Source organism: Sphingobium baderi, assembly GCF_001456115.1.
Classification (GTDB): domain Bacteria; phylum Pseudomonadota; class Alphaproteobacteria; order Sphingomonadales; family Sphingomonadaceae; genus Sphingobium; species Sphingobium baderi_A.
The window spans coordinates 899,374-956,386 of the sequence record NZ_CP013264.1; the positions used below are offsets into that span (position 1 = coordinate 899,374).

54 protein-coding genes, 1 pseudogene and 2 riboswitches (3 of these 57 only partly in view) are annotated in these 57,013 nt (G+C 64.4%); of the genes and pseudogenes, 33 read left to right on the forward strand and 22 right to left on the reverse strand.

Annotation, left to right across the window (positions count from 1 at the left end; translation table 11 throughout):
• Positions 1-3, forward strand: the final stretch of a protein-coding gene (trbF, locus tag ATN00_RS04590; RefSeq protein ID WP_062062660.1) for a conjugal transfer protein TrbF. 681 nt of this gene lie to the left of the window's left edge; the window shows 3 of its 684 coding nt (coding positions 682-684); its start codon lies beyond the left edge, outside the window; it ends in the stop codon at positions 1-3.
• A protein-coding gene (trbG, locus tag ATN00_RS04595) for a P-type conjugative transfer protein TrbG (protein WP_062062663.1) crosses the window boundary here: on the forward strand, positions 1-1,010 show its 3' portion. The gene continues 1 nt to the left of window position 1, outside the view; the window shows 1,010 of its 1,011 coding nt (coding positions 2-1,011); only part of the start codon is in view: it crosses the left edge, with 2 bases visible at positions 1-2; its stop codon occupies positions 1,008-1,010. The genes trbF and trbG overlap by 4 nt, the downstream gene beginning before the upstream one ends.
• Entirely contained in the window at positions 1,007-2,212 is a 1,206-nt protein-coding gene (locus ATN00_RS04600) for a TraB/TrbI/VirB10 family type IV secretion system protein (protein ID WP_062062666.1), read from the forward strand. Before trbG ends, ATN00_RS04600 begins: the two co-directional genes overlap by 4 nt.
• Positions 2,209-2,430, forward strand: coding sequence for a DUF2274 domain-containing protein (locus ATN00_RS04605; protein WP_020817596.1), 222 nt, complete (start codon positions 2,209-2,211; stop codon positions 2,428-2,430). Before ATN00_RS04600 ends, ATN00_RS04605 begins: the two co-directional genes overlap by 4 nt.
• A gap of 18 nt (positions 2,431-2,448) precedes the next feature.
• Here ATN00_RS04605 and ATN00_RS04610 read toward each other — a convergent pair whose 3' ends face one another.
• From ATN00_RS04610 to sbnA, 10 genes are all read right to left on the reverse strand, one after another.
• A complete protein-coding gene (locus tag ATN00_RS04610; protein ID WP_062062668.1) occupies positions 2,449-2,757 on the reverse strand; it encodes a hypothetical protein in 309 nt (102 codons plus the stop codon).
• Positions 2,754-3,701, reverse strand: a complete 948-nt coding sequence (locus ATN00_RS04615) for a LysR family transcriptional regulator (RefSeq protein ID WP_062062670.1) — start codon at positions 3,699-3,701, stop codon at positions 2,754-2,756. Before ATN00_RS04615 ends, ATN00_RS04610 begins: the two co-directional genes overlap by 4 nt.
• 82 nt (positions 3,702-3,783) lie before the next feature.
• A complete protein-coding gene (locus ATN00_RS04620) occupies positions 3,784-4,722 on the reverse strand; it encodes a 3-methyl-2-oxobutanoate hydroxymethyltransferase (protein ID WP_062062673.1) in 939 nt (312 codons plus the stop codon).
• A gap of 28 nt (positions 4,723-4,750) precedes the next feature.
• Positions 4,751-5,935 carry an MFS transporter gene (locus tag ATN00_RS04625; RefSeq protein WP_062062676.1) on the reverse strand — a complete coding sequence of 395 codons (1,185 nt, stop codon included), beginning with the start codon at positions 5,933-5,935 and terminating at the stop codon, positions 4,751-4,753.
• A complete protein-coding gene (locus tag ATN00_RS04630; protein ID WP_062062679.1) occupies positions 5,932-7,731 on the reverse strand; it encodes an IucA/IucC family protein in 1,800 nt (599 codons plus the stop codon). Before ATN00_RS04630 ends, ATN00_RS04625 begins: the two co-directional genes overlap by 4 nt.
• Positions 7,732-7,765: 34 nt before the next feature.
• On the reverse strand, positions 7,766-9,910 hold the full coding sequence (locus tag ATN00_RS04635; RefSeq protein ID WP_082635090.1) for a TonB-dependent receptor: 2,145 nt from the start codon (positions 9,908-9,910) through the stop codon (positions 7,766-7,768).
• 146 nt (positions 9,911-10,056) lie between these two features.
• Entirely contained in the window at positions 10,057-11,253 is a 1,197-nt protein-coding gene (locus ATN00_RS04640; RefSeq protein ID WP_062062685.1) for a type III PLP-dependent enzyme, read from the reverse strand.
• Positions 11,250-12,950: an IucA/IucC family protein gene (locus tag ATN00_RS04645; protein ID WP_082635091.1), complete on the reverse strand. Its 1,701-nt coding sequence runs from the start codon at positions 12,948-12,950 to the stop codon at positions 11,250-11,252. The genes ATN00_RS04640 and ATN00_RS04645 overlap by 4 nt, the downstream gene beginning before the upstream one ends.
• A 75-nt stretch (positions 12,951-13,025) precedes the next feature.
• A complete protein-coding gene (gene sbnB / locus ATN00_RS04650) occupies positions 13,026-14,093 on the reverse strand; it encodes a 2,3-diaminopropionate biosynthesis protein SbnB (RefSeq protein WP_306812042.1) in 1,068 nt (355 codons plus the stop codon).
• The gene (sbnA, locus tag ATN00_RS04655; RefSeq protein WP_082635092.1) at positions 14,033-15,127 is read right to left on the reverse strand and encodes a 2,3-diaminopropionate biosynthesis protein SbnA; all 1,095 of its coding nucleotides are present in this window, start codon (positions 15,125-15,127) and stop codon (positions 14,033-14,035) included. The genes sbnB and sbnA overlap by 61 nt, the downstream gene beginning before the upstream one ends.
• Positions 15,128-15,310: 183 nt before the next feature.
• On the opposite strand from sbnA, the gene ATN00_RS04660 reads away from it, so the two are divergent.
• Positions 15,311-16,522 carry an ATP-grasp domain-containing protein gene (locus tag ATN00_RS04660; protein WP_062062694.1) on the forward strand — a complete coding sequence of 404 codons (1,212 nt, stop codon included), beginning with the start codon at positions 15,311-15,313 and terminating at the stop codon, positions 16,520-16,522.
• A gap of 92 nt (positions 16,523-16,614) precedes the next feature.
• Here ATN00_RS04660 and ATN00_RS04665 read toward each other — a convergent pair whose 3' ends face one another.
• A complete protein-coding gene (locus tag ATN00_RS04665; RefSeq protein ID WP_062068404.1) occupies positions 16,615-17,679 on the reverse strand; it encodes a PepSY-associated TM helix domain-containing protein in 1,065 nt (354 codons plus the stop codon).
• 317 nt (positions 17,680-17,996) lie between these two features.
• On the opposite strand from ATN00_RS04665, the gene ATN00_RS04670 reads away from it, so the two are divergent.
• The 10 genes from ATN00_RS04670 to cobJ all read left to right on the forward strand — a co-directional run bounded on the left by ATN00_RS04670 (position 17,997) and on the right by cobJ (position 31,928).
• Positions 17,997-18,176, forward strand: a complete 180-nt coding sequence (locus ATN00_RS04670) for a hypothetical protein (RefSeq protein ID WP_062062697.1) — start codon at positions 17,997-17,999, stop codon at positions 18,174-18,176.
• A 28-nt stretch (positions 18,177-18,204) separates the two neighbouring features.
• A riboswitch (cobalamin riboswitch) is annotated at positions 18,205-18,440 on the forward strand.
• A gap of 173 nt (positions 18,441-18,613) precedes the next feature.
• On the forward strand, positions 18,614-20,755 hold the full coding sequence (locus tag ATN00_RS04675; protein WP_231746381.1) for a TonB-dependent receptor: 2,142 nt from the start codon (positions 18,614-18,616) through the stop codon (positions 20,753-20,755).
• Complete coding sequence (locus ATN00_RS04680) at positions 20,701-22,326, forward strand: peptidase (protein WP_306812043.1); 1,626 nt, start codon at positions 20,701-20,703, stop codon at positions 22,324-22,326. The genes ATN00_RS04675 and ATN00_RS04680 overlap by 55 nt, the downstream gene beginning before the upstream one ends.
• Positions 22,323-23,363 carry a HoxN/HupN/NixA family nickel/cobalt transporter gene (locus tag ATN00_RS04685; protein WP_062062700.1) on the forward strand — a complete coding sequence of 347 codons (1,041 nt, stop codon included), beginning with the start codon at positions 22,323-22,325 and terminating at the stop codon, positions 23,361-23,363. Before ATN00_RS04680 ends, ATN00_RS04685 begins: the two co-directional genes overlap by 4 nt.
• A 540-nt stretch (positions 23,364-23,903) precedes the next feature.
• Positions 23,904-24,129: riboswitch (cobalamin riboswitch) on the forward strand.
• Positions 24,130-24,312: 183 nt separating this feature from the next.
• Positions 24,313-25,365, forward strand: a complete 1,053-nt coding sequence (gene cobW, locus ATN00_RS04695) for a cobalamin biosynthesis protein CobW (RefSeq protein WP_231746382.1) — start codon at positions 24,313-24,315, stop codon at positions 25,363-25,365.
• Positions 25,366-25,374: 9 nt separating this feature from the next.
• Entirely contained in the window at positions 25,375-28,680 is a 3,306-nt protein-coding gene (gene cobN / locus ATN00_RS04700; protein ID WP_062062707.1) for a cobaltochelatase subunit CobN, read from the forward strand.
• Entirely contained in the window at positions 28,677-29,807 is a 1,131-nt protein-coding gene (cobG, locus tag ATN00_RS04705; protein WP_062068409.1) for a precorrin-3B synthase, read from the forward strand. Before cobN ends, cobG begins: the two co-directional genes overlap by 4 nt.
• Positions 29,807-30,436 carry a precorrin-8X methylmutase gene (locus ATN00_RS04710; RefSeq protein WP_062062710.1) on the forward strand — a complete coding sequence of 210 codons (630 nt, stop codon included), beginning with the start codon at positions 29,807-29,809 and terminating at the stop codon, positions 30,434-30,436. The genes cobG and ATN00_RS04710 overlap by 1 nt, the downstream gene beginning before the upstream one ends.
• An 8-nt stretch (positions 30,437-30,444) precedes the next feature.
• Positions 30,445-31,170, forward strand: coding sequence for a precorrin-2 C(20)-methyltransferase (cobI, locus tag ATN00_RS04715; RefSeq protein WP_156415218.1), 726 nt, complete (start codon positions 30,445-30,447; stop codon positions 31,168-31,170).
• Entirely contained in the window at positions 31,167-31,928 is a 762-nt protein-coding gene (cobJ, locus tag ATN00_RS04720) for a precorrin-3B C(17)-methyltransferase (RefSeq protein ID WP_062062716.1), read from the forward strand. The genes cobI and cobJ overlap by 4 nt, the downstream gene beginning before the upstream one ends.
• Here cobJ and ATN00_RS04725 read toward each other — a convergent pair.
• Entirely contained in the window at positions 31,892-32,665 is a 774-nt protein-coding gene (locus ATN00_RS04725) for a cobalt-precorrin-6A reductase (protein WP_062062719.1), read from the reverse strand. The two genes, cobJ and ATN00_RS04725, sit on opposite strands and share 37 nt — an antisense overlap.
• Here ATN00_RS04725 and ATN00_RS04730 point away from each other — a divergent pair.
• From ATN00_RS04730 to cobU, 15 genes are read left to right on the forward strand one after another with little or no spacing between them, the layout of a single operon-like run.
• Positions 32,664-33,884: a bifunctional cobalt-precorrin-7 (C(5))-methyltransferase/cobalt-precorrin-6B (C(15))-methyltransferase gene (locus ATN00_RS04730; RefSeq protein ID WP_062062721.1), complete on the forward strand. Its 1,221-nt coding sequence runs from the start codon at positions 32,664-32,666 to the stop codon at positions 33,882-33,884. The genes ATN00_RS04725 and ATN00_RS04730 overlap by 2 nt on opposite strands.
• Positions 33,881-34,246, forward strand: coding sequence for a cobalamin biosynthesis protein (locus ATN00_RS04735; protein ID WP_062062724.1), 366 nt, complete (start codon positions 33,881-33,883; stop codon positions 34,244-34,246). The genes ATN00_RS04730 and ATN00_RS04735 overlap by 4 nt, the downstream gene beginning before the upstream one ends.
• Positions 34,243-35,028 (forward strand): precorrin-4 C(11)-methyltransferase, encoded by a 786-nt coding sequence (cobM, locus tag ATN00_RS04740; protein WP_062062727.1) that lies wholly within the window; start codon positions 34,243-34,245, stop codon positions 35,026-35,028. Before ATN00_RS04735 ends, cobM begins: the two co-directional genes overlap by 4 nt.
• Complete coding sequence (locus ATN00_RS04745; RefSeq protein ID WP_062062730.1) at positions 35,025-36,368, forward strand: cobyrinic acid a,c-diamide synthase CobB; 1,344 nt, start codon at positions 35,025-35,027, stop codon at positions 36,366-36,368. The genes cobM and ATN00_RS04745 overlap by 4 nt, the downstream gene beginning before the upstream one ends.
• Positions 36,365-37,129, forward strand: coding sequence for a precorrin-6A synthase (deacetylating) (gene cobF / locus ATN00_RS04750; protein WP_062062733.1), 765 nt, complete (start codon positions 36,365-36,367; stop codon positions 37,127-37,129). Before ATN00_RS04745 ends, cobF begins: the two co-directional genes overlap by 4 nt.
• Complete coding sequence (gene cobO / locus ATN00_RS04755) at positions 37,119-37,745, forward strand: cob(I)yrinic acid a,c-diamide adenosyltransferase (RefSeq protein WP_062062736.1); 627 nt, start codon at positions 37,119-37,121, stop codon at positions 37,743-37,745. Before cobF ends, cobO begins: the two co-directional genes overlap by 11 nt.
• The gene (gene bluB, locus ATN00_RS04760; RefSeq protein WP_082635093.1) at positions 37,742-38,389 is read left to right on the forward strand and encodes a 5,6-dimethylbenzimidazole synthase; all 648 of its coding nucleotides are present in this window, start codon (positions 37,742-37,744) and stop codon (positions 38,387-38,389) included. Before cobO ends, bluB begins: the two co-directional genes overlap by 4 nt.
• A 25-nt stretch (positions 38,390-38,414) precedes the next feature.
• Positions 38,415-38,822, forward strand: coding sequence for a DUF1636 domain-containing protein (locus ATN00_RS04765; RefSeq protein ID WP_062062742.1), 408 nt, complete (start codon positions 38,415-38,417; stop codon positions 38,820-38,822).
• Entirely contained in the window at positions 38,819-39,835 is a 1,017-nt protein-coding gene (gene cobT / locus ATN00_RS04770) for a nicotinate-nucleotide--dimethylbenzimidazole phosphoribosyltransferase (RefSeq protein ID WP_062062745.1), read from the forward strand. Before ATN00_RS04765 ends, cobT begins: the two co-directional genes overlap by 4 nt.
• Positions 39,832-40,413: a histidine phosphatase family protein gene (locus ATN00_RS04775; protein WP_062062748.1), complete on the forward strand. Its 582-nt coding sequence runs from the start codon at positions 39,832-39,834 to the stop codon at positions 40,411-40,413. The genes cobT and ATN00_RS04775 overlap by 4 nt, the downstream gene beginning before the upstream one ends.
• A complete protein-coding gene (locus ATN00_RS04780) occupies positions 40,410-41,150 on the forward strand; it encodes an adenosylcobinamide-GDP ribazoletransferase (protein ID WP_062062751.1) in 741 nt (246 codons plus the stop codon). The genes ATN00_RS04775 and ATN00_RS04780 overlap by 4 nt, the downstream gene beginning before the upstream one ends.
• On the forward strand, positions 41,147-42,130 hold the full coding sequence (gene cobD / locus ATN00_RS04785; protein WP_062062753.1) for a threonine-phosphate decarboxylase CobD: 984 nt from the start codon (positions 41,147-41,149) through the stop codon (positions 42,128-42,130). The genes ATN00_RS04780 and cobD overlap by 4 nt, the downstream gene beginning before the upstream one ends.
• Positions 42,123-43,061, forward strand: coding sequence for an adenosylcobinamide-phosphate synthase CbiB (gene cbiB / locus ATN00_RS04790; protein WP_062062756.1), 939 nt, complete (start codon positions 42,123-42,125; stop codon positions 43,059-43,061). The genes cobD and cbiB overlap by 8 nt, the downstream gene beginning before the upstream one ends.
• Positions 43,049-44,242: a cobyric acid synthase gene (locus tag ATN00_RS04795; protein ID WP_062062758.1), complete on the forward strand. Its 1,194-nt coding sequence runs from the start codon at positions 43,049-43,051 to the stop codon at positions 44,240-44,242. The genes cbiB and ATN00_RS04795 overlap by 13 nt, the downstream gene beginning before the upstream one ends.
• A complete protein-coding gene (gene cobU / locus ATN00_RS04800) occupies positions 44,239-44,766 on the forward strand; it encodes a bifunctional adenosylcobinamide kinase/adenosylcobinamide-phosphate guanylyltransferase (RefSeq protein ID WP_062062761.1) in 528 nt (175 codons plus the stop codon). Before ATN00_RS04795 ends, cobU begins: the two co-directional genes overlap by 4 nt.
• 42 nt (positions 44,767-44,808) lie before the next feature.
• On the opposite strand, the gene ATN00_RS04805 is transcribed toward cobU, so the two are convergent.
• The 9 genes from ATN00_RS04805 to ATN00_RS04845 all read right to left on the reverse strand — a co-directional run bounded on the left by ATN00_RS04805 (position 44,809) and on the right by ATN00_RS04845 (position 54,087).
• Complete coding sequence (locus ATN00_RS04805) at positions 44,809-45,132, reverse strand: helix-turn-helix domain-containing transcriptional regulator (RefSeq protein WP_062062762.1); 324 nt, start codon at positions 45,130-45,132, stop codon at positions 44,809-44,811.
• A gap of 4 nt (positions 45,133-45,136) precedes the next feature.
• On the reverse strand, positions 45,137-45,475 hold the full coding sequence (locus ATN00_RS04810) for a type II toxin-antitoxin system RelE/ParE family toxin (protein WP_062062765.1): 339 nt from the start codon (positions 45,473-45,475) through the stop codon (positions 45,137-45,139).
• 55 nt (positions 45,476-45,530) lie between these two features.
• Positions 45,531-46,799: a tyrosine-type recombinase/integrase gene (locus ATN00_RS04815; protein ID WP_062062768.1), complete on the reverse strand. Its 1,269-nt coding sequence runs from the start codon at positions 46,797-46,799 to the stop codon at positions 45,531-45,533.
• Between the two features lie 490 nt (positions 46,800-47,289).
• Positions 47,290-48,399 carry an LLM class flavin-dependent oxidoreductase gene (locus tag ATN00_RS04820; protein WP_062062770.1) on the reverse strand — a complete coding sequence of 370 codons (1,110 nt, stop codon included), beginning with the start codon at positions 48,397-48,399 and terminating at the stop codon, positions 47,290-47,292.
• A gap of 45 nt (positions 48,400-48,444) precedes the next feature.
• Positions 48,445-49,218, reverse strand: coding sequence for an SDR family NAD(P)-dependent oxidoreductase (locus tag ATN00_RS04825; RefSeq protein ID WP_197413668.1), 774 nt, complete (start codon positions 49,216-49,218; stop codon positions 48,445-48,447).
• A complete protein-coding gene (locus tag ATN00_RS04830) occupies positions 49,215-49,463 on the reverse strand; it encodes a hypothetical protein (RefSeq protein WP_062062775.1) in 249 nt (82 codons plus the stop codon). Before ATN00_RS04830 ends, ATN00_RS04825 begins: the two co-directional genes overlap by 4 nt.
• Positions 49,464-49,524: 61 nt before the next feature.
• Positions 49,525-50,193: a TetR/AcrR family transcriptional regulator gene (locus ATN00_RS04835; RefSeq protein WP_062062777.1), complete on the reverse strand. Its 669-nt coding sequence runs from the start codon at positions 50,191-50,193 to the stop codon at positions 49,525-49,527.
• Between the two features lie 110 nt (positions 50,194-50,303).
• A complete protein-coding gene (locus ATN00_RS04840) occupies positions 50,304-52,832 on the reverse strand; it encodes a TonB-dependent receptor (RefSeq protein WP_062062779.1) in 2,529 nt (842 codons plus the stop codon).
• 151 nt (positions 52,833-52,983) lie between these two features.
• On the reverse strand, positions 52,984-54,087 hold the full coding sequence (locus tag ATN00_RS04845; RefSeq protein ID WP_062062782.1) for a phosphotransferase: 1,104 nt from the start codon (positions 54,085-54,087) through the stop codon (positions 52,984-52,986).
• A 49-nt stretch (positions 54,088-54,136) separates the two neighbouring features.
• Here ATN00_RS04845 and ATN00_RS04850 point away from each other — a divergent pair.
• The 3 genes and pseudogenes from ATN00_RS04850 to ATN00_RS04860 all read left to right on the forward strand — a co-directional run.
• Positions 54,137-54,382 (forward strand): annotated as a pseudogene (locus ATN00_RS04850) (potassium-transporting ATPase subunit B); the annotation flags it as partial.
• 11 nt (positions 54,383-54,393) lie between these two features.
• Entirely contained in the window at positions 54,394-54,981 is a 588-nt protein-coding gene (gene kdpC / locus ATN00_RS04855) for a potassium-transporting ATPase subunit KdpC (RefSeq protein ID WP_062062787.1), read from the forward strand.
• A gap of 9 nt (positions 54,982-54,990) precedes the next feature.
• The gene (locus ATN00_RS04860) at positions 54,991-55,683 is read left to right on the forward strand and encodes a response regulator (RefSeq protein ID WP_062062790.1); all 693 of its coding nucleotides are present in this window, start codon (positions 54,991-54,993) and stop codon (positions 55,681-55,683) included.
• Between the two features lie 101 nt (positions 55,684-55,784).
• On the opposite strand, the gene ATN00_RS04865 is transcribed toward ATN00_RS04860, so the two are convergent.
• Positions 55,785-57,013: the 3' portion of a putative bifunctional diguanylate cyclase/phosphodiesterase gene (locus ATN00_RS04865; protein WP_197413670.1), read on the reverse strand. It continues 946 nt past the right edge of the window; the window shows 1,229 of its 2,175 coding nt (coding positions 947-2,175); its start codon lies off the right edge, out of view — the gene reads right to left on this strand; it ends in the stop codon at positions 55,785-55,787.

Below are 57,013 nucleotides of genomic sequence, written 5' to 3' on the forward strand. Positions count from 1 at the left end.
TGACGCTTTTCCATCGCTCCGCTTCGGCGGTCCTGCTTGTCTCCGCAACCGCGCTCGCCGGCTGCGCCACCACATCGGCGAAGCCGCCCGCCATCGCTTACGACGATCCACCGGCGGGGATCGCAACGACACTCGCGCCGGAACCCCCGCGCGCCGTCGAAGTGGTGACGATCCCCGAACCGCTGCCGCTCCCCGGCCAATTGAAGCCGGTCGCGGACAGCGCGCCGCCTTCCGAGCCTGCCGATCCGCGCCGCCGTGTCGGCGCGGCCAATGCCGCTGCGCGTATGCAGCCCGTCCGAGACGGCTTCCTCAACGCGATCCAGCAATATCCCTGGACGCAGGGCGCGCTCTATCAGGTCTATACCGCCCCCGGCCAGGTGACAGACATCGCCTTGCAGAAGGGCGAGCAGCTTGTCGGGCCGGGGCCGGTCGCGGCCGGCGATACCGTGCGCTGGATCATCGGCGACACGGTGAGCGGCAGCGGTCCCGCGGCGCGCGTGCATATCCTCGTGAAGCCGACGCGACCGGACATCGCGACCAACCTTGTCATCAATACCGATCGCCGCACCTATCATCTGGAGCTGCGCGCGACGGCTTCGACCTACATGGCGTCGGTTTCGTGGACCTACCCGCATGACGCGCTGATCGCCTTGCAGGGACGCAACGCGGCGGCGGCATCGGCCGCGCCGGTGGCGAGCGGCGTGGACGTGTCCGCGCTCAATTTCCGTTACCGGATCGAGGGCGACCGCGTTCCGTGGAAGCCGGTTCGCGCCTTCGACGATTCCGCCCAGGTCTTCATCGAGTTTCCGGGCGGGATCGCGCAGGGCGAGATGCCGCCGTTGTTCGTGACCGGCGCGGCCGGCGGTGCCGAACTGGTCAATTTTCGCGTGCAGGGCCGCTACATGGTGGTCGATCGCCTGTTCGCCGCCGCCGAGCTCCGCTTGGGCGACCGACGCAGCGAGCAGCGCGTCCGCATCGTGCGCGACGACGGACGGGAGCGGCGGCCGTGAACGATCCCATCGATAGTGCTCCGCCCGAACCGCTGGCGCCGCGTTCCGATCCCCAAGCCTTTCAGCTTCGCCGCGATCCCCCGCGCGTCATGCGTCTTTCGCGCAAAGCGCTGGCCATGATGGGCATCGCCGCCGGTCTCGGGATCGGCGGCTCGCTGATCTATGCGCTCAGGCCGGCAGGCGAGAAGGAAGCGAAGGAACTCTACAGCACCGACAGCCGCGCCACGTCCGAGACCATCACCTCTGGACCAAGGGACTATGCCGAGGCGCCGAAGCTCGGGCCGCCGCTCCCCGGCGACCTCGGCGGTCCCATCGTCTCCGCCCAGCGGCGCGGCGAGAATGTCCCGGTGCCTCCGGTCGGTGCGCAGCCCGATGCGCGTGCCCAGGCCGCGGAAGCCGCCCGCCAGCGCGCGCAGCAAGAGCGCGACGCGGCGCGCATGAGCGGCGTGTTCCTCGGCGGGAACGCTGGCAATATCGGAACGGCGCCAGCGTCTTCGCTGGTCCTGCCAGAGCAAGCCGCGCCGCAACCGCAGCCGGCGAGCGCCGCTCAGAACGATCAGGCCGCCAAGCAGGCCTTCATGGCGCAGGCGTCGAACCAGCGCACTGTGAGCGTCCAGCGCCTGACCCCGCCCACGTCGCCCAACATCGTTCAGGCCGGCAGCATCATCCCGGCCGCGCTCATCACCGGCATCCGGTCGGACCTTCCCGGCCAGATCACGGCGCAGGTGACGCAGAATGTCTATGACAGCCCCACGGGTCGTATCCTTCTCATCCCGCAGGGCGCGCGGCTGATCGGCGAGTATGATAGCGAGATCGCCGCCGGGCAGACCCGCGTGCTGCTGGCTTGGGACCGGCTCATCATGCCGGATGGCCGCTCGATCGTTCTCGAGCGTCAGCCTGGCGCGGACGGAGCCGGCTTTGCGGGCCTACAGGATCGAGTGAACCAGCATTGGGGCAATCTGTTCAAGGCGGCGGCCATCTCGACATTGCTCGGCATGGGCGCCGAGCTGGGCGCCGACAGCGAGGACGATCTAACCCGCGCGCTGCGGCGTGGATCGCAGGACACCATCAATCAGACCGGCCAGCAGATCGTACGTCGACAACTCAATGTGCAGCCGACGCTCACCATCCGGCCGGGGCACCCCTTGCGCGTGATCATTACACGCGATCTGGTGCTCGAACCCATCGGAGCGATGCGATGACGAAACTGAAGCTCGGGCCGCTGGCCGACGACCGTCCGGTCAAACTCTCCGTGGAGCTGCCCGCGCCGGTTCACCGTGATCTCGTCGCCTACGCTGCGGCGCTCGCCGCCGAGACCGGGGCAGCCCCGGTCCTGCCCGAGAAACTGATAGCGCCCATGCTCACCCGGTTCATGGAAACCGACCGGGCCTTCCGCCGACGCCGCGCGCAGGAGACGTGAAGGCGTGTTCGCCTGCGTTCAGTTTCCCATGAACCGCTTGAAACGATCCCGACCTTCCGCCTCGACGACGGCCTGCTCAGCGTTGGCGCATTCGTCGCCCCTTACTGAGCCTTCCGCGCATTGCGTTACGACCTGTCGCGCCTCGTCGAGATGCACTGCGAAATACTGTGTTCCGCGCGGTGCGGCTGGCGCCACCGCTGCGGCGGGCGGACTCGTGGCAGTTGCCGTTGGACCGACCGGCACGATCACCGGGCGCAGCACGAAGCCAGCCCCAAACCCGAGGGTCAGCGTGACCAGCACGATGATGAGCGTCCTGCCACGCGTCATGACGGTTCCTTTCCCGATTGCTCTGTCGATGGGTGCGGCCCCGGCATAGGTGGCAGAGAATAGCGGACGGCCACGAAATCGAGGAAGCGCCGCAGCACGGCGTTCTCATTGTCCTCCCGCCAATAACCCGAGAATCCGACCCGCATATGCCCGTTGGTCTCGTGGACCTCCCGGAATGCCACTCCCGGAACCTGGATGCCGAGTGCGGATTCCACGACGATTGAGAGGCGCCCGCCGAGTGCAATAGCGCTGAGTACCGTGTCGCGTCCGATGTCGTCCATGTCGATCTCTGGCGTGTAACCGGGCATTCCAAGCTTGCCCACGAGCATGTTGCGTGTCTCCAGGCCGGGATCTCGTTCGGTCAGCAGGAAGCGTTCGCCGGTCAGGTCGGTCCAGTGGATGCGTTCGCGCTCGGTTAGCGGATGACTTTCTGGCATCGCTACCAGGATGCGCTCGCTCCATAACGGCCGACTCGTGAGGCCCGGGTAGGGTGCCTCGCCGATCATGATCGCGATGTCGAGCAGGCCGCTTTCGATTCCCGCCAATAGCATCTCGCGGTCCCGCTCGAATGCGCGCAGTTTCACCTCCGGATAGCGCTCGTCGAACTCGCTGAGGGTCGCGTGCAGGTTGCCGGCAGAGCAAGAGGTGTAGAAGCCTATTGCCAGCCTGCCGACATGACCGTTTTGCGTGGCGCGCACCCAAGCGTTCAATTCCTCGAATTCTCGCACGATGCGTCGCGCCGTCCGCAGATAGGCCCCTCCGTTGTGAGTTAGGGTCGCGCCGCGCGTACCACGATCAAACAGCGCCATACCCAGCCGTTTTTCGACTTCGATGATGTGCCGGCTGAGCGTCGCCTGCTTGATATTCATACTGCGCGCCGCCCGGCTGAAGCTGCCAGCCTCGGCCGCTGCGATCAGATAGCGAAGCTGGCGCAATTCGATCATAGGTGTTTCAGCGAAGCAGCCGACAAGCTCGCGGAAAGCTTACAGAGTTGGCTCACCCGCCGGCCCCCTGATCGAAGGGTTATCAATCTGCCCAAGGATCGGATGAGGCCAGCGCCACCACATCATCAATGGAGAGCAAGGTTGGCGGAGACAGTGGAAATTCGCCGGCGGCCGTCAGGGAGAGCAAGGTGCCGATGTGCTTTGCGATGGTAGTTGCAGAATAGGCCATGGGGAAGGCATCGACGGTCTCCCGCGCGGTAGGTGGGAAATAGCGTGCGCGAAAGCCGGGCTTGAAAACGGAATCCCAGATATTGAGCGATTGCCCGCCATTTTCCGACTTCCCGCTGAAGATGGCATAGCTCGGCAAGGCTTCGGGTCGATCGACAAGCGCGCGATGTACGAACTCGTCGACCTTCTCCAGAACGATGCTCTCGACCCCCGCGTCTCGAACCTGCCGGGCTGAAGCGAACAGCGCATACGCGCCGTCCAGTGATCCGCCGACCCGGCCGCCATCGCCTCCCTGCGGAGTGTAGCCCAAATGGGCCATGACCCGGAAACCTTCCCGCGTCAGCCGCTCGATTATGGCAATGACCGCTTCCGAATGGACCTCCAGCTTGATGACGTCGGCGCCGGCACGGCGCATTCGGTCGGCGCTGCGGACCGCAACCTCCCCATTGACGACCGATCCGTCCGGCATGTCGCCGACAATGTAGGGAGCTTCGTAGGGAAAAAGCTGTTTTGCCCGATGCGCGACCTCTTTGACCAGGCCGGCCATAATCTCGAGGAACAGGGCCTGTTCGCCCTTGGCCAGCCGGGTGCTGGCCCGCCCGAGGTGCGTCATCAGATAGGAATCCGAGACCATGAGGCAATCGAGCCGAATACCCATCTGGAGGACAGGACTGTCGGCCATGGCTTTCGCCACCGCATCGACCTCGTAGTCGCGATAGAGGTTCAGCTTGATCGGGCGACGGCTGTCGCCTCGCTGCCCATGAGCGGGCGCAACGAGTTCGGACATCAGCATCGGTGTTCTCCTTGCTACAAGCTGAGCGTTATTTGAGGGCGGCTGAGCGGGTGAACGCTGTCGATCCGCGCAGCAGCATGACTATGGCGGCGGTAATCGCCCCGCAGAGCGCGGCGGCGAAGAACAGCGGACCAATCCCACCGCTGGCCGCGATCATGCCTCCCCCCACGCTGGCGACGATCGTCGCCAGTTTGGCACCGCTGTCGAACCAGCCGAAAGTCCGGCCCGCGCTGGCGTCTTCTATCGTGTCGGTGATCAGGGCATTGAGCGCGACATAGCCGAGCGTCATGCCCGCCCCCAGCGCGACCCGCGCCATCGCAAAGACGAGCAGCGACGTGGTGACTGCCTGCACCGCGAGCATACCGCCCACGATCAGGCATCCGGCGGCGAACCAGGGTGCGGGATCGCGATCGCGCAAGTGCCGGCCGAGCGGAAGGCAGGCGAACAGATAGACGATGTGGGGCAAGCCGAAGAGCCATCCGGCGGTGCCAGCACCGATGCCGAACGCTTTCATGCTGTAAGGCACGAGGAACGGGAAGGAGGAGATCATGGCCAGCGTGAACCCGGTCTGGCCGGCCATGATCGCGACGCGCGAGAGCACTTGCCGGCCATGGGGCAACGGGACCGCGCTATCCGCTGCCGCTTCGGTTTTGGAGCGGCTCTTCGTGGGAAGGGGGAGCAGCATCAAGACGGCGATCACCGGCAGGAGTGCTATGACCAGATAGACATTCTGCGGAACAATATGCTGATCGATCAGGAAGCCCACGGCTGCGGGGGCCAGGATGAGCGCGAGACGCGCGCTCGCCTGGGTCAGGTTCAGCGCTTGCGACAATTCACTGCGCGGCAAGGCTTCCGAGAGATAGGCGTTGCTGGCCGAGAAGGTGCCGCCCAAGAGGCCTTGGAGGCAGAGCGCCACCACGAACAGCGGCAGCGATCCCGCGAGGCCGGCGACCAGGAAACTGACGGCTAGGCCGATCTGTGCGCGCAGCAGCAGGGGCTTGCGGCCCCAGCGGTCGGCCAAACGGCCCCACAGCGGCGCGGAGATGGCAAGGCATGCAGTCGGCACGATGTAGAGCCAGCCGATCAGGCTCTCGCTGGCACTGGGCGCGAGCCCGACCAGGATGAGGCCCAGAAAAGGCGGCAAACCCATGGGACCGAACGCGCCCGCGAAATGACAGGCGAGAACGGTGGCCTTGATGCGGCCCGGGCTCACCGCCCCGTCTCGCCAAGGAGAAAGTTGGGCGCTGTATACCCATAGGCCTTGTTGACGTCGGCAGCGCCGATCGCCTCGCGGGTTTCCAGCGTTGCGGCGCGCAGGAGATATTTGATCGGGAAATGGCGCGCGTCCAGCAGCGCAGCGCGCAGCGGCCCGGACACGATGCCTTCGTCATCCAGCCGGTCGAGTTGCCGCTCGACGGACGCGCGCAACAGGCTTCGATAGGCGCCGGGCCTGCCCAGATGACGGCCTAGCCCTTCGATGACGGCGCCCAGATTGAGCTGGATCGTGATGGTGATCAGCATCTGCGCGATGGCCGCTGTATCGGTTTGGGTGATACGCGAATCTTGCAACCTTCCGATCCAGGCGTCCGCCCTGGGAAAAGCCACAAGCAGGGCGGAAGCATCGATCCGGGGGGAGTCGTTATCTTTGAGCAGCAGGCGCAAGCCCCCCTCGCCCCGACTAAAGAGCACCACGGAGTTCTGCTGATTGGCCTCGAGCTCGATGCCGTAATGCGCCGCCAGGCGAAGATGGACGCTCAGGAGCAGGTCACAAAACTCGCTGAGGAACCGCTCAACGTCGCCCCCATAATACCGATCTGCCAGATGCAGCGCGTAGGGACGGCCATCAGGCATTGGCGCCATCATGGCCGCGACCGGCACCGGCTCGCAGCCGTCGAGCCCTTCGGGATAGCGGCGGACGATGTGGGCGAGGAATCGCTCCCCGGCGTGATGCGCCCCGCCGCTTTCGTCGGTGAGGAGAAGCTTTGCCCGAAGCGTCGCGTCATCGGCCCGGATCGCCTCCAACAGCGAATGGACGACATGGCCGTCGTTGATCGTGACCGGCTTGATCGCGCGCAAGTTGAGGCGGCCAAGCGTACTGATCGCCAGCGGCAGCTTGATGTGGAGGCCGGGTTCCTCGACGACCGCCAAGGCCCGCACCGAGAGCGTGGGCGCGACTTCGAGATAGTCCCGTGGCGCCATGTAGGCGCGATCGGTCAACCCTGCCTTGGCCAGGATCTCGTCCATTCTCTCGCCGCGCATGAACGGATGGACGGGCAGGAGCGCGTGCGTCTGCTCCAGCGCTGGATCGAGCCCCACATCGGCGAACGACGGCCAACGGGCAGGCACTTCACCTTGCACGGACAGACCGTCCCTGGGGAGGGCGAGCCAGGCTAGGCGGAACGACTGCTGATATTCCGGACCATAAGCGATGAGATCGTCGGCGGCAAAACCGTGCTTCGCCCGCGCTGTAGGATAGAATGGATGATCGATGAAGGATGCCAACCTGTCGTTGGCAAGCATCTGCTTGTGCCATTCGGGATGGGCGGCCAGGTGTGCGGAGGCAGGCGGGGCGGTATCGCGGGCCGTGTCGCAGATGGCGCCCTGTTCGATCGCGGCTTGGCACTCGTCGAGAAAGGCAGAAACATTGCCGCTGTCCTCACCTTCGAGCCCGGCCTTCATGATCTCGAGGAACTCAGTGACGCTGTCGACGAGGCGCGCGCCTTGCCGCGCTACATGAACGAACGGCGGTGCGCAGACACGCCACGTCTGCATGAACCCGTCAGGCTCGACCGGCATGAAAAGCGTGCCGCCATCCGCGGCCTCATAGGCGAGATAGTGATCCGTGGGTGCGATCAGCCTGTCGAAGGGTGCTCTCTCGGCTGGAATGACCGTCCCGTGCGCGATTTCCCGATAGTTTTCGCGCACGAGGCAATCTGCCACGCGCCTCAGGATATAGCGGCTGTGATCGCGGACCGATGGCGCAGGTTTGACAGCGGTGGCGATGTTCATCGTTATTCTCCTGAGGACGGGTGGCTGGAAGCGGCTAGTCGATCGCGTATCGCAGCGTGAACATCACGGACCGCGGAGCGCCTGGCATGTTGAGGTTCCCCACGGTGCCATGAGCCGACACGATGTAGTCGCGGTCGAAGATGTTGCGGATGTTGAGTTGCGCCTTGAACTTGCCCAGGCGCGCCCACGCCATGGCGTCAGCGGTCACATATTCGGGCAGCACGACGGTGTTCGCGAGGTTAGCCTGACGATCGCCGACATAATTGGCGCCGCCGCCGAGGCCGAAGCGGTCTCCGAAGTTCCGCATCAGCCAGAAGCTTGCGCTGTTCACCGGCGTCAGCGTCGGCCGATTGCCCTGGATGGAAACACCGGAATCGAGCGCCGGCGATTTGGTGATACGGGCATCGAGATACGCATAGCTGGCAATGGCCTGCCACCCTTCCGACAGCTCCAGTTGCGCCGACAGTTCGATCCCCCGCGTCCGCTGTACGCCCACTGGCACGACCTTGAGCAGAACCGGATCGGTCGCCTTTATGTCCGACCGCTTCAGGTTGAAGGCCGAGATCGTCGCCGAAAGTTTGCCGTCGAACAGATCGAACTTGGCCCCGATTTCGCGGTTGATGGTCTTTTCCGGTGCTATGTCCGCACTGCTCACCGAAAGAGCAAACGTCTCGCCGGAAGGCTGATAGGACTTGTTCCAGGAGGCGTAGTAGGACTGGGTCGGCGTCGGCTGCCAGACGAGGCCAATGCGCGGGCTCCAGAATGTGTCCGTCCGCGCAAGGTCGGGCTGTCCCGCTATGCGCTGGTGGACTTCCTGGCGGAAGCGGTCATGGCGCAGGCCGGCAAGCACCTTCCAGTGTTCCCCGAGGGCGATCATGTCCTGGGCATAGAACCCGAGGGTCTTGTAGACGCCGGTCCGGTTCGTGCTGGGATTGCCGGAGACTGCCAGGGGCAGGACCGGCAGAACCGGGTTGAACAGATCGACCGTGGCGATGTTCGCCCGATCGATGCGCAGCTCATATTTGGACTGACGGCCCGCTTCGAAGCCCAGCAACAGCTTGTGCTCCAACGGCCCGGTGGAAAATGTGCCGGACAGTTCCAGTTGGTTGAACCAGCCATGCTCGGCGCGATCGGTGCTCTGGCGATTGAGCGTTACCGTCCGCGCGGCTTCGTTGACGATGTTCGGAATCGTGTTCTGCCGATCGAGCGTATAGTCATAGTAGCGGAAGGCGTTGTGCAGCCGAAGCGTATCGCTGAACTCATGGTCGAGCGTGGCGGTCGTGGACCAGACTTCCGACTGGCTGAAATCCACGTCCCTGCCGTTGGCCGCGCCATAATAGGTCGAGGCGGGAACATCGACCGGACGTCCCTGGAAGGCCGGAATGCCGTTGTCGGTCAAACGGCGGTCGCGCAGATAATCGGCCTGAAGAAGTATCCGTGTGCGTTCGCTCGGCGCGAACAATACCGAGGGCGCGATGGCTTCGCGCTTGAGAAAGCCCTGATCGCGATAGCTGTCCGACCGTTCGATCGCGCCGGTCAGGCGAACGGCAACATCATTGTCGGTAAAGACATGGCCAAGATCGATCTCGCCGCGCTTGTCGTCCCAACTGCCATAGCTCAGGACGATCTCCCCCCCCTCGGTGCCCGGCTTCTTGGGCACCCGGTTGATGAGACCGCCGGAGGAGCCGCGTCCGTAGAGCACGGACGCCGGCCCTTTCAGAATCTCGATCCGCTCGATGTTCGACAAGTCGCGGAAATAGAGGGCGTCGTCGCGAACGCCGTCGATGAAGAGGTCACCATAGGCGATATTGCCGCGGATCACGAACTGATCGCGCTGGCCGTCTCCGGTGGCCATGCCGATGCCGGCCACGTTCTTGACCGCGTCCTGCAGCGACAAGGCCCGCTGGTCACGCATCACCTGACTGGGGATGACGTCGATTGTCTGCGGGATGTCGCGCAGCGGGGCGTCGAGCTTCAACGCCGTGGTGTCGGGGGTGCGGTATTCCGGATTAGTGGCCGTTACCACGATGTCGTCGCGACCCGAGCCGGCTGCCGCAACTTCGCTGTCCGCACTCTCCGCGCCAAAGGCCGGTGATGACGCCATCGCCGCAACCAAAGCCAGTATCGAGACGGTGCCGTGTTTCCGAACGACACGGGTATTCATAGTAGTCGCAAGCATGTGTTGCCCCCAAATATTTGCTAATGCGAATCGTTCGCATATTTGGGCTGTTAGAGTAGCGTTGCGATCGAAGTCAAGGACGGCGGCGAAGCCGCGCTGCGTTTCGCGTCTCCCAAATAGTTGAAAAGGTGAGCGGATTGCCGTGCTCATACCCCCGCCTCGTTCAGATAGATGCGCTCGGGATGGGCGTGGCACAGGAAGTCATGGTGGGAGATGTCCCAGCCATAGGCTCCCGCCATGAGGAAGCAGACGAGATCGCCGATCCGCGCCCGCGCGACGGGCACATCGCGGGCCAACACATCCTTGGGGGTGCATAGCTCGCCGGCGAGCGTCAGGTTGGTATCGGAGCATTCGGGCCGGGGCCAGGGATGAAGCCAGGCATCGCGGGGAAGAATCACGAAAGGATGATTGTGCGCCCAGGAACTCGGCAGCCGGAAATGATGGGTGCCACCTCGCAGCAAGGCAAAGACACGTCCATGGACGGCCTTAATGTCGAGAATCTCGCAGACATAGACGGCATGATAGGCGGCGAGAATCCGGCCGCATTCGAATTGCAGGCGCAGATCGCCAGCTACATGTGGTGCGAGCGCGCGGGTGAAGCCTTCCACGTCGAACCGCCAGTCCGGATCGCCATAGTCGACACCCCAGCCACCGCCGAGATTGACTACCGCCAAGTCCAGACCATGCTCGTTCGCCCAGGACCGGGCGAGATCGAGTTCCATCGCGCAGAGCGCGGCATGTCCGGCAGCATCGCGATTGTTCGAGACCGTGTGGAAATGGAATCCCTCGAACCGCAGCGCCGGACAATGCGCCAGCAGCTTCAGGGCGTCGGGGATATCGGATTGCGCGATGCCGAACTGGGTTGCCGCTCCCCCCATGGTGAGGGTTGCTCCCGGCACTGGGCCGGCAAGGTTCACACGCAGCAATATGGGCAGGACCGCACCCGCCTGTGCCGCAACGGCGTTCGCGAGGCGCAACGTGTGCAGGCTTTCCACATGGAGCCGTTCGACACCCTGCGCCAGGATCAGCTCGATATCCCCGCCCGTGCGCGCGGGTCCGCCCATGATGATCCGGGCTCCGGAGCCGACCGCCTCGCGCACCCGCAGGATTTCGCCCGACGAGGCGACCTCGAACCCGGCAACGTGCGGCGCGAGCGTCCGCAATATCCTGGGGTCGTTGTTGGCCTTGACGGCATAGAATAACTCCGCCCGGGGCGGCAGCGACCTCACCATTTCCAGCACGTGCCGCTGCAGCGCATCGAGATCGTGCAGGAAGGCGCAGATCGGCCGTTCGCTGTCCACCACGGCGACGACTTGCGCGGCGCTTGGCCTCAACAGCGTCATGATAGCGCCACCGTCGATTGCTGCAGTGCATATCCATCCCGCAGCGCAGGTCGGAGGGGATTGGGTATCTCGACATAATCGGGCCGTTCGCCGCGACCGGCGAAACAGCTCGTGAAATTCGCTTTGGCAGGCAGGGTTTCCGCTTCGAGAAGCCAGGCGACGAGGCTGGCGGTGGGGCTGTCCTCGGCGGCGGTGGACAATGCCTCGGCAATGGAGCGCCAGAGGTCGCCTTCCGGCGCATCAGCCAGACGCGAGACTGCCGCGACCACATGGTTCAACTGATTGCTGATCAGGTAGTAGACTAGGCGCCGGCGCGCTTCCTCGGCGAGGAAGAATACTGATGGATCGAGTTCTAGCTTCGGCGCGATGCGTTCGAAGCGCTCGCGATCTATGCTGACCCCTTCCAGGTCGCGCACGATCAGGCGGGTTGGAGTTCCACGGTCCAACTCCAGAAGGCTGTTTTGGCTGTGCGCTTCGAGGCTGACGCCCGTTCTGGCGAACAGGCGCAGCGGCGGGAGTATGGCCGTCTGGACGTAAGCGTGTAGCCAGGCTTGCGCCGCGGCGAGACCGGAAAAGCCGCAGCCCATGGCCTCTAGCATCGGGCGGCCATCGTTCGGCGATGGTTCGAGCAGGCCAGCCAGTACAAATGCTTCTCGCCGAGGCGCATCGCGCAGGACGACGGCCGTAATTGCTTCGAGGTCGGGACGATCAATCCAGACGGCGCCGGGCTCATCGAGCACGTCGAGGCCGCAGGCGGCGACCTGTTTCGCAATCGCCGCAAGCGCCTGCTCTGCCGCCATGCTTCGGGCGATCTGGTCGCGCGGGTTGGTGCGCGCGAAATTGGTGATCCGGGCCGCAATCGGGAGCTTGAGGAACATATTGGCGCTGGGTGCGAACACGGTGCGGACCGATGACGTCGGCTGCATCGTCGCGCCGGTGGGCAGGGTGAGGATCGCGCGTCCCCGCGCGACGAGATCAGCGAATGATGGATCGGTTTCGAGGCGCGCGGCCTGCCAGGGGTGGCTCGGAATCAGAAGGCGGCCTCCGATCGCTTTTTCCGGCAGACCGGAAAGATCGGTGAGGATGCGGTTCACCCGCTCCTGGGCCTGCCCGTCACGCCACAGCGCAGCCCCGACTTCGGTCTCGGCGATGATCCAGCGCAACTGGAAACCACGGGCGCGCTCCGGCGCATAACAGTCGATATCGTCCGCCGAAAAGCCATCTATGCTTTTGGCAAATGGATGGAATGGATGCCCGTGCCAGAGACTCTGCTCCAGTCCCATTGGGGATGGATCGAAAGGACGCGCCGCGCAGACCAGAGCGTGCTCCTCCGCACCATCGAGCGCCTTGATGAGGCGCTCCTTGATCGCCGGCGAGATAGAGCCATTTTCCTGTGCGAGCGTATCCGCCATCAGGCTTGCGATGAGAACAGGGTCATTCGTCGCCGTTGCGGACCCATCGGCTTGTTCGACCAACACGGGTAGCCGCCAGCGATGGAAGCCTCCCGGCGATGCCCGCAGGCACGAGGCGCGCAGCCTGTTCGCGCCCATGTTCAAGATGCAGGCCTCACCCTCGACCGGCACGGATTCGGTCATGCGTTCTCGCAGCCATGTATTGAGCAGCCGCTCCATCGCGATACCGGCGCGGATGGCGGCGGCATCTTCGGCTGTTCTCTCCACAGGTAGGGGCAACGTCATCAGACGGATCTCTCGATGGGGTGAAGAAAGGGAAGCGACGGCCCGCGCATACAGGGCGGCGACGAGGCATCGCCCCTAGAAGAGGGGTAAGACCGTACCGATGTTCCTGTCCTCAGCCCTGTTGAGGATCGCCTTTGCGCAGGCGATATCATCGATCGCCATGCCCATCGGATTCAGCAGAATGATTTCATCATCCGTCTCGCGACCGGGCTTGGACCCGACGATGATCTCGCCAAGTTCTGCATGCAGTTGCTCGCGCGAAAACTCGCCTGCTTCGACCAGCAGGTTGATGATCTTCTTTTCGCGGTTGGACTGGTCCCAGTCATCGACAACGACCTTGTCGACCTTGAGGAACACATCGCGTTCCACATCCATGATCGAAACGTTGGCCAGGAACGTGCCTTTGCTGAGCCAGTCGAAAGCGAGATAGGGCTTGTCGGTCACGGTGCAGGTGATCACCACCGGACAGTCGCGAACTGCTGCTTCCGCGCTTTTCGTGACGGCAATGACGAGGTCGCCGAAGCGCTGGCTAAGCCGGGCGGCAAGCGCGTGCGCGGCCTCTTCGCGTAGATCGAACAGCCGCAGTGTCTTCACGCCCGCGAACTGCTGGAGCAACATCTGGGCCTGCCGTTCGGCAATCGGCCCGCAGCCGATGATCGCGGCTTCCTCGAAGTTCTTTCGCGCCAGGTGCCGTGTCGCGACGCCGGTGACGGCCGCGGTCCGCATCGCGCTTAGAAGTCCGCCTTCCATGATCGCTATGGGATAGTTGGTCTCCGGATCGTTGAGCACGATGACGGCACTCGCCCGCTCCATCCCTCTTCTGGCCGGGTTGTCGTGCTTGGAGCCAATCCATTTGAGCCCCGCAACGGGTTGCGCGCCGCCGATCCAGGCCGGCATGGCAATGATGCGATCCGCGATATGCTGGGTACTGGGGCTGCGCAGATAGGGTTTGAGCGGCTGTACGAAGTCGCCGGCGGCATGGCTGCGGAAGCCCGCCTCGATCGCGCTCATATAGAGATCCGAATGGTCCCCACCGAGCGCAGCGACGTCCGAACGGGACAAGTATCGCAGAGTAGCCGTTGTCATATCGCTGCCCCCTCCGACAGCATCGGGACGGGCAGAACATGGGCTGTTGGCATCCATGAAGACGCGGCCACGCTTGTGCTCCGGGAATGCCGCACGATCGATGGTCGTTCACCCAGCCGGCGGAAGGACGCTGCGAAAGGCCGCGTGAGGCGGCGTTCCTGGGCCGGCCAGTCGGGATCATAGACCGTATCGAGATAGCGTTCGCCGCGATCGGGCAGCAGGGTGACGATACATGATCCTTTGCGAAGGTTTGGGATCAGCTTGGCGATCGCCGCCATGACCGTGCCCGACGAACCGCCAGCCAATATGCCCTGGCTTTCCGCGAGGCGGCGGCAGGCTAGCGTCGACTCCCAGTCCGTCGCATAGATGACGGCGTCCACCTCTGGCAGGGCGAGCTGCTCCGGCACGCGGCTCGCGCCGATGCCCGGGATCTGCCTGTTCCCGCCCGTCCCTCCGAAGATGACGGACCCTTCCAGATCGACCGCCACGACCTCGATATTCGGCCAACGCTCGCGCAGACGACGCGCCAGGCCCATCAATGTCCCGCAGGTTGAGACGGCCGCGACCACATGCGTGGGCTCGACGGGCATCTCGCGGACGATCTCCTCACCGATCCCGTTGTAATGGGCGCGCCAATTATCAGGATTGGCATATTGGTTGAGCCAAACCGCGCCCGGAATGGTGCGCACCAGTTCATCCACCCGCCGGATGCGGGTGTGCAGATAACCGCCGCCCTCGTCCTTCTCCGTCACCAGATCGATCTGCCCGCCAAAGGCTTCGATGAGGCAGCGATTGGCGGGGGCAAGGTTGGGATCGACCACGGCGGTGAAGGGAATGCCCTCCCGCTTGGCGATCATGGCGAGCGCTATGGCGAGATTGCCGGATGAACTCTCCACAAGGTGGCTTTCTGATGTGATCCTGCCCGCGGCCAATGCCTGCGACACCATGTAGTGCGCGGTGCGATCCTTCACGCTGCCGCCGACATTCAGCATTTCGAGCTTTGCGAAGACCGGAACCTCGTCCGGCGGAAACATGCGGTCCAGAGCAACAAGCGGCGTGTTGCCGACGGACAGTTCTGCTGAAGATTGCATTGCGGCTCCTTCCAATCGGATGGGCGTGCGGCGTCGTAGCCGCTGCGGGTAGTCAGGCCAGCTCGTGATTTTCCGGCCCGCTCTAATGACATAAAATGATTCGCTATTGCGAGTCAATTGCAATAATAGCAGATCACTTGCCGACGAGCAGCGCTCGCAAAAACACGGACGAAAGGACTGTCGATGCAGACCCTGATATTGCTGGCCCATGTGCCGACAGATGCGGTCAACGAGGGCTTTCTCCCGGCGGCGCGACGTCTCGGCCTCAGCGTGACCCTGCTTACCGACCAGGCGGAAGCACATCGACACTACTTCTCAACCGACGACCGGCCGGCCTATCCTGACAGCATCATCGAATGCGATGTGTTCAATCCGGTCGCGGTCATCAGCGAAATCAGCCGCCATGCCGAGCGGCCCGCCGCCATCTTCTCGAACAGCGATCATCTGCAAACCAGCACCGCACTGGCGGCGGATTATTTTGGGCTGCCCGGCAAGGGCTGGAAAGTCACCTACCGGGCCAAAAACAAGGCAGCGATGCGCGAATGCTTACAAGATCAGGGGGTGGATCTGCTGTGGCACGCTGTGGTGACGAACGAAGACGAAATCGCTCGTCTTTCCGCGATTCCCTTTCCTTGCGTGCTCAAACCTCGCGAAGGCGTTGGTAGCCAACTCGTGCGGTTGTGCGAGAACGAGGACGCGCTCGTCTCGCACAGCCGGCATGTCTGGAGCATGGAAGCAGGCCGCGCCATGCTGATCGAGGAATATATCGCGGGGGAACTCTACACGCTCGAAACCTTGGGCGATGGAGCGGACATCCTCGTTCTTGGGGGATTTCATGTCGCGTTGGGGCCGCCGCCAAATTTCGTCGAGATGGAGGGACGCTGGGGCAACTGGCTCACCCCTTCCCAGAGGGCCGAGGTGCTACGTCAGATCAAGGCGGTTGGGGTCGGCTTCGGATCCTGCCACACCGAGTTCGTGCTGACGGAAAAGGGGCCACGACTCATTGAAATCAACTACCGGACGGTCGGCGACCATATGGAGTTCATGCTGGAGCACACCCTCGACCTCGCGCTGTTCGAAAAAATTCTACGCCTTCATCTCGGCGAGCAACTCGGTGCGACCCCTTTGGCAGGCAGGGCAGCCACGATCCGATATTTTCCAGCCGACAGGTCGGGACGGATTGCCTCGGCGCCAGGGGGTTTTCTTCGCAGGGATAACGAATTGCGCGTCGAATATCGTTCGCTCCGTAGCCTTGGCGAACATGTGGCCGTAACGAACTCCAACAAGGACTATCTGGGCGCTCTGAGCGTAAGTGCGCCTGACAACGCCATGCTGGAGAATGCGTTGAAGGAGGCGAGCGCAGCGCTGGTTTGGGATATTGATCCCGAAGGTTAGTTATCGTGAATCGTGATGTGCTTCACGGTGGCGGCCTTGGCAGAACAAGACCGCGCGCCGTGAGCGCCCCGAAGTCGAGTGAACGCGCTTCTTCAGCCGGAGCCACGGGGCGACACAAGGCGCCTGAACCAGAAAACCCACACGGCTAGCGTTCCCAACAATGCCAGGGACAGCCCAGACAGCGTCATCACGAGCCGGTACAGAAATCCTCCAACCTTGGCCGCATGAAGCGGATAGAGAAGATTATATCCGCGTGCCTCAGGTGGCAGATGCTTGGCATCGCGCGTGGCCACCAGCGCGCCGCTGTCCGCCGCGAACCACAATGTCGTGCGCCCGTTCGGCAGCCATTCTTCCGGGCTTCGCATGCGCAGGGTGATGAGACCGTTGCCGCTACGTGGCAGAGTGAGGCTGCGAACCTCGGCTTCCGGAAAGCGCTGTCGCCCCATTTCGATCATCGCCGACCAATTTAACCGCTCGGCGATCTTTCCCGTGCGTGGCGGTGGTTCGGCCAGCGAACGGTCGATTTGCACGGGAGCGCCAGGCCCGAAGAGCAGCGCAGCCATTGGCCGGAATACCAGTACCACTCCGGTGACGAGTGACAGAACCAGCAGCGGCGCCATCACGATGCCGAGATCGCGGTGATGCCGCATGATTGCCGGCCGGCTCATGCGCGCCGGCCACAGGCGAAATGAGAACGTCTTGCGTGTCCGCAACCATAGAAGCGCGCCAGTCACTACGAAGAACAGGCCGCAGATGGCGGCGACGCCGATGATGACTTCCCCCCAATCACCGGCGAAGAGATGGTGATGGAAGTCGAACAACCAGATCTCCGGCCGTTCCCACTGGCTGGTCCATCGCGTCACGAGTCCGCCGTTCTGATCGAGATAGGCGCCCGCGCCGCCCTTGTAGGTCAGCCGATCCAGCCCGAAACCCCTGGTTGCGAAGAGGATGGATTCGGGCCGGGTTGTGGGATCATCCATGATCCGCTGCGTGAATTCAGCCAGATGCGCAGTGCCTTGCATTTGCGCGTCGGTTGCATGGGGAAGCACTACCCACGCATCCTTGTGAACGAGAATTGCGCCGGACAGGCCAAGCATCGCCAGCAGCAGGCCAACGAGACCTCCAGTCCAGCGATGCAATGTATCGATAAGCGTCATCATGAAGTGAATGCGATCTGCGGGTGAAGTGGCTTTGCGGGCCTTCGCCGCTTAGCGCCCGAGTAAAGTACTGAAACTATCTTGCTTGTGCAAATCATTATCAAAATGATGCGGCGCTTGCCGTTGCACGGTCGCAAAGGCCCAGCCAGCTACATCTATCCCGCTTAAGCGAGCCGCACGGGCGTCCGGCTGGATGCGAGTGTCATCGTCATGTAGCCTCGCCGGCGGATGACGGGCGGTTCAGATAATCGAGGAGCAGCGGGGAAGGCTGTTCTTTTGGCAGGATTATGTCTCACGCGATTTCTGGATCGAGCGCGATGAAGCATCTTGTGCTGGGCGGAGGCGGTGACCGCCGATTCGGCTCATCCCCGTTCGGGCAGCACAAGATGCTCCGAGGCAAGTTCCAGCGCGACTATCATCACTTGCCCCATGTGAAGGGCCAGCCCTTCGCCAAACACGCGGCATGGGTTGTTGGCTTTTCCGTTCACTTCGACTAGGCGCTGCGGCGAGAGTTGGACTATTCCGGCTTTCATTGATCGCGCCGGTGCCCCCCGAAAGGGGCTTAATCGGGAATGCGGTGCGGAGGGGTTTCCTCCAAATCCGCGGCTGTCCCTGCAACTGTAAGCGGATAGCGCGATGCACATCGCTCCTCCTTGAAGGGGCAGCCACTGGGCCGGACGCTAAATCATGCGAGGCCTGGGAAGGCGTGCATCAAGCTGTGACCCGCGAGCCAGGAGACCTGCCGGCGTCTGGTCGCTCTTGCCTTGGTCCAGGGGATGGCCGCGGCACGGTGAACTCCGTCTGAGCGACGAACAAGCGGCTGGGGCCGCATCGGAGACGTGCGTCGGCCGCCCATGGCGTCCGGCCGCCGCGCGTGCCGCCCGTTCACGCGGGTTTGCCCCGGCCATGTCGCAAGACGCCGGAGGACTATTTCGTGATCAAGACCATCCTTTCCAGCACCGCGCTCGCCGCGCTCCTTTTGCCTGCCTTTGCTCATGCCGAAGATGCATCGGAGGCAGCCGACAAGTCCGATATCCTCGTGCTGGGCACTCGCACCGGCGATGCCAACGCTCCTACGCAGACGGGCAGCCGTCTGGGCCTGACCATCCTTGAGACGCCGGCCAGCGTCGAGACGCTGTCGGGCGATGTTATCCGCGCACGCGGTGACCTGTCGATCGTCGATGCCGTCACGCGCGCGACGGGCATCAGCTCGGTGGCCAATCCGGGCAACGGGGGCACCGGTCTTGCCGCGCGGGGCTTTAGCGGACCCGGCTCCGTCATGCAGCTCTATGACGGTGTTCGCCTCTATCCCGGCGCGGGCACCGTGACGTTTCCGACCGACCCCTGGACTGTCGACCGGATCGAAGTGCTGCGCGGGCCTGCTTCGGTCCTCTATGGGCAAGGCGCGATCGGTGGCGCCGTCAACGTCATCTCCAAAAAGCCGAACACTACCCGCACCGAGTTCGAAGCAGAAGCCGGTTTCGGTTCCCAGAATAGCTGGCGCATCGCCGCCGGTGTCGGTGGGCCGGTCAACGAGCTGACCGCCTATCGTTTCGACATCAGCCGCACACAGTCGGACGGCTGGGTCGATCGCGGGAATTCGAAGGGGTTGGCCATATCCGGCTCGGTACAGCTGCGCCCCAGCGATAGGCTGACCATCACCCTGTCCGACGATTACAGCGACCAGGAGCCGATGCTCTATTTCGGCACACCGCTGATCAATGGCAGGATCGATGATCGCAACAAGCGCCGGAACTACAACGTCACCGACGCGCTGATGCGCTTCAAGGACAACCGGACGACGATCCGGGTGGAATGGACGCCGAGCGATTCCATCAGCGTCCGCAATACCGCCTACCGTCTGACCACGCATCGCAAGTGGCGCAATCTCGAAAGCTATTTCTGGAACGGCGCCACGGGGAAGATCGACCGGTTCGACTTCTTCGGCATCGATCACGATCAGACGCAGATCGGCAATCAGGCCGACGTCACGATCCGCAGCGAATGGGGTGGCCTGAAGAACGAGGTGCTGGTTGGCTTCGACGTCAACGCAATCAGTTTCAGGCACGCGAACGATTTCGATTCTGATCCGGCGCCGGCCGGCTTCGCCGATCCGGTCGATCCATTCGTGTTTGACCCGGGTCTCTATTACAACACGTTCGGTGTGCGGCCCCAGCATCGCAGCCGGACGCGGCAATATTCCTTCTTCGCGGAAGACCGCCTGACGCTCAGCGACCAATTGTCGGTGTCGGTCGGGATCAACTACGACCACGCCAACGTCAAACGCTACGTCAACAGCTACGATACCGCCGGCGTGGCGACCGAGACGTTGCGACTCGACAAGACGCTGCACAACGTCACCTGGCGGGTGGGAGCGGTTTACCAACCGAGCCCTGCACTATCGCTCTACGGTCAGTATGCGACGGCGGTCGATCCGCTCGGTTCGCTGATCACCTTCTCCATCGGGCAGGCCGCGTTCAAGAACACCACGGGCGACCAGATTGAGGCGGGCATCAAGGCCAGCTTCCTCGGCGGCCGCGGCTTGGCGACCTTCGCGGCCTACCGGATCGTGAAGAAGAACCTGCTCGCCACGGTTCCGGGCAGCCTTCCACCAAGGCAGGATCAGGTTGGACAGCGTTCGGCGAAAGGACTGGAGGCTTCGCTGACGCTGGACCTTCCGGGGGGCTTCGGGATCGATGCCAACGGCACGATCCTCGACGCGCGTTTCGACGAGTTCCTGAGTGGCGGCACGTCATACAATGGCAAGACCCCGCCGGGTGTGCCCGAGACGACCGCCAATCTCTGGTTGCGTTACGACGTCACCCCGCGGTTCCAGACCCGCCTTGGCCTGCGCTACGTCGGGAAAACCTATTCCGACAACGCCAACCAGTTCCGCGTGCCCGGCTACGCCGTAGTGGATGGCGGCGTTTCGTTCGCCGTGACGAAGAATGTCGCGGCCAACCTGCGGGTCTACAACCTGTTCGACAAGGATTACGCGACCACCACCTACAATGACGAGCAATGGCTGCTCGGCCGGCCACGCTCGATCGATTTTTCGATCAGCGCCCGGTACTGACGATGCACGGCGTCACGAAACCCGTGGCGGCGCCACGCCCACGCAGCCGAGGCAGGCTGCTCTGGGCGCTGCTCGTCCTGCACCGCTGGACGGGCGTCATCGTCGGTACGCTGATGACGCTGTGGTGCCTCACCGGGTTCGTGATGCTCTATGTCGACTACCCCCGGCTGCTGCCGGCCGAGCAGGTGCGGGGCTTGTCTCCCCTGCACTTGCCGGCCGGCGGCAGCCTGGCACGGATCGCCCTGCCACCTGACACCGGTCTGGCCTCCGCCCGCCTCGAGATGGCCGCAGGCAAGCCCGTGCTGCGAGTCGTGCCTGAAAAGAATGATGGACGCGCGATCTGGCAGATGCGCGCCACACCGCAGAGCTATGATCTGGGGTCCGGCGCGCTGCTGGCGCCGCTGTCCCGCGAAGACCTCGGCAAGGTCGGGGCGCAATTCGGGCGCAATGTCGGGATCGACGGACCCGTGGCAGCGATCACGCCGATTTCCGTCGATCAATGGACCGTCCAGGCCTTTGCCGCCAACCGCCCGCTCTATCGTATCGACTATGCCGACGCCGCGGGCTCGGCGGCCTATATCGCCGGCCAGACCGGAGAAGTCGTCCAGCGAACGACCCGATTTGAGCGGTTCTGGGGCTGGCTGGGCGCCGTGCCGCACTGGCTTTACCCGACGGTGCTTCGCCAGAACCCCGCCGCATGGAGCCAGGTGGTCATCTGGACGTCGCTGATCGGTTGCTTCCTCACCCTCACCGGCATCTGGGTCGGCATCAGCCGGCTAAGGCGGGGCAAGGATGGAACCATCGGCTCGCCCTATCGAGGCCTGTGGTGGTGGCATCATATGGCGGGGCTGGTCTTTGGGGTGTTCGCCCTCACCTGGGTCGGCAGCGGCCTGTTCTCGATGAGCCCCTGGGGCCTGTTCGACAGCGACGCCGGACCTGTCGAGCGTCAGCGCCTTGCGGGACCGATGTGCTGGACCGACATGCGGGCCGCGCTGGCCAATATGAACCAGTTCCCCATCGATACAGTCCGTGTGGAAAGCGCGCCGCTCGGCGGGAAAATGGCGCTTGTCGCCATTGCGGCCGACGGCCGCATGGTGCGGCTGAACAGTTCGGGCAGACCCGCGGTCCTGACGCGGGCCGATGTCGCGGCAGCCTTGCGCAGCGGCCCCCGCGTCGTGTCGCTTGACCTGCTGTCCGAGGGTGACAGCTATTATTACGCCCACAAGGAGCCGGTGCGCTTGCCAGTGTGGCGCGCCGTGCTGGCCGATCCGCAAGCCACACGCCTCTATATCGACGCGGCGTCCGGCGCCTTGCTGCGTGCGGTCGACGGCACGGGCCGTGCCGAACGCTGGCTGTGGAACGCGCCGCACAGCTTCGATCTGCCCGGCCTGCGCCAGAGCCGCTTGCGGTACATCATCATCCTGCCCTTGCTCGCAGCCGTCACACTGGTCTGCGGGACCGGAGCCTGGATGGGCATGCGCAAGCTGGCCCGCGACCTGTGGCGTATTCGGCGCCGTATCCGGCGGCTGTCCCGCCGCTCGTTCTTCCTTCGATCACGGAGCCCGTCATGATCTCATCCGCCGCATCGCTATCCTTGCGCCGACGGATCGGCGCCCTGTTCACGGGATTGATCGCCGCGAACATTGCGGTCTGGGTCTGGGCCTATAGTCTTTTTCACGCGCAGCCCCTGATGTTGGGCACCGCCTTGCTGGCCTGGGGGCTGGGTCTGCGTCACGCGGTCGATGCCGATCATATTGCCGCCATCGACAATGTGACCCGCAAGCTGATGCAGGATGGCCAGCGCCCGGTTGCGGTCGGCTTCTGGTTTGCGATCGGGCATTCGGGGATCATTGCCATAGCGTCAATCGCCATAGCGCTGACGACCAGCGCGCTGGCTGAGTTTGCCGCGTTCAAGGAGATTGGCGGGGTAGTGGCGACCGCAGTTTCCGCGCTATTCCTGTTCACGATTGCAGGCATGAACCTTCTAATCCTGCGCTCCGTTTGGCGTACCTTCGCCCATGTCCGCACTGGCGGCGACTATGTCGAAGACGATCTCGATCTGCTGATGGGGTCGCGCGGATTGCTTGCAAGGCTGTTCAGGCCGATGTTCCGCCTGGTCAACAAAAGCTGGCACATGGCCCCGCTGGGATTTCTGTTCGGGCTCGGATTCGATACCGCCACCGAAGTCGCCATTCTGGGCATGTCGGCCAGCCAGGCCGCCAACGGCCTGTCGATCGGCACGATCTTGGTCCTGCCTGCGCTGTTCGCGGTCGGTATGGCGCTGATCGATACCGCTGACGGCGTGGTGATGCTGGGCGCTTATGAGTGGGCCTTCGTGAAACCGATCCGCAAGCTCTACTACAACATCACCATCACCCTGATCTCGGCCATCGTGGCAATCGTTATCGGCGGAATCGAGACGCTCGCCCTGATCGGCGACAAACTCGGATTGACGGGGTGGCCATGGAACCTTGCCGCGAAATTGGGAGAGAACTTCAACAGCCTCGGCTTCGCCATCATCGGCCTGTTCGTGCTCTGCTGGCTTGCAAGCTTCGCGATCTATCGCTGGAAGCGCTTCGACGAGATCGAGGTTGCGGTCGTTGCCTGACCGTGCCCGTGTGAATCGATGCATCATGCTTCGGTATGACAAGCAGGCTTGCACTGTCTCAATCGATCTCGATGTCCACATGCCGCTGGGACTTCGCGTACACTACGGTGAACGCGATGCAGCGATCCGGATGTTGATGAAGCGCTCTGCCGGAGCTTTCTTAAAGTCGAGCCTGAGCTGCGTTTTTGATCCGGCTTCACGAAAGGTTGCTGAAGCTCTCGCCGACGACATACGCGAACGCCTTTTCCGGATAGCGCACAAGCCCATCAGCCAACGGCAAGTGGAGAATATTCTCGGCATCACATCCCGCGAGCGGATACGGTGGGCCAAAGACGGACGCTTGCCGCGATCGGGGGTCTCCAGGATCAGAAAAGGCACAACCGAGATCTCGCTCTGGACTTATCCATGCGATGCGATCGAGCATCTGGCAGCCCACCCGGCAGAGATACGTCGGTGGCGCGAAGAAGATACAGCAACGACATCAATTGGCTTGGCTCCCATTTTCGGTTAGGGCGGGCGGCGAAGGGTCGGTTGATTCCGCCCTTCGATGATCGCGCCGGTGTCCCGAAAGGGACTTAATCGGGAATGCGGTGAGGAAGCTTGCTTCCAAATCCGCGGCTGTCCCTGCAACTGTAAGCGGATAGCGCGATGCACATGCTCCTGAATGCAGGAGCGGCCACTGGACAGCGTATGCACGCAGTCTGGGAAGGCGTGCATCAAGCTGTGACCCGCGAGCCAGGAGACCTGCCGGCGCACCGGTCGCTCTTGCCTGATCCAGGGGATGGTCACGGCACGGTAACTCTCCGTCTGAGCGACGAAGCTGTGCGGCTGGGGCTGCACGGGTTGCGTGGTCACGGGCGCCTTGTCGCGCCCGCCCGTCGTCGCGCTCCGACCGGATATGTCCGGCAAGCCCCCGCTTTTCTCGCTCCGGCGCGCGGGGAAGTTGACTGTGTCCGACCTGTCCAAGTCCGATGTTTCCAAGGTGCCGGTCACCATCGTTACCGGCTTTCTGGGCGCGGGGAAAACCACGCTCATCAGCCACTTGATCCGCAATGCGGGCCGCCGCAGGTTGGCGGTGGTGGTCAACGAATTCGGCACGCTGGGCGTGGATGGCGACATTCTCCAAGCCTGCGCCATTCCCGATTGCCCGGCTGAAAACATCATCGAACTGGCCAATGGCTGCATCTGCTGCACCGTGGCGGACGATTTCATTCCCACTGTCGAAAAGCTGCTCGCGCTCGATCCGCGCCCGGATCACATCCTGATCGAGACATCGGGCCTGGCGCTCCCCAAGCCGCTGCTCAAGGCGTTCGACTGGCCGGCGATCCGCAGCCGGATCACCGTCGATGGCGTGCTGGCCCTGGCCGATGCCGAGGCTGTCGCTGCCGGTCGGTTTGCACCCGACGTAGCCGCGCTGGATGCGCAGCGCGCCGCCGATCCGAGCGTCGATCATGAGACACCGCTGTCGGAGGTGTTCGAGGATCAACTGGCCTGCGCCGACATGGTTTTGCTCACCAAGGTCGATCTGGCCGGACCCGAAGGCGTGGCTGCCGCGCGCGCCGTAATCCTACGAGAAGCGCCGCGTCCGGTGCCGGTGATCGAACTCACCGAAGGCGTGGTCGATCCGCGTGTGATCCTGGGCCTCGGAGCCGCCGCCGAGGACGATATCGCCGCGCGCCCCTCGCACCACGACGGCGAAGACGAGCATGAGCACGAGGATTTCAACAGCACGGTGATCGCGCTCAGTGAGATCGCCGATCCGGCCGACCTCGTGGACCGGATCGAAACGCTGGCGCGCGATCACCGGATCCTGCGGGTGAAGGGCTATGCCGCCGTGACCGGCAAGCCGATGCGCCTGCTGGTGCAGGCCGTGGGTGCGCGGGTGCGTCATCACTACGATCGCCCGTGGCGGCCGGACGAGCCGCGTCGCACCACGCTGGTCGCCATCGCCGAGCATGACGCTATTGATCATGGCGTCCTGCGCGCGGTGCTGGAAGGCTGAACGCCGCCGATGCACGTCATCTTCCGCGAAACCCATGGGATGGAGGAAACTGCCGTCCCGCAGGATCTGGGGCAGCAGCCTGCGGATCTGGTGGTGCTGTCCTTTTCGGACAGCGACCTGGGAGCATTCGCGGCCGCATGGCACGGCGCGCGCGCAGTCAATGAAGATGTACCCTCGCTCAGGCTCGCCAATCTGTCGGCGCTCATGCATCCCTTGTCGGTCGATACTTATGTCGAGCGCACGCTGTCCGGCGCCAAGGCGATCCTGATCCGGCTGATCGGCGGCATGCCTTATTGGAGCTACGGACTGCAGCAGGTCGAGGCGTTGGCCCGCGAGCATCGGATCGCGCTGGCCGTCCTGCCTGGAGACGGTCGGCCCGACGAACGCCTGGATGCGGTATCGACCTTGCCCGTGCCTGTCCTGCGAGAGCTTGCGCGGCTGTGCGATACCGGCGGCGAGCGAGCGGCACGGGCGGCGCTGGTCGAACTGGCGCGGGCCGCGCGGCTGGTCGATTTGCCCGCGTCGGCCAGCGAAGCATTGCCGGAAGCGGGCGGCTGGCATCCCGAACATGGCGTCGTCTGCCCGGAAGCCTTCGCGCGCGATTCGGGCCGGCCCCTCGTATTGCTGGTATTCTATCGCTCCTACCTGGCGGCCCACGATCTGGACCCCTTCGCCGCCCTTCACGCCGCGTTCGAGCAGCGGGGGTTCGACACATTGTCGATTTTCGTCCCGTCGCTGAAGGCGCCTCTGGTGCGCGGCCAGGTCGATCATTGGGTCCGTGCCCTTGCTCCGGTCGCCATCATCAACGCCACCGCCTTCTCTGCCCGCGGCGATGGGATCGACACGCCGCTCGACGGCGCGGGCGTGCCCGTGTTCCAACTGGCGCTCGCCACATCGGGCCGCGCCGCCTGGGCAGGCGCAGCGCGTGGGCTGTCGCCCGCCGATCTCGCGATGCATGTCGTGTTGCCCGAACTGGATGGCCGCGTCTTTGCCGGTGTCGCCAGTTTCAAGGAAGCGGGGACGCGCGATCCCGCGCTGGAATTTTCCCGCAGCCTCCATCGCGCCGATCCGCAGCGGATCGAGGCGATCGTCGCCCGCGTGGCCGGCTGGACCGCGCTGGCCCGAAAGCCTCTTGGCGATCGGCGCGTGGCGCTTGCCCTCTCCACATATCCCGGCAAGGCCTACCAGATGGCCCATGCCGTGGGGCTGGACACTTTTGCCTCCACCGAGGCGATCCTGGCCGACCTTGCGCAGGCGGGATACCAGGTGCTTCCCCGCGCGGATTTGCCGACAGCGCTCCAGTGCGAGCACTTGCGCTGGCCTCTAGCCGACTATCGTAGGGCGCTGGCTGCCTTGCCCGAGGGGCTGCGCGCCGATCTTGCCGCTGCCTGGGGCGATCCGGAAAGCGATCCGGCGGTGTGGGACGGCGCATTCTGCTTTCCCGCGGTCGCGGCCGGCAAGGCCATCGTCGCCTTGCAGCCCGAGCGGGGTATCAGCGCCAGCCGCGCGGAGGATTATCACGACCTCTCGCGCTGTCCGCGCCATGCTTATGTCGCCTTCTACCTGTGGCTGCGCGAACAGGGCGTGGACGCATTGGTCCATATCGGCGCGCACGGCACGCTGGAGTGGCTGCCCGGCAAGGCGGTCGCCCTGTCGGATGCGTGCTGGCCGGAGGCGCTCGTGGGCGCCATGCCGGTGATCTACCCCTTCATCGTCAATGACCCGGGCGAGGCGGCGCAGGCCAAGCGCCGCATCGGCGCGGTCACCATCGGTCACGTCCCGCCACCCCTGACGCAGACCGGCAGCGGTGCGGGCCTTACCCGCATCGAGGCGCTGCTCGATGAATTTTCCAATGCCGATGGGCTGGATCCGGCCCGCCGCGACCGGCTCCAGGATGCCATTCGCGAGGAAGCGCGCGCGCTGGGCCTGGAGGCCGAGCTGGGCTTGGATAGCGCGACCACATTGGTCGAGGCGATCACGCGCATCGACCGCTTCGTCTGCGATGTGAAGGCCAGCCAGTTCGGCGACGGGCTGCATGTCTTTGGCCGGACTGAGCATGGCGCGGCGGAACGGGCCGGGTTGCTGGCGGCGCTGGACGGGAGGCGCGTGGCGCCCGGTCCTTCCGGTTCACCCTATCGCGGGCGCAGCGATGTGCTGCCGACGGGGCGTAACCTCTACACGATCGACCCGCGCGCGGTGCCGACCCGTGCCGCCTATGCGCAAGGGGTTTGCCTGGCGGAGGAACTGATCCGGCGGCACTTGCAGGATCATGGCGACTATCCGCGCGGGCTGCTGGTCGATCTCTGGGGCTCGGCAACGATGCGCACGGCGGGAGAGGAATTTGCCATGGCGCTGCACCTGCTGGGCGCCAAACCGCTGTGGGACATGGCGTCCGAACGGGTGATAGGGATCGAGATCCTGCCGCTCGCCCTGCTGGACCGACCGCGCATTGACGTAACTCTGCGCGTTTCCGGACTGTTCCGCGACGCCTTTCCGACCTTGCCGGCGCTGTTCGGGCAGGCGGTGCGGGCGCTAGGCGCGCGGGACGAACCGGCGGACTGGAATCCCTTCGCGGGCAAGCCCGTGGCCCCGCGCGTCTATGGCCCACGACCTGGCCGCTACGGCCTGGGAATGGGCGATACGGCCGAAGTCTATACCGACGATGCCCGGCGCGCTGCCGGAGAAGCATGGCTGGCGGCATCGGACCATGCGCTGGACACGATCTGCGATCCGGCCGGCGCCCCTGCCGACTCCGACGCAGACACTGGGGGCCTGCGCCAGCGTGTGGTGGCGGCCGATGCCTTCGTCCATCTTCAGGACCTGCCCGAAACCGATCTGCTGCTGGCCGCCGACTATGCCGCGCACGAGGCGGGCTTTGCCGCCGCCAAGATGCTCGCGGGCGGCACGGCGGCGCTCTATCACCTCGACAATCGCGATCCGGTCAGTCCTGTGGCTCGCACCCTTGCCGAAGAGATTGCCCGCGTCGTTCGCGCCCGCGCCGCGCATCCAGGCTGGGTTGCCGGCATGATGCGCCACGGCTTTCGCGGGGCTGCCGAACTGGCGGCCACGCTCGATCATATGGGCATGTTCGCGCATCTATCGGACAGCGTGCCCGCGCACCTGTTCGACCTCTATCATGATGCCACGCTGGGCCAGCCGGAGGTCTGCGCGTTTCTTGAACGCGAGAACCCCGGCGCGCTGGCGGCGATGGAAAGCCGCTTCGCCGCGCTTCACGCCGCCGGGTTGTGGCGGACGCGGCGCAATTCGATCCTCGCCGGACTGCCGATTTCCTCCGGCCCGAAAGACGGGGCATGAGCGATTTTGCAGTCCAGGGTTGGTGTCCCGATGCATGGCACCCGATGATGGCGGGCGATGGCCTGTTGGTTCGGGTGAAGCCACGGCTTGGCCGCCTGACGCGCGAGCAGGTGCTGGGCCTGTGCGATGCCGCCATGACGCATGGCAATGGGCTGATCGACATGACCCGCCGCGCCAATCTCCAGATCCGCGGGGTGCGTGAAGCCGGCTGGCAGGCGGTGCTGGACCGGCTGCTGGCCCTGAACCTGGTGGACGCCGATCCCGCCATCGAAAAGCGACGCAACATTCTGGTCGCTCCGGACTGGCGGACCGGGGACGACAGCCACCGCATCGCCAGCGAATTGCAGGAACGGTTGGGTGAACTGCCGGGTCTGTCTAGTAAGGTCGGATTTGTCATCGATGCGGGGCAGGCCAGGGCCCTTTGCGGCGAGGCGGGCGATTTCCGTATCGAGCGCGGCGAAAAAGGTAACCTCATCCTGCGCGCTGACGGTCGCCCTGCCGGCGTTGCCGTCGCACCGGGCAAGGAAGCGGATGCGCTGATCGCGCTCGCCAACTGGTTCGGCGAAAGCGGCGGCGCAGATGCCGGACGCATGGTTCGGCACCAGGCTGTCCTGCCGGATTGGGCCGAGGGCGATATTCTGCCCGCGCCGCCCATTGCCCGCATCCCGCCAGGCCGGCACGATTTGGGTTCGGCCTATGGCCTGCCGTTCGGCCGGGTGAAGGCACGGTTTCTGGCCGGGATGATGGAAACGCCGCCAGCCGGGGCTATACGGCTCACACCCTGGCGCGTGCTGCTCCTCGAGGGCGCGCCTGCTGCGCGCCGCGAAGGTCTGCTCTGCGATCCTGCCGATCCGCTGCTGCGGGCAGAGGCTTGTCCCGGCGCACCTTATTGCCCCCAGGCTACGGTCGAAACCCGCGACCTTGCCTGGCGCCTTGCCCCGCATGTCGAGGGACGGCTGCATGTCTCCGGCTGCGCCAAGGGCTGCGCCCACCCGCGCGCCGCCGATGTCACGCTGACCGGCCGGGAAGGCCTGTTCGATCTGTGCCGGAATGCCCCCGCTGGCGGGCCTTCGCTTCGTTCTGCCCTCGGCCCGGCCGAGATACTTGCCCATTTCGGAGCTGCCTGATGCCCCATGTTTATGAAACCGATGGTGCGGCAATCTATCGCCAGTCCTTTGCCACGATCCGCGCCGAGGCCGATCTTGCGAACTTTTCGCTCGATGAGGAGCCGGTGGCGGTCCGCATGATCCACGCCGCCGGGATGGTGGACCTGGCGGCGCATATCCGCTTCTCGCCCGGTTTCGCAGGCGCGGCGCGTGCGGCGCTCGCCGATGGCGCTCCGATCCTCTGCGATGCCCGGATGGTGTCGGAAGGGATCACGCGCGCGCGTCTGCCCGCCGCCAATCCGATTATCTGCACCCTGGGCGATACCCAAGTGCCGGCCATGGCGCGGACGATGGGCAACACCCGTTCCGCCGCCGCGCTGGAACTGTGGCGGCCGCATCTGGCGGGCGCGGTGGTGGCTATCGGCAATGCGCCGACCGCTCTTTTCCATCTGCTCGATATGCTGGAAGATCCCGATTGTCCGCACCCGGCGGCGATCATCGGCTGTCCGGTGGGCTTCGTCGGTGCGGCCGAATCCAAAGCCGCGCTGTGGGCTGCGCCGCCTGCGCCTTGCTGTATCGTCGAGGGTCGCCTTGGCGGCAGCGCGATCACGGTCGCCGCGATCAACGCTTTGGCGAGCCGCGCCGAATGAGCACGGTCATGTCTTGCGGAACGATTCATGGCGTTGGTCTGGGCCCCGGCGCGCCCGATCTGCTGAGCGTGCGCGCCGACCGGCTGGTGCGCGGCGCCCGTCATGTCGCCTATTTCCGCAAGGTGGGGCGCCCGGGGCAGGCCCGGCGCATTGCCGAAGGAATGCTGCGCGCCGACGCGATCGAAATCCCGATGGAATACCCGGTGACGACCGAGATCCCGGTATCCGATCCGCGTTACAACGCCTGTCTGTCCGCCTTTTACGCCGAATGCACGGAGCGATTGGCCGAGCTGGCGCAGGCCGGCGAGGATGTCGTCGTCCTATGTGAAGGCGATCCGTTCTTCTACGGCTCGTTCATGCATCTTCATGCCCGTTTGGCGGGCATGGTCCCGGTGGCGGTGGTGCCGGGCATCACCGGCATGGCCGGAGCCTGGAACGCGACGGGTGTCCCCATTACCTGGGGCGACGACGTGCTGACGGTGGCGATGGCTACCCTTCCCGAGGAGGAACTGGCCCGGCGCATCCGTGACACCGATGCGCTGGTGGTTATGAAGATCGGCCGCAACCTGCCCAAACTGCGCCGCGCAGTGGCGACGGCAGGACGCGAGGACGCGGCCTGGCTGGTCGAACATGCCGCCATGCCCGGCCAGCGTGTCACCCGGCTCGTCGAAGCGACAAGCGTCACGCCTTATTTCTCGATCCTGCTGATCCATGGCCAGGGCCGCCGGCCATGAGCGGCTGGATTGCCATCGCCGGTCTGGGGCCGGGGGACGAGGCACTGGTCACGCCCGAAGTCACCACCGCTCTGGCCGGGGCGAGCGATGTCATCGGATATATCCCCTATGTCGCCCGTGTTGCTCCGCGCGAGGGGCTGACGCTTCACCCGTCTGACAACCGCGTGGAACTGGACCGGGCGGCCCATGCGCTCGAACTGGCGGCGCGGGGGCGGCACGTGGTCGTGGTGTCCTCCGGCGATCCTGGCGTTTTCGCGATGGCGGCAGCCGTCTTCGAGGCACTGGAGGCCGGTCCGACCAATTGGCGCGATATCGACATCCGGGTGCTGCCCGGCATTACCGCCATGCTGGCGGCCAGCGCCCGGGCGGGGGCGCCGCTGGGGCACGATTTCTGCGCCATCAATTTGTCGGACAACCTCAAGCCCTGGTCCCTGATCGAAAAGCGGTTGCGACTGGCGGCGGAGGCCGATTTCGCCATGGCTTTCTACAACCCGAGGTCGAAAGCGCGGCCGGAGGGTTTCGCGCGGGTGCTGGACCTGCTGCGCGGGGTGTGCGGCGATGATCGCCCGGTCCTGTTCGCGCGCGCCGTGTCGACGCCGGAAGAGCAATTGCGGATCGTGCCGTTGGGCCAGGCCACTGCCGACATGGCCGACATGCGCACCATGGTCATCGTCGGATCGAGCCTGACCCGCGTGATCGAACGGGCGATCGGCCCGATCCTCTATACGCCGCGTTCAGCGTCCGGGCCGGCATCGTGACCGAGTCCATGGACCAACCATGCGAGGACATCCTCAGGGCGAGAGACCTCTGTCCGGTCTGGAATGGCGGGGCGATCTATCATCAGCACCGGCAAGCCGAGTTGTCGCGCGGCGAGCACTTTGGCTTCGGCCCCCTGACCGCCGGAGTTCTTGCACACCACCAGGTCGATGGCATGGCGCTGCATCAGGTTGCTGTCCCCTACGACCGTGAAGGGACCGCGATCGACGATCAGGCTATGATGGGGAAGAGCGGGCGGGCGTTCCGGAGTGTCCACGAAGCGCAACAGATAATGGTGCTGCGGCTGGGCAGCGAACATTTCCACATGCATCCGCCCCAGCGCCAGCATGATGCGGCGGGCCGGCCCGTTCAGCGCCGCCACCGCGCCGTCGATGTCCGGAACATGCATCCAACTGTCACCGGTGACCGGCTCCCAGGCCGGACGGGTCAGCGCGACATGGGCGACGCCGGCCAGCCGGGCCGCATCCACGGCATGAACGCTCATCGTCGCGGCGAAGGGGTGTGTCGCGTCAACCAGATGGGTCACGCGATGGCGGCGCAGATAATCGGCCAGCCCCGTAACGCCGCCGAAGCCTCCGACACGCACCGGCACCGGCTGCGCGCGGGGAGTCTCCGTGCGGCCCGCATAGCTGAGCGTCGCCGCGACGCCCTGTGCCGCGAGCAGGCGGGCGAGGGCGCTCGCCTCGGTCGTGCCGCCCAGCAGGAGGACATTCGGCATGGCTGACGCGGCTCCCCAGTTTCGGCACATGCCGTGGTTGACGATCATCGGCGTCGGCGAGGACGGGGCGGATGGCCTCGGCCCCGCGGCACGTGCCGCGCTGGCGCAGGCCGAACTGGTCATGGGATCGGCCCGGCACCTCTCGCTGCTGCCCGCGATTACCTGCCCCACGATCGAATGGCCAGTGCCCTTTGCTGACGGGATTGCGCGCCTGATGGAACATCGCGGGCGGCGCGTGGTGATGCTGGCTTCGGGAGATCCCTTCTGGTTCGGCGCGGGGACCAGCGTGACGCAGCGTCTCGATCCGGGCGAATGGCTGGCGTATCCCGCGTCGTCGACTTTCGCCCTGGCCGCCGCGCGACTGGGTTGGCCTCTGCAGGAGACGCCCTGCCTCGGGCTCCATGCCGCACCGCTGGAACGGTTGAGGCCCCATCTCGTACCGGGTCGGCGTGTGCTGGCACTGCTGCGTGACGGCGAGGCGGTCACCGCGCTAGCGCACTATCTGGTGCGGGAGGGCTTCGGCCCCTCGACGCTGCATGTGATGGAGGCGCTGGGCGGTCCGCGCGAACGCGTGCGCCGTGTACCCGCTGACGCGCTGGCATTGACCGGCATCGCCCATCCGGTAACGGTCGGGATCGACTGCGCCGGACAGGGCAGAACATTGCCCGTCACGGCGGGGCTACCGGACGACTGGTTTGCCTCCGACGGGCAGATCACCAAGCGCCCGGTCCGCGCGCTCACGCTGGCGGCGCTCGCCCCGCGTCCGGGCGAACTGCTGTGGGACATTGGCGCGGGGTCGGGATCGGTCGGGATCGAATGGCTGCTGGCCCATCCGGCGAACCGGGCCTGCGCGGTCGAGGCCGATCCGGTGCGTGCTGATCGCGCGCGTGCCAACGCCGTCGCGTTGGGCGTTGATCGGCTGGAGGTCGTCGTCGGGATCGCCCCGGATGTCTTGCCGGGAGTGCCCCCGCCCGATGCCGTGTTCATCGGCGGTGGACTATCGGATGCCTTGCTGGAAACGCTATGGGCGCGGTTGCCCGCCGGAACGCGGCTGGTCGCCAATGCAGTGACGCTGGAATCGGAAGCCTTGCTGACGCGTTGGCATGGTCAAAAAGGAGGCAGTCTCCTCCGCATCGAACTGGCCGACGCCGCGCCGCTGGGGAACCGGCATGGCTGGCGCGCACGCTATCCCGTGGTGCAATGGAGCGCGGTGCTGTGATCGTCGCGGGTTTCGGCTTTCGGTCGGGCGCCGGCCTGTCCTCGCTGCGTGGGGCTCTGGCCCGGGCGCAGCAGGGCCAACCTCCGGTCACGCATCTTGCCACGGTGCAGGACAAGGTCGCGGCGCTGGTTCCGCTCGCCGAAGCGCTGGGCCTGCCGCTGACCGGCGTGGCGCCCGAGGCATTGATTGCCGTCTCGACCGCCACGCGCTCCGTCGCCAGTCTGGCGGCGCGCGATGTCGGCAGCGTCGCGGAAGCGTCCGCCCTGGCGGGCGCTGGCGCGGGCGCGGGCCTGCTGGGGCCGCGCCACATCTCCCCCGATCGCATGGCGACCTGCGCCATTGCCCAAGGATCTCCGACATGACCGTCCATTTCATCGGCGCCGGCCCCGGCGCGCCCGACCTTCTGACCCTGCGCGGGCGCGACCTGATCGCGGGTAGCCCGGTGTGCCTTTATGCCGGATCGCTGATCCCGGCGGCAGTGCTCGATCATTGTCCGTCCGGTGCCCGGATCGTCAACACCGCACCGCTGGAACTGGACGAGATCATGGCTGAGATCGCCGCGGCTCACGCCGCCGGGCAGGACGTGGCGCGGCTCCATTCGGGCGACCTTTCGGTCTGGTCGGCGATGGGCGAACAATTGCGCCGCCTGCGCGCGATGGATATTCCTTTCACGATCACGCCCGGCGTTCCCGCCTTCGCTGCTGCTGCCGCAGCGCTTGAAGCAGAGCTGACCCTGCCGGAGCTGGCGCAATCGCTGGTACTCACCCGCACGCCGGGCCGCGCAAGCACCATGCCGCCTGCCGAAAGCCTCGCCAATTTCGCGGTGACCGGCGCGACGCTGGCCATTCACCTCTCGATCCACAACCTCGCGCGCGTGGTGACGGACCTGACCCCAGCCTATGGCGCGGATTGCCCCGTCGCCGTGGTCTGGCGGGCAAGCTGGCCCGACCAGCGGATCGTCCGCGCCACACTCGAAACCTGCGAGCAGGCCGTCGCGGGCAGCATGGAGCGCACCGCCCTGATCCTTGTCGGGCGCGTGCTGGCGGCCCAGGATTTTGCCGAAAGCAGCCTCTACGCACCCGGCTATGACCGCCGCTTCCGGCCCCAGGACGCCACTTCACGCTTTTCGGAGGTCTCCGAATGAGCGTGCGCAATTCGACTTTGGGCTTGATCATTGCCGCCCCGGCATCGGGGACAGGCAAGACCACAGTGATGCTGGGCCTGCTCCGCGCGCTGAGCGAGGACGGATTGACGGTGCAGCCGTTCAAGAGTGGGCCGGACTATATCGATCCGGCCTTTCACCGTGCCGCCTGCGGCCGGGCTTCGTTCAACCTCGACAGCTGGGCGATGGACGGCGGTCTGCTCGACGCTATCGTGGCCGAGGCGGCAGGAGCGGACATGGTGCTCGCCGAAGGGTCGATGGGGCTCTACGATGGCGTTGCCAGCATGGGCGCCTCGGGCAATGGCGCCAGCGCCGACATGGCTCGCCGCATGGGCTGGCCCGTGGTGCTTGTGCTGGACGTGTCGGGCCAGGCGCAGTCCGCCGCCGCCACCGCGCTGGGGTTCAGGAGCCTGGATCCGCACGTGCCGTTCGCTGGGGTGATCCTCAACCGCGTGGCCAGTCCGCGCCATGAGCGGCTGGTGCGCAAGGGGCTGGAGACGGCCGGTATTCCCGTGCTGGGTGCGCTGCCCAGGCGGGGAGATCTGACCTTGCCCGAGCGGCATCTGGGGCTGGTGCAGGCGGTCGAACATCCCGACCTCGACCGGGCGATTGCCGACTATGCCGCGTTCCTTCGCACCCATGCCGATCTCGATGCGATCCGCAGCGCGGCCGGCGGGAGTGCGCCGGCGGTCTTGCCCGGCGGCGGGCGGCTCCCTCTCCCTCCAGCCCAGCGCATCGCCATTGCCCGCGATGCCGCCTTTTCTTTCGTCTATCCGCATCTGCTCGAAGGCTGGCGGCGCGCCGGGGCGGAGATATTGCCGTTTTCGCCGCTGGCGGATGAAGCGCCCTGCCGTGACGCGGATCTGGTCTGGCTCCCGGGCGGCTATCCGGAACTCCACGCCGGGACCATCGCCGCCGCGGAGAACTTCCTATCCAGCCTGCGCCATCATGCCGAGACGCGGCCCGTCCATGGCGAGTGCGGCGGTTATATGGTGCTGGGCGAAGCGTTGGTCGACAAGAACGGCGAGCGGCACCGCATGGCGGGCCTGCTCGGGCTTGTCACCAGCCATGCCCAGCGCCGGATGCATCTCGGCTATCGTCATGCCGAGCTGCTGGCGCCGGTATCGGGCCTTGCCGCCGGGACCAGGCTGCGCGGCCACGAGTTCCACTATTCGACCATTGTCGAACAGGCCGACGCGCCGCTTGCCCGCGTGACCGATGCCGACGGCATGGAGGTCGCTGAAACCGGATCGCATCGCGGCCACGTGACCGGAACCTATTTCCACCTGATCGCCCCCGTTTCGAGGGGAGAGTCTCAATGATCGACCTGCACCTCATTGGCATCGGCACGGGTAACCCCGACCACCTGACGGCCGAGGCGATTCGGGCGATGAACGGCGCCGACCTCATCTTGCTGCCGCGCAAGGGTCGCGCCAAGTCCGACCTGATTGACCTGCGCCGCGCCATCTGTGCGGAGGTGCTGACCGGCCCCGTCTGGATCGTCGAGTTCGATCTGCCCGTTCGTGATGCGGATGCGGTCTATCTGGATGCCGTCAATGACTGGCACGCGGCCATAGCCGCCGCCTGGGCCACGCAGATCGCCATGCATCTGCCGGATGGCGGCAGGCTGGCGCTGCTCGTCTGGGGCGATCCCTCGCTCTACGACAGCAGCTTGCGGATCGCCGGACGGCTGAAGGACGGAGGCATGGATATTCGGGTCCGGGTCGTGCCCGGCATCACCAGTATCCAGGCGCTGACCGCGGCCCATGCCATACCATTGAGCCCGCTGGCCGGGCCGGTGACGGTCACCACCGGACGGATGCTGCGCACTCATGGCTGGCCCGATGGAGCGGACACGCTCGTCATCATGCTCGACAGCGGCTGCGCCTTCGAGGTGCTGGAGCCGGAGGGCATCACCATCTGGTGGGGCGCATATCTGGGCATGGCTCAGGAAGCGCTGGACCAGGGGCCGCTGGCTGAAGCCGGCCCCAGGATCGCCGCGCATCGGGCCGAACTGCGCGCACGCCATGGCTGGATCATGGATGTCTATCTCATGCGAAGGGAGCAAATCGATGGAAGCTGACAGCGAAGTGGAAGCGTTGGCCGGCGATGCCCGCCACGCCGAAAAGATGCGGAAGAAACAAGCGGCGCAGGCCAAGATCATGGCCAACAAGACCCGCGAACAGGGCCTGCTGATCGTCCACACGGGCAAGGGCAAGGGCAAGACCAGCGCGGCGCTCGGCATGGTGATACGCGCGATCGGCCACGGCATGAAGGTGGGCGTGGTCCAATTCGTCAAGGGCGCGATGTCGACGGGCGAGAAGGCCGTGTTCGACGCCTTTCCCGATAATGTCGAATTCAAGCCGATGGGCGAGGGCTTCACCTGGGACACACAGGATCGTGCGCGTGACATCGCGGCGGCGCGCGCCGCGCTCGATGAGGTCCGGCGCATGATTGCAGACCCGGCCTACCACATGGTGCTGGCCGATGAGCTGAATATCGCCCTGCGCTATGAGTATCTGCCGCTCGACGAAGTTCTCAGCGTTCTGACCGTGCGCGACGAGATGAAGCATGTCATCGTTACCGGCCGCAACGCGCCAGAAGCGCTGATCGAGGCGGCCGACCTCGTCACCGAGATGACCATGGTCAAGCACCCCTTCCGCTCCGGGGTCAAGGCGCAGAAGGGGATCGAGTTCTGAGCGAGGCCCCCCCTCTGTTCGACGCGGAATTCGCGGCGGGTTTCACGCAATTGCTGCGCTGGCGCCGCGATGTCCGGCATTTCGATTGCCGCACCGTGGCGGAGGAGGACATGCGCGCGCTGCTGGCCTGCGCCTCTTTCGCGCCGTCGGTCGGCAATGCGCAGCCGTGGCGCTTCGTGCGCCTGCGCTCGCCCGGTATTCGCGATGCGCTCGCCGCCCATGTCGATACGCAGGGCGCGCGCGCTGCGGAGCGCTACGCCGGGCAGGCCCGGTACGATCACTATGTTTCGCTCAAGCTGCACGGTTTGCGCGAGGCTCCCGAACTGCTGGCGGTGTTCTGTGACGAACGAACTGGCGCCGGGCACGGCCTCGGCATTGCCACCATGCCCGAGATGCTCCGCTACTCCTGTGTGCTGGCGATCCACAATCTGTGGCTGGCCGCGCGGCTGCGGGGCATTGGCCTCGGCTGGGTGTCGATCCTCGATCCGCGGACCGTCCAGGCCCTGCTGGACGTGCCCGCCGAATGGTCACTGATCGCGCTGCTGTGCATCGGCTACCCGGCCGAAGAATCCGACACACCCGAACTGGAACGGCGCGGCTGGCAGTCCCGCGAACCGTGGAATGACCGGGTGTTCGAGCGATGACCCTCTACCGAAGGACAGGAAGACCATGCTGAAACAAGTGGAGGATGGCCCCGCCATCGTGGCCTGCAATACCTGCCGTCACAGCGCGGACGAGCGGGAGGATGACACCGGGATGCGCGGCGGCGCGCAAATGGCGGCGGCGCTGCGCTCGGTCCAGGAGAGCGATGCCCGCTATGCCGGAGTCGCCGTGCAGGAAATGCCCTGCCTGTTCGCCTGCACCGACTTTTGTACCGTTCACCTGCGCGCGCCGGGCAAGGTCGGCTATGTGCTGGGTCGGTTCACGCCGAACGAGGAGGCCGCCACCGCCATTCTCGATTATGCCGTTCACTATGCCGCCAGCGAGCATGGCCGGGTGCCGTTCAAGCAATGGCCGCAAGGCGTGAAAGGCCATTTCATCACCCGCACCCCGCCGCCGGGCTATGTGGCCGAGTGAGCGCTTTTGCGACCGTTGCCGCCTTCGAGGCGGCGCTCGCGGCGCTTCCGGCGGCGGACGCAAATGCGATTGCCGCCGCCCGCGCGCGGCAGGGTGAGTTGACCAAACCGGCGGGGGCGCTCGGTCGGCTAGAGGATATCGCCGTCTTTCTTGCCGGGTGGCAGGACACTTCGCGGCCTGTGATCGAGCAGGCGCGCGCGGCGATCTTCGCGGGAAATCACGGCTTCGTCGTCCACGGCGTCAGCGCCTTTCCGGCCAGCGTGACGGCGGCCATGGTCGGCAATTTTTCCGCGGGCGGCGCGGCGATCAACGCGCTGGCAGCGGCCGCCGGGCTCGACCTCAAGGTGGTCGCGCTCGATCTCGATCGGCCCACGGCGGACTTCACCATCGCCCCGGCCATGGAGGAAGTGGAGTGCCTTTCCGCGCTGTCCGCCGGGGCTGCGGTAGTCAGGCCTGGTCTCGATCTGCTGGTCGTGGGTGAAATGGGCATCGGCAATTCGACCGCCGCCGCCGCGCTCTGCGCGCGCAGCTATGGCGGGACGCCCGCGCAATGGGCGGGGCCGGGAACGGGGGTCGATGCGGACGGCATCGCGCGCAAGGTGGCGGTGGTGGAACGGGCCCTGGCCTTTCATGACGCCGCGCCGCGCACGCCCTTCGAAACCCTGCGGCGGCTGGGCGGCCGGGAGACCGCGGCGATCGCCGGAGCCGTGCTGGAGGCCCGCCGCCAGCGCGTGCCCGTGGTGCTCGATGGTTTCATCAGTTGCTCCGCCATCGCACCCCTGGCCGCAGCCGTTCCGACGATCATCGATCATTGCCTGGCGGGCCATTGTTCCGCCGAGCCGGGGCATATCCGCCTGCTGGGGCATTTGGGCCTTGATCCCTTGCTCTCGCTCGGCATGCGCTTGGGGGAAGGCAGCGGTGCGGCGGTGGCCGTGTCGGTGATCCGCGCAGCGCTGGCCGCGCACAACGGCATGGCGACATTCGCCGAGACCGGGGTGGCAGACAGCCTGTGAGCGGTTTTGCGCTTCATCTCCTGCGTCATGGCGAGCCGGAAGGCGCGGGGCGGCTGATCGGCCTTACCGACGCCCTGCCCACAGCCGCCGGTATCGCGGCTTGCGTCGATCAGGCGCGGGATCTGGGGCCAGAGGTGCTGATCGCCTCCGATCTATCCCGCGCGCGGTTGGCGGGTGAGGCGATCGGCCTTGCAACGGGTGTGCCGCTGTCCATCGATCCGCGCTGGCGCGAACTGGACTTTGGGGCATGGGACGGGCTGGCGCCCGGGGACGTCGAAGGCCCGGCCTTGGCGCGGTTCTGGGACGATCCCGAGGTTCATGCGCCGCCGGGAGGAGAATGCTGGTCGGAGCTGGTACGTCGAGTTTCGGGTGCCATTGGCGATCTGGCGGCAAGGCCCACGCTGATTGTCACGCACGCTGGCGCGATGCGGGCGGCGCTGGCGGTGCTTTGCGGATTCGACGTTCGCCAGACCTGGGCGATCGATCTGCCCTACAACTGCCTACTGTCGCTGCGCGTTTGGCCCGGGGACGGACTTGGCCAGCGGCCCACGGCCCAGATAGCGGGACTCTATCCGTGAAGGGTTTCATCATCGCCCTGCAATTCCTGACGCGCCTGCCGACACCCGTGATCGTCGTTGACGATGCCGCGTTCGCCCGGTCCATGCGCTGGTTTCCTGCCGCGGGGCTGGTGATCGGTGCGCTGGTCGCGGGGGCCGCATGGGCTGGAGGGCTGGCCGATAGCCGGCTCGGTGCGCTGGCTGCACTGATTGTCTGGGTGGGTGTGACCGGCGCGCTGCACCTTGATGGCTTGTCCGACCTGGCCGACGCCAGCGGAGCGGCGCACAAGGCCGAAGGGGGTGATCGCGAGCGGTTGCTGGCAGTCCTTGCCGATCCGCATGTCGGCAGTTTCGGCGTTGTCGCCATTGTCCTGCAACTTCTGAGCAAGCTTATGCTCCTGCATATGCTGGTCGAGGCGCATGTGTTTCTCCCGCTCGTTCTTGTGCCTTTCGCCGCGCGCATCGGCCCGCTCGTCTGGACCTGGTGGCTCATGCCCCTGCATCAGGGGCTGGCTGCCAGATTCCGGTCAGCCATCGGCCCGATTGAACTGACGGTCTGGACCGCCGCGCTGGCGGCGGCGTCATGGTTCTATCCAGCGTTCCTGGTCACGCCATTGCTGGTTCTGTGGTGGGGCTGGCAGGTGCGCCGGATGATCGGCGGGATTTCCGGCGATAGTCATGGGGCAGGCATCGAACTGATCGAAACCGGGCTGCTGCTGACCCTGGTGGTCACCGCCCCATGGATCCCTGGGCCATGACCGGCTTCAGCTTTCATGGCGGCAGGCTTGCCGAGGCCAAGACGCATTTCGGCATGGGCGATGCGCCCTGGATCGACCTTTCGACGGGCATCAATCCGCATGGCTGGCCGGGGGCCGGCGATCTGGCGATGGACTGGCAGGCGCTTCCCGATCCGGGCGCGCTGGACGATCTGGAAGCCGCTGCCGCCGCCTGTTTCGGCACCGACCGCGCCCATGTCTGTGCCGTGCCCGGCACGGAGATCGGTCTGCGGATGCTGGGCGACATTCTGCCCGGACCGGCCATCCATGCCCAGCCCAGCTATCGCACCCATGGCGAGATGTTACCCCATAGCCGCCCTGTAGCCCTGTCCGATCAGACGGGGGCGGAGGAGGCGACCATTGTCCTTGCCAACCCCAACAACCCCGATGGACGGATCACCCCGGCCGCCACACTGCTGGGTTGGCTGGAGGCACGGCAAGGTAGCGCGTCCTGGCTTGTGGTGGATGAAGCCTTTGTCGATGCCACTCCCGAGATCAGCCTTGCCGCCCATGTGCATGACGGGCAGCGGCTGATCGTCTTTCGATCCTTTGGCAAATTCTTCGGGCTGGCGGGGGTGCGGCTCGGCTTTGTGCTGGGACCGCGAGCATTGATCGCGCAATATCGCCGGAGGCTCGGCAGTTGGCCGCTCTCGGCGGCGGCGCTGGCCATTGGAACGGCGGCCTATCGGGACGCGGATTGGTGCGCCTCCATGCGGATTTGCTTGCGCGAGCAGGCAGAGGCGCTGGATGCGGTTCTGGCCCGGCGCGGCTTCAGGGCGATGGGCGCCTGCCCCTTGTTCCGGCTGATCGAGGCAGCCGATGCCGCCGCCCTGTTCGAACGTCTCGCGCGGCAGGCGATCCTGACGCGGCCGTTCGACTATGCTCCCCGCTGGCTCCGGCTGGGCCTGCCCGTCAACCGCGAGGCGCTGGACCGCCTCGATCGGGCGCTGGCCGATGGCTGATCCGGTCGCCTTGCTGGCTCTGGCGCTCGATGCGGCGGTGGGCTGGCCGCAGTCGCTGTATCGCCGGATCGGTCATCCGGTGGGCGTCTTTGCCCGGATCATCGACTTGGCGGAGAGGCGATGGAATGATCACTCGCGTTCCGATGGACAGCGGCGAATGGCCGGGGTGACCACCGTGCTGATCCTCCTGGCTATCGCGGGCGGAGCGGGCTGGGTTCTGCAGAGTCTGTTCGCGGCTATGGCCGGGGCTTGGGCCTGGCCGTTGATCGCGCTCCTGGCCTGGCCGGGTCTGGCGCAGCGCAGCCTTCACGACCATGTCCGCCCGGTTGCCGAGGCACTGGAGCGACAGGATATTCCCGCTGCGCGAGCCGCGGTGGGCATGATCGTAGGCCGTGATACATCGGATCTTGATGAAGCGGGCGTCACTCGCGCGGCAATTGAGAGCCGGGCGGAAAGCTTTTGCGATGGGGTGGCGGCGCCGCTCTTCTGGCTCCTGCTTCTCGGTTTGCCCGGCATCTGGGCCTACAAGGCGATCAACACCGCCGACAGCATGATCGGGCATCGCGAGGAGCGATGGCGCGCTTTCGGTTGGGCCGCGGCGCGCAGCGACGATGCGATGAATCTTGCACCGGCGCGTCTCGCCGGATTGCTGATCTGCCTGTGCGGCGGAGGTGGTTGGCAGATCATGTGGCGCGACGCGGCCAACCATGCCTCACCCAATGCGGGTTGGCCCGAGGCGGCGATGGCCGGTGTGCTGAGGCTGCGACTGGCGGGGTCGATCGCCTATGACGGCATTCTTTCACACAAGCCCTGGATCGGCGAGGGCGATCGCTCTGCCGGGGCTGAGGATATTCGGCGTGGGCTGAGCATCTATCGCCGGGCTTGCCTGTGTCTGTGGTTCATGGCGGGGGGCGTGGCATGGGCGCTGTAATGCTTCAGGGCACCGGCTCCGACGTCGGCAAATCCGTGCTGGTGGCGGGGCTGTGCCGTGCACTGGTGAAACGCGGACTGCGGGTCTTGCCGTTCAAGCCGCAAAATATGTCCAACAATGCGGCTGTCACCAGCGACGGCGGCGAGATCGGGCGAGCGCAGGCCTTGCAGGCGATCGCCTGCGGGGTTGCACCGCATACCGACATGAACCCCGTGCTGTTGAAGCCCTCGATCATCGACCCGGCCGACGCGGCGATGATCGAGGGCTTCATCATCAACAAGTTCCGGGGCGATCCCGCCCTGTTCGCCGATGGCTACGCCCAAATCGAGAGCCTGTCGGGCTGGCGTGGATTCGGCGTTGTTCCTTGGTTGAATGCAACCGCCCGGCTGCCCAGCGAGGATGCCGTGGTGCTGGAGCGTGACAGCACGCGCGCGGGAGGCAGCAAGCTGATCGCTTGCCCGATCCTGCCGCGCATCTCCAATTTCGATGACCTCGATCCGCTTAAGCTCGAAGAGGGTATCGAACTGCACATGGTCCCGCCCGGACAGCCGATCCCGGCGGAGTCGGCGCTCATCATCCTGCCCGGATCGAAGGCGACCATCGCCGATCTGGCTACACTGCGCGGCGAAGGCTGGGACATCGATATTCTCGGGCATCATCGGCGCGGCGGGCTGATCATGGGGCTTTGCGGGGGTTACCAGATGCTCGGCAAAAGCATTGCCGACCCCGATGGGCTGGAAGGTCCGGCTTGCGTCGCAAATGGCCTTGGCCTGCTCGATGTCGAAACGCACTTGCACGCGCACAAGGCGCTGCGCCCGGTCAGCGGGATAGCGATGGGCGCACCCTTTCAGGGATATGAAATGCATATGGGCCAGACCAGCGGACCGGATACGGAGCGTCCCTTCGCCAGGTTCTCTGATGGTCGCCGCGATGGCGCGGTAAACGCGGCGGGGACAGTGTTCGGTTCCTATGTCCATGGCCTTCTGGCCGATGCAGGGCTTCGCCACGCGCTTCTGTCGCGCATGGCTGTCGAAGCCGGGGGTGTGGACTATGGTGTCTCTATCAAACTGGCGCTGGATGAGATCGCATTCGCGCTGGAGGAGCATCTCGATATCGATGCGCTCATGGCGCTGGCCAAGGCGGAGCGATCCACCTCCGGCCTGGCGGGATTCAGGACATGAGCAATGCCTTTTCTCACCTGCTGGTGCTGGGCGGCGCGCGTTCGGGGAAGAGCCGCTTTGCCCAAGGGCGGGCCGAAGCCCTGACGGGTAAGCTGGTCTATCTGGCGACGGGCCAAGCCTTCGATGAGGAGATGCGCGAGCGGATCGCCCTGCACCGGGCCGATCGCGGCCCGCGCTGGTCGACTGTCGAGGCGCCGCTGGATCTGGCGGAGACGATTACGGCATGCAGCACGCCGAAAACGGTAGTGCTGGTAGATTGCCTGACGCTCTGGGCGTCGAACCTGATGCTGGCAGAGCGGGATGCCGCTGCGGCCACGGAAGGGCTGATCTGCGCGGTTTCAGCCGCACGGGGGCCGGTCATTCTGGTCGCCAATGAAGTGGGGCTCGGCATTGTACCAGACAACGCGCTTGCCCGAAGATTCCGTGATGTTGCGGGCAGGATCAATCAGGTGATGGCGGCAGCGACTGACGAGGTCGTTATGATGTTTGCTGGTCTGCCTTTGGCGCTCAAATCCAAAGGATGAATGGCGTTCAGGTGACTGCCCAGTCAAGGCTTTTGGCGTTCTCTATGCAGCCTCGACCGCATGAGCCTCGAACGCCACGCCAAGGCGTTTGCGGACAGCGCCGAAGATTGCCGCAAGATTGTCCATACTCGGATTGCCCTTTTCCGAAAGCATCCGGTGCAGGCTCTTGCTCGGACGGTTGGTTTCCGTCGCCAGTTCCTCGAAGCCGACCGAGGCATTGACCAGATCGCGCAGGATCAGCCGCGCGACGTGCGGTTCCCCATTGAGGAACGCGGTCGCCGCTTCATCGAGCATGGCCTTGGCGAAGGCGGGATCGCGCGTCGCGCGTTCCTTCACCGTCTCCTTGAAGTCGCGGGTCAGCACCATCTTGTCACTTCCTGTCTTTCCTGGCCGCCGCCTTGCGGGCCTTGTATTCGCTCAGCAGCCCGCCGGCCCGATCGATGTCGGACTGCTGCCGCTTCTTCGTTCCGCCCACGAACAGGATGATGAGTTCATCCCCATCCTGGGCAAGATAGAGCCGGTAGCCCGGTCCCCAATCGATCCGGTATTCCCCGAGTCCGCCGCCGATCCATTTGACGTTCGAAAGATTGCCCAGTTCCATCCGGACGATGGCAGTCGCCACCTTGGCCGAAGCCTGGGAATCGAGATCGTCGAACCATGATCGGAACGGGCTGGAGCCGTCCTCGCGAATATACTCCTGAACAATCAACTCACGCCCTTTCGGGTAACATATACGTTACCAATTGTCCAGTGATGACCCTCGATCAGGCGACCAGGCGCATACGGTCCAACTTGGCCGCGCCCTGCGCGAGCAAGCGGGCGATCTCGTCCGATGTGCGTCGGACGGCGAGCTTCAAGGCTTCGTCGATATGGATGTAGTCCTGCGTCACATTCTGCGATGCATGGCCCAGCATCGCCCTGATTGTCAGTTCCGAGAAGCCGAGTTCGCCGGCGATGCTGCCAAACGTGTGCCGCAGGGTATGGGGAGTAACATTGGCAAGGCCGGCGAGCTGGCAGACCCGTTTGAGGCAGGCGCTGACCGCCGTGTACGGACCATCCGCCGTTGCCGATGGAAACACGTGCGGATTGCCCGCGATCTCCGCTTGCAAGACGACGACCTTGATCGCTTCCGGCCCGATCGCGCGAATCTGCGCGTCGCCCTTAGTATCCGGGAAGGCGACAAAGCCGCCCATTGGATTGACCCAGGTTCGCTGCATCGCCTGCGCTTCTTCGCGGCGGTAGCCGGTGAGGAGAAGCGTGCGGATGACTGCAAGCGCGGTAGGACTTTCGCCATTGTGCTCGGCATATGCCATCGCCTTGCCCAGCGCCTCGATCTCGGCAACGCTGAGGCGCCGCGTTCTTTTCTTCCCCGCCAGCTTCTTCGCCCCCTTGGTCGGGTGCTCGACGAGAAGCCCTTTATGCTTGGCATGTCCGAGGATCGCCTGGAGGGTGCCCACGCAGCGCGCCGCCACGCCGGGTCCGCCGGTGGCCTTGCCGCCGCGACCGCCGGTGCGCGCTTTCTCGGTCTTCCCGTTCATGACATCGGTCTGCATCGCCTCGACATCGGCAATTGTCAGATGGCGGGCGATCCGTTTGCCAAGCAGTGGCTTGATGTGCGTCCTGATACGGCTCTCGTCCATGTCGAGCGAGGACGCCTTGATAGGCCGGTTCTTGCGCCCGAGTATCCGCCCGGCCCGTGCTTCGGTCAGATACCAGTCACACAGTTCATCGACATTCATCTCATTGCGCGTGCGGCGCGCCTCTTCCGCCGGGTCTTCTCCGGCAGCGACTGCGCCAAGCTTGATCTTGGCCAGATCGCGTGCCTGGTCGACCGTGAAGACACCAAAGCGCCCGATCTTGACCCGGCGCAGGCGCCCCTCCGTGTTCACATATTGGATGACGAAGGTCTTCGCGCCCGTGGAGCCGACCCGGACCCCGAAGCCCTTGATCTCGGTGTCCCAGATGAAGTCCTGGCCCGCCTTCGGAGGGACGAGTGCGTCAACCGTCCGCTTGTTCAGCTTGGCTTGCGCCATCGGAAGCTCCTCCAATTTATTACGCGGGCTCCGGCCGACCCAAAAGTAATAGGGACGTAATAGAAATGAGCCGTTTCGCAGCGCATTGGAGGATAAGGCGGCGCAGCGCAAAATCAATATCTATTTGAAATATCGTATAAAATCGTATAATCGAAAACCGTGGCGTAGGCGGATATCGAAGTTGCCAAGGTTGGGGTCGAGGGTTCGAATCCCTTCGCCCGCTCCAGAATTCATAGATATATCAATGAATTCTGGAGCGTTGGGCTGCAAGATCAACATTCCGAACTTCCGTGGTCAACACGTGGTCAACACGCCTGCTTTACACGCTAGTTTATCCGATCGCCGTCACGGAGCGCATAGTTGACTAAGGTTTATGGCGCCGCGATCCTATTATGCGTGGGTGCTCTTTTACCGAGGCCGCGTTCCTGTGGTCGAGAATTACGGACATTATAAATATTCCGGCGTGGATGACTTTCGCGCATGTATCGCGTCAAGCGCCCGCGGGCGCCTTGCCTGCAGCCTTTGCTACTGCAGTAAAGGCATCCAAGTTTTCAGCTTCGCGATCATGATTGAGCTGCGGTCCATAGCGCAGGACGAGGCCGGTCAGGCCGCAGTCGAACCATGGCTTGGCGCGCTCGGCGATGCGTTCGATCGGCCCCACCAGCCAGCCATCATCGATATAATCGTCCGGTACCGCGGCAATCGCCTCTTCCCAGAGTGATCCTTCCAGCAGGTTGCCACCGGCCTGCACCCGCGCTTCCGCGTCCTCGCCGCTGCCCGCCGCGATCAGTTCGGCCAGACGGTCGGCCATATCCTTGTAGCCGCGTGCTTCGATGAAGGGACGCTGGAGCGCGGACCAGGTGACGACATATTCCTTGAATGGCAGCATGGCCCGCCGCACGTCGCTGTCGACCAGCATGTCGACATGGGCCCATATGGAAAAACCGTCGAGGCCCTTGCCGTTTCCGGCTTTCGCGAACCCTTGTTCCAGCAGTGGCGCGAATAACTGCATGACGCCCGGCGCCCAGCCGGGTGGCATCCATCCTTCGGCGATCTCTGCGGCCAGGCTGATCATCTGCGGCCCGGACGCGCCGATGACGATCGGCGTGGGTGACATCACGTCCAGGCCGATTGCCGCCGGTTCCATCCCCTGCGCCCCCGGCCCCCGATAAGGGGCGGACCATTCCTCGCCTTGATGGTCGAGCGGGTGGCCGTTCAACCCCTGTCGCAACAGCGTCACGAAATCCCGCATGCGCTTGACCGGATTCCCCCACGGTCGCCCTTGGAAGCCTTCACACGCCATCGGGGCCGCGCTGCCCAAGCCTGCGATCACGCGATTGCCGCCGGTCAAATGATTGAGTGTCTGGTAGCTCATTGCCGCCATCGCGGGCGCGCGTGCAGTCACTTCCATGATCCGTGTGCCAAGCTTCAGCCGGCTGGTACGCGCGGCGATATAGGCGAGCGGTGTCAGGCAGTCCGAACCATAGCCTTCGGCAGTGAACACGGCATCATAGCCCATGCGTTCGGACAGGAGGATGCGCTCCATCGGCACCTCGAATCGCCTGTCCTGCCAGCGGATCTCCGTCGCAAGCTCGATCATCGCGCATCCTTTCTTAAACGGCCGTCGTTGCCGTCTTGCTCGGTGTCACAGGCCCTGTCGGCCACCATCGATCAGATAATCCGCGCCGGTGATGAAGGCGGCAGCATCCGATGCCAGGAACAGCGCCAGCGCCGCTACCTCCTCCGGTTTGCCCGGCCGCTGCAGCATCGCGTCGGACAGCATCTGCTTCGCGATCACCGGATCGGCCAGATAAGCGGCATTGCCGGGCGTCTCGATCACGCCGGGACTGATGCTCACCACCCTGATCCCGTGCGGCGCACCCTCCAGCGCCAACTGGCGCGTCAGGCCCAGCACGGCCGCCTTGGCTGCGGAATGCGCGCATTGCGGTGCGGCGCGCGAGGCCGCATGGCCGGAAACCGAGGCAGTGTTGATGATGACGCCGCCATTTTTCTTTAAATAGGGCCAAGCATAATGGCTGACGAAGAAAACCAGATCGGCTTCGTTGCGCATGCTAAAGCGCCAGTCGTCGATGGTCATCTCGTCGATGGCGCCGAACCGAGCCGCCGATCCATTATTGTAGACGATGTCGATCCGTCCGATTTCGGCGATCGCTCGCTCGACCCACGTCTTGGCACCGTCCGGGTCGCCGAAGTCCGTCTTGCCCCAGTCATGCATCACGCCCCCTGCCGCGCGCACTAGAGTGGTGGTTTCGGCATTGCCTTGTGCGTTGACGTCACCGCCAACAACAATGGCACCGGCCTCCGCAAAGGCTAGCGCCGCCGCGCGGCCTTGGCCGCCTGCCGTACCCGTGATCAGCGCGATGCGGCCGTCCAGCCGCTGGGACATGATAGCGCTCAACGCCCGTCCTCCGGCCGATCGTCTTCGATGGTGATGCGCCGCACGCGTGGATCGACCTTCCGGGCGATCGGCAAGGCGATTTCCGCCAGCAGGTCGGCCGACATGCGACAGACCGTGCAGGGGTCCTTGCCATCGAACAGACGCAGGTTCAGCGTGCCGGACATGGGATCGAACCGCCGGACCTCCAGGTCCAGCCCGTCGCCGTTGATCAGCGGGCGCAACACGCCCAGCACTGCGTCATCCATTGCATCTCTCTCCTCACTGGATGGCTAACGCTGCAAAAGCGCTTGCGGTATGGCAACGGATTTAATGAAAGCGCTGCTTTCCACTTTCAGGGGAATTGCCGCGGTGGCTCTCAGGCTCAGCCAGATATGCCTCCAGCGCCTCACAACCCTTTTCGGTCAGAAGCGGCGCAAACGTCAGCCTCATGAAGCCTGGCACATCCGGTTGGCAATCGAGCTGATAGTTGCCCGTCACCATCGGGCCGAAACCGGTGCCGGACACGATGCAGTGAACAACCGCCGCGACATTTAGTGGCCGCATCAGCCCGGCGTGGATGGCGGGGTCGACCTGATGTTCTACGACATCATGGATATAGGCAAGTTCCCGACGCACATAATGCTGTATGGAGGCTCCGGAGATTTCGAATTTGCTGTTTAGCAGATGTTCGCCACGACCGCGGCCATGATCTGCCAGATGTGCTATTCGCGCCTCGCAGAAGCTGAAAAGTGCGTCCAACTGGCCCGGGCCGCCCGCCGGATTTATACGTGGGTGATCGCCTCGTTCTATGGAGGCTTCGGCCGCCACGCGATACAACCCGTCCTTCGATCCGAACACCTCGTAGATCGTTGCGGTAGAGCAGCGCGCTTCCTTCGCGATCAGATTGATCGACATATCCTTCAGCGTGTGGGATCGAAAAGCCTCGATAGCAACATCTACGGCGCGTTGGATCGAGCGCGTCTTTTTATCGCTCATAGTCCCCTCCTACGGTGACGCGGCTTACTTGAACCAAGGGCAAGTGAGACCTGATTAAAGGCAAGGCCGCTGATGCGACCCTGCCCTTGGCATGCCCAATCGTCGTCCGCTCATTCGCCCCAATGATAGGTCAGCGTGAAACCATAAGTCCGCGGCGGCCCGGGATTCTGCGCGGTCACGCCGATGCCGGTATAGCTGTTGAACACATTTGTGAAATTGGCCTTGTCGGTCAGGTTTTTTGCCCAGACAGATATTTCCATCTTCGGGTCGGTCACCGCATAGGTGACGACCGCATTGAAGAGGCCGTAGCCGCGTATGCGCGATGCGTCGTTGGCGATGGCAACGGCGGCCGCCTGTGCAGGATCGCCGGTGGTGAAGAAGTCAAATTGGCGCGACGAGATATAGCTATAGTCGCCATGCAGGGTCAGCCGATCTTTGCCGACATCGAAATCCTGGGTCAGGCCCAGATTGGCCGTCCATTTGGGCGAATAGGGCACCGGCTCACCCGAACGGTCGACACTGACGACCGCGCCCCCAACCAGCTGATTCTCGAACCGGCTGCCACTAACGTAGCGCGCATGCAGATAGGCAAAGCTGCTCTCGATCCGCATGCCTTCCCACGGCAGCAGGGTCGCTTCCGCTTCCAGTCCATAGGTATGCACCTTGCCGGCATTGTTGACGAACTGCGTGCTGGCGCATTGCGGCGGCGTGCCCTCGCACACGACGGCGTTCACGATGCGCTGCACGCTGCTCTGCCAGCTGTAGAAGGCCGCCAGGTTCGTCCGCAGATGGCGATCAAGGAACTCGCCCTTGAAGCCGACTTCGACGTCACGGACGTCTTCGGGCTTGAAGGACGTCGAATAGGGCGGCGGCACAGGGCGCGAATTGTACCCGCCCGACATGGATGCGCCGCTCGTCTTAGCATAAACGAAGACATCGGGACTGAGGCGATAGTCGATACCGGCCGTCCAGGCGGGATAATTGAACTTGACCGTTTCGGGATTATTGCAGTCGTCGCCCGTATTGGGGATGCCGGCATTGGGACCGACCACGCAGGTCTGGAATTCCGGCGCCACCTTCCAGGTATTCGTGTTGTGCCGATTGATGTGCCGCGTATCCCAGGTGTAGCGAATGCCGCCGGTGACGCGCAGCGCGTCGGTGAAATTATAGTTCGCCTGGAAGAAGGCTCCCTTCGACGACTGGACATAATTTGCGTTGTTGAACACCGGCGAGCCGATGGGTGTATATTCGAACGTATCGGCCTCGGTCGATTCTGTGCCATGTTCGCGGAAATAATAGAGGCCCGTGATGAAGTGCAGCGCGCCGAAATCGCCGCTCAGCTGTAATTCCTGGCTGAACTGACGATTGCGATAAACGCTGTATCCCGCGCCGGCTGCGGTCGGCAGGGCCGACAGATTGAATACGTTGAAGGAGCGCGACTTGCGATAGCCCGTGATCGACTTGATCGACAGGTTTCCCAGGTCGACGACCAGATTGCTGGTGCCCGACCAGCCCTTAGTCCCATCCCCCAGCACACCCAATTGATCCAGCTTCGGGTTGCCGAACGCATTATATTGATAGCTGGTATTAGGGTTGTTCGATAGCAGCCCGCCGAAATTGGGGAAGGCGGGATTGCCGAACTGGGTGAAGGGCCCCTCCAAGCCTTGCGGAATGAACTTCCGAACGTCGGAAGACGGCACGGGGAAGCCGAGGGCACCGCTCAGGATCGCGTCGGGCTCTACGCCGATAAGGCCCGGATTGGCCTGCTGGTGCTGGGCCAGCCCATAATAATAGGCGACGGGGCTGGCGGGGTTCAGCCCGGCCACGATGAAGGCAGGGCCGCTCCCATGCTGTTCGGTATAGTCGCCGCTGACCGTCCAGGTGACCGGCAGATTGTCGGGCTCCCACTTCAACGATCCGCGCGCCAGATAGCTGGCATCCAGACTGCCGAGGGCATTCTTCAGATAGGGCGCGGGATAATAACCCTTGTGATCCTCGTAGCGGCCGGCAAAGCGCGCGGCTAGGGTCGGATTCAGGGGCAAATTCAACACGCCCTCGAACAGGTTCGCGTCATAATTGCCGTAACCGACCTTCATATAGCCCTCGAACTTGTCGGTGGGGGCATTTGTCGTAACGTTGAGCGCGCCGCCGGTCGTGTTGCGGCCAAACAGCGTCCCTTGCGGGCCGCGCAGCACTTCGGCGCTAGAAAGGTCGAGAAAGCCGACATTGGCACCGATGGCCCGGCCGAGATACACGCCGTCAATGTAGATTCCGACGGCATTGTCCGAAAAACTATTCGGGCTGTTCTGTGCTTGGCCGCGGATGGAGATGTAGAGGATCGAGGATGGGCCGGTGCCGCCCGTGCCGACGCTGACCGCGGGCGCGGCGCGCTGAAGGTCCGTCGCCTGAACGACCTGACGCTCGACCAGTGCCTCGTTGCTGAACGCGGTCACCGCGACCGGCGTGGTCTGCAGCGCCTCGCTCGTGCGGCGGGCTGTTACGACGATATCTTCCAGCTGGGTTGATCCAGAATGCTGCGACGCCGCCGTGGCGCCGTCCTGACCGAAGGCAGGCATTACGGTACCGGCAAGTAAAATGGTCGAAGAAAGCCAAACAAGGCGCTTGGACAAAATATGCATCCGTCTCTCTCCCTAATTTTATATTGTCACGGCTTGGGTCATGGATGATTTTTGGAAACGATAATCGCTTTTGAAAGCTTGAAAAGACTTATACCTGGAATGAAAGCCCCGTTTCATTATTTGCTGATCACACATAAACTACTGCGATTTCTCAATCGTCTAGTATCGGCTGCAGATCCACTTCGGTTAAATAAGCGGCCTGTCCGCACCCCTCCAGCAGGAAGGACTGACGCTTCAACCAGTGATGGAACAAGCGGATGAGCGCCGCGTCGGTACCAGGCTCCCCGCCATGCTCCACGATCCAGCGCGAGAGCCCGGCCTGCGCCGCTTCCCAATCCGCCGGCGTTTCGCCCGTCAAGCTCTCGATATCGGCAATGTGGGCCGCACGCACCGATTGCCCATAATCATTCACCCGTCCCAGATGCAGCGCCTGTGCCGCAACAGAATCGCGCTGATAGTCCGCTGCCGCATCGCCGCACGGCATGGCTTTTACGTGGCGGACTAGGTGCCGGGACGCCTGTGCGAATCCGAGCGGATCGCGCGTGGGCCCAGGCGGATCCTCCAGCAATACGTCATCATGCGCGGCCATGGCGCTGATCATCCAGCGGCTCGTCGCCACGCAATAGTGCTGATAGGCGACGAAATCTTGTTCAGGGGCGCTGTCGAACATCAGCGGCCACATCAGGAATCCGTTGACGCCACAGAAGCCGGCGGTGTGAAACTCGATGAGCTTGCGGCTGATCGTGTCGCCGGTCAGCGTTTCGTAATGGCGAACGAGGGCGGTCAGATCGCCCAGCTTTTCGGTCGAATCGCGCAACCGCATGCCCGACAGCTCGGCGGCAGGATCGCCCAGCGAGGATACTTCGAAATCGATGAGTCCGGTCACATGGCCCGCATCGTCGAACAGGAACTGGCCACCATCAAAATTGACGAAGCTCAACCGATCGCGATCCTTGGGCACGTTGCGGGTCAGCCAGGACCAGGCGAACTCCATGAGCGGCCAAGGCCGGCCGCCGATCCGTTCGGCGAAAATCGCCTGCGAGGGCGCATAAAGATTGAGGGCGATCTCCTCGGCCGTTCGCGGTACGGGCAGCCGCACGGCATCGAAGGCGTTGATCGGCAGCGCATGGACGCGCGCGATGATCGCCATGAAATCCTCGCGTACCTTCCGCTGCTGGGCGGCGTCGGCGATCGTCGCGGAATCGATCCGGCCTGGCAACATCTCCATCACGATGCACAGCGGATCATCTATCATGCCGAACACGCGCGGGGCCGGAATGCCGTGCCTTTCGAAGGCGTGGTGGATTGGCGTGCTCAACGTCATGGGGTTGGAGACGCCGCAGAGCGCGGTGTTGTCCGCGATCATCTTCAACGCGCTCATTATACCGCTGCTGGTGCCGCTGGCGCTGAAAGGCGTGCGCTACCGGCCGATGGCAGCGGGACCGTTGCTCGCTCGCAATCTGTCCATCTATGGCCTCGGCGGCCTGGTCGCGCCCTTTGTCGGTATCAAGCTGATCGACCTAGCCGTGTCCGGCCTCCATCTCGCTTGAGGATCGTTCCAATGCTTTCCGACCTTCGTTCCGCATTGCGCCCCGCGCTGGTGCTCACCTTGCTCTTCGCACTGCTGCTGGGCCTTGCCTATCCAATGGCGCTCACCGGCATAGGTCAGGCGCTCTTCCCCTATCAGGCAAACGGCAGCCTGGTCCGCGAAGACGACCGAGTTATCGGCTCTGCGCTCATCGGACAGGCATTTGCCAGTGACCGCTATTTCCACGGACGACCCTCCGCCGCCGGTGCGAGGGGCTATGATGCCGCCGCCTCCGCAGGTTCCAATCTTGGCCCCGCCAGCAAGGTGCTGGCCGAGCGTGTTCGCAATGAAGCGCAAGCGCTTGCCGCCATCGCACCGGGTCGCCCCGTCCCGCCCGATCTGGTGACGACCTCCGCCTCGGGACTCGACCCCCATATCAGTCCCGAGGCGGCCTTGTATCAGGTCGATCGCGTCGCCAAGGTGCGGGGCTTGCCGGCCGAACAAGTGCGCGCGTTGGTCCAGGCGCAGATCGAATACCCCCTTCTAGGATTCATCGGCGAGCCTCGCGTCAATGTTCTCGCGCTCAATCGCGCGCTCGACGGGGAGACGAAGGGCAACTAATCTTGGGCTATGGCATCGGTCGCGAAAATCCTGATTGTCGAAGATGACGCCCATATTCGGCGACTATTGCGCGCGGCTGTTCAGCGCGCCGGTCACGGCGTCGTGGAGGCGACGAGCGCGCGCGAGGGGCTTTCATTGCTGGACATCGAGAAGCCCGATGTGGTGCTGCTCGATCTTGGCCTTCCCGATCGTGATGGGCTGGAATTGATCCAGCCGATGCGCAGCCGGTCGAATGCGACGCTGATTGTCGTTTCAGCGCGGGAGGACACGGCGGAGAAAGTGGCGGCCCTCGATCTTGGCGCGGACGACTATCTGACCAAGCCTTTCGATACCGAGGAACTGCTGGCCCGCATCCGCACGGCCATGCGTCATCGCACTCCCGACCAGGAGACGGAGCGGGTGATCGAAACGGGCGACGTGCGGATCGACCTCGCGCATCGCCGGGTCGAGCGCGACGGCCAGGACGTTCACCTTACGCCCAAGGAATACGGCGTGCTTGCCGAACTAAGCCGACGCCCCGATCGGGTGGTGAGTCATGCACAATTGCTCCGCGCGGTTTGGGGAGCTGCACAGGAGGATCGCGTCGATTATCTCCGTATCGCGGTACGCGGCCTGCGCCAGAAGCTGGAACCCGACCCATCCCGCCCGCGTTTGATCGTCAATGAGCTGGCCGTAGGCTATCGTTTATCGGCCAGAGGCTAGTCGCGCAGAGGCAATATGCCCCTTCGCTATTTCAGACGATAATCAGCCAGTTCTCATCTTCGTCATCATTTGCGGCCGATACGCGCATCCGATCCTGTCGGTCAGGCTCTGTGCATCTGGCGGGGAGGCGTATTCCTGAACGCCAGAAATGTCGCGACATCTTCCATCGGCATGGCTTTGGAATAAAGGAAGCCCTGCGCGGTATCGCAGCCCATGCCCATAAGGTGCGCTTCCTGATCCACAGTTTCGACGCCCTCCGCCACGACTTCGAGGCCAAGGCAATGCCCAAGGTTGATGACCGTTGCCGAAATGGCTTCAGCATCCGGATTCGATCCGATTTTCTCGATAAAGGAACGGTCGATTTTGAGCAGATCGACGGGAAACTGGTTGAGATGAGACAGCGAGGCATAACCTGTGCCGAAATCATCGAGGGCGATACGGATGCCGTGATCGCTAAGCTGCCGCAGCGCGTCTTTGACGCCGTCGGCGCTTTGGCCCAGGAACACGGTTTCCGTTACTTCGATCTGAATGCATGATGGCGGAACGCCTCTTGCGTCCAGCCGAAGCAGGATGGTTTCGACAAAGCCACCCCTTCGGAAGTCTGCGGCGGTAACGTTGATTGCGACATGGCCAAATGCGATTCCGGCCTGCACCCAACGCTCGACATCGTCCAGAATTCTTTCCAGCATCCGTTCGCTCAGGGGACCGCTCAGGGCGGAGTCGTCGAATGCGGCCTGAATAAGACCCGGATGCTGTAGTTCGCCGTCGCGATCCCTCCACCGCAGGAGGGCTTCGAAGCCGACGACCTGCGACGTGCGGAGCGAAACCTTGGGTTGATAGTGGGGAATGATGGTATCGCACTGGAGCGCATAGCGCGCTGACGCGATCATGGCCTGGTGCCTGTCGACCTCGACCATCATCGCAGGTTCGAAAATCCGCAGTTGCGCTCTGCCGCCGGCTTTCGCAGCATAAAGCGCGATATCGGCTGCCTTCATGATTTCCGAACGCAGTCTGCCGTCTCGCGGGATGAAGCTTGCGCCGATGCTGGCGCTGCAATCGATCAAGCGGCCGCCATGAACGAACGGTTGGCGCAACCGGTCGAATATCATCTGCGCCGTGCGATCGACCGCCGTCGCCGATCGGGCAGTCAGGATGAGCGCGAATTCATCTCCACCGGTCCTCGCGACAATATCATCGCCGGCTACCGCCGCGCGGAGATGATCGGCGAAAGCGCAGAGCAGTGCGTCGCCTGCGTCGTGACCCAGCGTGTCGTTGACCGATTTGAAATTGTCGACATCGACGATGAGCAGGGCGCCTACCATCGCGTGAT

Bases quoted from the DNA above. Each gene is read 5' to 3' on its own strand.
- ATN00_RS04830 (WP_062062775.1), bottom strand. From the start codon at position 49,463: ATGGATGACGCAGTGCTGGGCGTGTTGCGCCCGCTGATCAACGGCGAC.
- ATN00_RS04645 (WP_082635091.1), bottom strand. From the start codon at position 12,950: ATGACGTTGCCCCTACCTGTGGAGAGAACAGCCGAAGATGCCGCCGCC.
- sbnB (WP_306812042.1), bottom strand. From the start codon at position 14,093: ATGGATGCCAACAGCCCATGTTCTGCCCGTCCCGATGCTGTCGGAGGG.
- ATN00_RS04795 (WP_062062758.1), top strand. From the start codon at position 43,049: ATGGGCGCTGTAATGCTTCAGGGCACCGGCTCCGACGTCGGCAAATCC.
- cobO (WP_062062736.1), top strand. From the start codon at position 37,119: ATGGAAGCTGACAGCGAAGTGGAAGCGTTGGCCGGCGATGCCCGCCAC.
- sbnA (WP_082635092.1), bottom strand. From the start codon at position 15,127: ATGCAATCTTCAGCAGAACTGTCCGTCGGCAACACGCCGCTTGTTGCT.
- ATN00_RS04815 (WP_062062768.1), bottom strand. From the start codon at position 46,799: ATGGCGCAAGCCAAGCTGAACAAGCGGACGGTTGACGCACTCGTCCCT.
- ATN00_RS04610 (WP_062062668.1), bottom strand. From the start codon at position 2,757: ATGACGCGTGGCAGGACGCTCATCATCGTGCTGGTCACGCTGACCCTC.
- ATN00_RS04860 (WP_062062790.1), top strand. From the start codon at position 54,991: ATGGCATCGGTCGCGAAAATCCTGATTGTCGAAGATGACGCCCATATT.
- ATN00_RS04820 (WP_062062770.1), bottom strand. From the start codon at position 48,399: ATGATCGAGCTTGCGACGGAGATCCGCTGGCAGGACAGGCGATTCGAG.
- ATN00_RS04840 (WP_062062779.1), bottom strand. From the start codon at position 52,832: ATGCATATTTTGTCCAAGCGCCTTGTTTGGCTTTCTTCGACCATTTTA.
- ATN00_RS04835 (WP_062062777.1), bottom strand. From the start codon at position 50,193: ATGAGCGATAAAAAGACGCGCTCGATCCAACGCGCCGTAGATGTTGCT.
- ATN00_RS04605 (WP_020817596.1), top strand. From the start codon at position 2,209: ATGACGAAACTGAAGCTCGGGCCGCTGGCCGACGACCGTCCGGTCAAA.
- ATN00_RS04620 (WP_062062673.1), bottom strand. From the start codon at position 4,722: ATGCTGATGTCCGAACTCGTTGCGCCCGCTCATGGGCAGCGAGGCGAC.
- ATN00_RS04765 (WP_062062742.1), top strand. From the start codon at position 38,415: ATGCTGAAACAAGTGGAGGATGGCCCCGCCATCGTGGCCTGCAATACC.
- cbiB (WP_062062756.1), top strand. From the start codon at position 42,123: ATGGCTGATCCGGTCGCCTTGCTGGCTCTGGCGCTCGATGCGGCGGTG.
- ATN00_RS04615 (WP_062062670.1), bottom strand. From the start codon at position 3,701: ATGATCGAATTGCGCCAGCTTCGCTATCTGATCGCAGCGGCCGAGGCT.
- cobU (WP_062062761.1), top strand. From the start codon at position 44,239: ATGAGCAATGCCTTTTCTCACCTGCTGGTGCTGGGCGGCGCGCGTTCG.
- ATN00_RS04730 (WP_062062721.1), top strand. From the start codon at position 32,664: ATGGCTGACGCGGCTCCCCAGTTTCGGCACATGCCGTGGTTGACGATC.
- ATN00_RS04725 (WP_062062719.1), bottom strand. From the start codon at position 32,665: ATGCCGAATGTCCTCCTGCTGGGCGGCACGACCGAGGCGAGCGCCCTC.
- cobD (WP_062062753.1), top strand. From the start codon at position 41,147: ATGACCGGCTTCAGCTTTCATGGCGGCAGGCTTGCCGAGGCCAAGACG.
- ATN00_RS04680 (WP_306812043.1), top strand. From the start codon at position 20,701: ATGGCTGCTCGGCCGGCCACGCTCGATCGATTTTTCGATCAGCGCCCG.
- ATN00_RS04710 (WP_062062710.1), top strand. From the start codon at position 29,807: ATGCCCCATGTTTATGAAACCGATGGTGCGGCAATCTATCGCCAGTCC.
- cobM (WP_062062727.1), top strand. From the start codon at position 34,243: ATGACCGTCCATTTCATCGGCGCCGGCCCCGGCGCGCCCGACCTTCTG.
- ATN00_RS04685 (WP_062062700.1), top strand. From the start codon at position 22,323: ATGATCTCATCCGCCGCATCGCTATCCTTGCGCCGACGGATCGGCGCC.
- ATN00_RS04660 (WP_062062694.1), top strand. From the start codon at position 15,311: ATGCAGACCCTGATATTGCTGGCCCATGTGCCGACAGATGCGGTCAAC.
- cobN (WP_062062707.1), top strand. From the start codon at position 25,375: ATGCACGTCATCTTCCGCGAAACCCATGGGATGGAGGAAACTGCCGTC.
- ATN00_RS04805 (WP_062062762.1), bottom strand. From the start codon at position 45,132: ATGGTGCTGACCCGCGACTTCAAGGAGACGGTGAAGGAACGCGCGACG.
- cobG (WP_062068409.1), top strand. From the start codon at position 28,677: ATGAGCGATTTTGCAGTCCAGGGTTGGTGTCCCGATGCATGGCACCCG.
- cobI (WP_156415218.1), top strand. From the start codon at position 30,445: ATGTCTTGCGGAACGATTCATGGCGTTGGTCTGGGCCCCGGCGCGCCC.
- ATN00_RS04665 (WP_062068404.1), bottom strand. From the start codon at position 17,679: ATGACGCTTATCGATACATTGCATCGCTGGACTGGAGGTCTCGTTGGC.
- ATN00_RS04670 (WP_062062697.1), top strand. From the start codon at position 17,997: ATGAAGCATCTTGTGCTGGGCGGAGGCGGTGACCGCCGATTCGGCTCA.
- ATN00_RS04640 (WP_062062685.1), bottom strand. From the start codon at position 11,253: ATGACGCTGTTGAGGCCAAGCGCCGCGCAAGTCGTCGCCGTGGTGGAC.
- ATN00_RS04630 (WP_062062679.1), bottom strand. From the start codon at position 7,731: ATGAACATCGCCACCGCTGTCAAACCTGCGCCATCGGTCCGCGATCAC.
- cobJ (WP_062062716.1), top strand. From the start codon at position 31,167: ATGAGCGGCTGGATTGCCATCGCCGGTCTGGGGCCGGGGGACGAGGCA.
- kdpC (WP_062062787.1), top strand. From the start codon at position 54,394: ATGCTTTCCGACCTTCGTTCCGCATTGCGCCCCGCGCTGGTGCTCACC.
- ATN00_RS04845 (WP_062062782.1), bottom strand. From the start codon at position 54,087: ATGATAGATGATCCGCTGTGCATCGTGATGGAGATGTTGCCAGGCCGG.
- ATN00_RS04635 (WP_082635090.1), bottom strand. From the start codon at position 9,910: ATGCTTGCGACTACTATGAATACCCGTGTCGTTCGGAAACACGGCACC.
- cobF (WP_062062733.1), top strand. From the start codon at position 36,365: ATGATCGACCTGCACCTCATTGGCATCGGCACGGGTAACCCCGACCAC.
- ATN00_RS04745 (WP_062062730.1), top strand. From the start codon at position 35,025: ATGAGCGTGCGCAATTCGACTTTGGGCTTGATCATTGCCGCCCCGGCA.